The organism is Parasynechococcus sp. (genome assembly GCF_042954325.1).
Lineage (GTDB): Bacteria > Cyanobacteriota > Cyanobacteriia > PCC-6307 > Cyanobiaceae > Parasynechococcus.
In genome coordinates this window covers 1-51779 of the sequence record NZ_JBGKDS010000095.1, presented here as the reverse complement: position 1 = coordinate 51779, position 51779 = coordinate 1, and the positions used below count along the sequence as shown (strand labels likewise).

52 protein-coding genes, 3 tRNA genes and 1 other RNA gene are annotated in these 51779 nt (G+C 60.1%); 28 read left to right on the top strand and 28 right to left on the bottom strand.

Translation table 11 applies throughout. The annotated features are described in order from the left end of the window. The coding region (locus ACGVKB_RS11865; protein ID WP_392351935.1) for a hypothetical protein at positions 1-186 on the top strand (186 nt) is incomplete at its 5' end. A gap of 346 nt (positions 187-532) precedes the next feature. Continuing rightward, complete coding sequence (locus ACGVKB_RS11860) at positions 533-1198, top strand: cupin domain-containing protein (RefSeq protein ID WP_392351934.1); 666 nt, start codon at positions 533-535, stop codon at positions 1196-1198. 118 nt (positions 1199-1316) lie between these two features. Here the strand turns inward: ACGVKB_RS11860 and era are convergent, their stop codons facing one another. Next, the gene (era, locus tag ACGVKB_RS11855) at positions 1317-2255 is read right to left on the bottom strand and encodes a GTPase Era (RefSeq protein WP_392351933.1); all 939 of its coding nucleotides are present in this window, start codon (positions 2253-2255) and stop codon (positions 1317-1319) included. Between the two features lie 17 nt (positions 2256-2272). Further along, entirely contained in the window at positions 2273-3124 is an 852-nt protein-coding gene (gene budA, locus ACGVKB_RS11850; RefSeq protein ID WP_392351932.1) for an acetolactate decarboxylase, read from the bottom strand. A gap of 50 nt (positions 3125-3174) precedes the next feature. Between budA and ACGVKB_RS11845 the strand changes: the two genes are divergently transcribed. Continuing rightward, positions 3175-3696, top strand: coding sequence for a hypothetical protein (locus tag ACGVKB_RS11845; RefSeq protein WP_392351931.1), 522 nt, complete (start codon positions 3175-3177; stop codon positions 3694-3696). A gap of 59 nt (positions 3697-3755) precedes the next feature. Here ACGVKB_RS11845 and ACGVKB_RS11840 read toward each other — a convergent pair whose 3' ends face one another. From ACGVKB_RS11840 to ACGVKB_RS11820, 5 genes are all read right to left on the bottom strand, one after another. Continuing rightward, positions 3756-4490 carry a Bax inhibitor-1 family protein gene (locus tag ACGVKB_RS11840; protein ID WP_392351930.1) on the bottom strand — a complete coding sequence of 245 codons (735 nt, stop codon included), beginning with the start codon at positions 4488-4490 and terminating at the stop codon, positions 3756-3758. Between the two features lie 78 nt (positions 4491-4568). Then, positions 4569-5579 (bottom strand): PhoH family protein, encoded by a 1011-nt coding sequence (locus ACGVKB_RS11835; RefSeq protein ID WP_392351929.1) that lies wholly within the window; start codon positions 5577-5579, stop codon positions 4569-4571. Between the two features lie 8 nt (positions 5580-5587). Then, positions 5588-5983 carry a 30S ribosomal protein S16 gene (rpsP, locus tag ACGVKB_RS11830; RefSeq protein WP_392351928.1) on the bottom strand — a complete coding sequence of 132 codons (396 nt, stop codon included), beginning with the start codon at positions 5981-5983 and terminating at the stop codon, positions 5588-5590. A 79-nt stretch (positions 5984-6062) separates the two neighbouring features. Continuing rightward, positions 6063-7532: a signal recognition particle protein gene (gene ffh / locus ACGVKB_RS11825; protein ID WP_392351927.1), complete on the bottom strand. Its 1470-nt coding sequence runs from the start codon at positions 7530-7532 to the stop codon at positions 6063-6065. A gap of 56 nt (positions 7533-7588) precedes the next feature. After that, the gene (locus ACGVKB_RS11820; protein ID WP_392351926.1) at positions 7589-9565 is read right to left on the bottom strand and encodes an ARC6/PARC6 family protein; all 1977 of its coding nucleotides are present in this window, start codon (positions 9563-9565) and stop codon (positions 7589-7591) included. A 101-nt stretch (positions 9566-9666) separates the two neighbouring features. On the opposite strand from ACGVKB_RS11820, the gene pdhA reads away from it, so the two are divergent. Beyond that, complete coding sequence (pdhA, locus tag ACGVKB_RS11815) at positions 9667-10755, top strand: pyruvate dehydrogenase (acetyl-transferring) E1 component subunit alpha (protein WP_392351925.1); 1089 nt, start codon at positions 9667-9669, stop codon at positions 10753-10755. A gap of 9 nt (positions 10756-10764) precedes the next feature. On the opposite strand, the gene ACGVKB_RS11810 is transcribed toward pdhA, so the two are convergent. Both ACGVKB_RS11810 and ACGVKB_RS11805 read right to left on the bottom strand, forming a co-directional pair. Next, complete coding sequence (locus ACGVKB_RS11810; protein WP_392351924.1) at positions 10765-11706, bottom strand: RpoD/SigA family RNA polymerase sigma factor; 942 nt, start codon at positions 11704-11706, stop codon at positions 10765-10767. Positions 11707-11892: 186 nt separating this feature from the next. Beyond that, on the bottom strand, positions 11893-13425 hold the full coding sequence (locus ACGVKB_RS11805) for an NAD(P)H-hydrate dehydratase (RefSeq protein WP_392351923.1): 1533 nt from the start codon (positions 13423-13425) through the stop codon (positions 11893-11895). A 49-nt stretch (positions 13426-13474) separates the two neighbouring features. Here ACGVKB_RS11805 and mnmA point away from each other — a divergent pair, with 49 nt between their 5' ends. Next, positions 13475-14629 (top strand): tRNA 2-thiouridine(34) synthase MnmA, encoded by a 1155-nt coding sequence (gene mnmA / locus ACGVKB_RS11800; RefSeq protein ID WP_392351939.1) that lies wholly within the window; start codon positions 13475-13477, stop codon positions 14627-14629. On the opposite strand, the gene ACGVKB_RS11795 is transcribed toward mnmA, so the two are convergent. Further along, on the bottom strand, positions 14614-16029 hold the full coding sequence (locus ACGVKB_RS11795) for an apolipoprotein N-acyltransferase (protein WP_392351922.1): 1416 nt from the start codon (positions 16027-16029) through the stop codon (positions 14614-14616). The two genes, mnmA and ACGVKB_RS11795, sit on opposite strands and share 16 nt — an antisense overlap. A gap of 53 nt (positions 16030-16082) precedes the next feature. On the opposite strand from ACGVKB_RS11795, the gene ACGVKB_RS11790 reads away from it, so the two are divergent. From ACGVKB_RS11790 to sodX, 4 genes are read left to right on the top strand one after another with little or no spacing between them, the layout of a single operon-like run. After that, entirely contained in the window at positions 16083-16412 is a 330-nt protein-coding gene (locus tag ACGVKB_RS11790; RefSeq protein WP_392351921.1) for a phasin family protein, read from the top strand. Between the two features lie 51 nt (positions 16413-16463). After that, on the top strand, positions 16464-17069 hold the full coding sequence (locus ACGVKB_RS11785; RefSeq protein WP_392351920.1) for an FKBP-type peptidyl-prolyl cis-trans isomerase: 606 nt from the start codon (positions 16464-16466) through the stop codon (positions 17067-17069). A gap of 42 nt (positions 17070-17111) precedes the next feature. Further along, positions 17112-17585 (top strand): superoxide dismutase, Ni, encoded by a 474-nt coding sequence (gene sodN / locus ACGVKB_RS11780; protein ID WP_392351919.1) that lies wholly within the window; start codon positions 17112-17114, stop codon positions 17583-17585. 41 nt (positions 17586-17626) lie between these two features. Next, on the top strand, positions 17627-17986 hold the full coding sequence (sodX, locus tag ACGVKB_RS11775) for a nickel-type superoxide dismutase maturation protease (protein ID WP_392351918.1): 360 nt from the start codon (positions 17627-17629) through the stop codon (positions 17984-17986). Here the strand turns inward: sodX and ACGVKB_RS11770 are convergent. The 6 genes from ACGVKB_RS11770 to ACGVKB_RS11745 form a co-directional block, all read right to left on the bottom strand. Then, a complete protein-coding gene (locus tag ACGVKB_RS11770) occupies positions 17969-18640 on the bottom strand; it encodes a hydantoin utilization protein A (protein WP_392351917.1) in 672 nt (223 codons plus the stop codon). The genes sodX and ACGVKB_RS11770 overlap by 18 nt on opposite strands. Positions 18641-18683: 43 nt before the next feature. Next, the gene (trpC, locus tag ACGVKB_RS11765) at positions 18684-19568 is read right to left on the bottom strand and encodes an indole-3-glycerol phosphate synthase TrpC (RefSeq protein WP_392351916.1); all 885 of its coding nucleotides are present in this window, start codon (positions 19566-19568) and stop codon (positions 18684-18686) included. A 47-nt stretch (positions 19569-19615) separates the two neighbouring features. Continuing rightward, positions 19616-21058: a dihydrolipoyl dehydrogenase gene (lpdA, locus tag ACGVKB_RS11760; RefSeq protein ID WP_392351915.1), complete on the bottom strand. Its 1443-nt coding sequence runs from the start codon at positions 21056-21058 to the stop codon at positions 19616-19618. Beyond that, entirely contained in the window at positions 21055-21915 is an 861-nt protein-coding gene (locus ACGVKB_RS11755) for a TrmH family RNA methyltransferase (protein WP_392351914.1), read from the bottom strand. Before ACGVKB_RS11755 ends, lpdA begins: the two co-directional genes overlap by 4 nt. A 13-nt stretch (positions 21916-21928) precedes the next feature. After that, positions 21929-22177, bottom strand: a complete 249-nt coding sequence (locus ACGVKB_RS11750; protein WP_392351913.1) for a hypothetical protein — start codon at positions 22175-22177, stop codon at positions 21929-21931. 33 nt (positions 22178-22210) lie between these two features. Further along, a tRNA-Leu gene (locus tag ACGVKB_RS11745) sits at positions 22211-22294 on the bottom strand. Between the two features lie 153 nt (positions 22295-22447). Between ACGVKB_RS11745 and murA the strand changes: the two genes are divergently transcribed. The 5 genes from murA (at position 22448) to ACGVKB_RS11720 (ending at position 26858) form a co-directional block, all read left to right on the top strand. After that, positions 22448-23749, top strand: coding sequence for a UDP-N-acetylglucosamine 1-carboxyvinyltransferase (murA, locus tag ACGVKB_RS11740; RefSeq protein WP_392351912.1), 1302 nt, complete (start codon positions 22448-22450; stop codon positions 23747-23749). Between the two features lie 35 nt (positions 23750-23784). Next, positions 23785-23867: transfer RNA gene (locus ACGVKB_RS11735), tRNA-Leu, on the top strand. 13 nt (positions 23868-23880) lie between these two features. Then, the gene (locus ACGVKB_RS11730; protein WP_392351911.1) at positions 23881-25059 is read left to right on the top strand and encodes an aspartate aminotransferase family protein; all 1179 of its coding nucleotides are present in this window, start codon (positions 23881-23883) and stop codon (positions 25057-25059) included. 7 nt (positions 25060-25066) lie between these two features. Continuing rightward, positions 25067-26299, top strand: a complete 1233-nt coding sequence (locus ACGVKB_RS11725; RefSeq protein WP_392351910.1) for a bifunctional folylpolyglutamate synthase/dihydrofolate synthase — start codon at positions 25067-25069, stop codon at positions 26297-26299. A gap of 70 nt (positions 26300-26369) precedes the next feature. Further along, a complete protein-coding gene (locus tag ACGVKB_RS11720; protein WP_392351938.1) occupies positions 26370-26858 on the top strand; it encodes a pentapeptide repeat-containing protein in 489 nt (162 codons plus the stop codon). Here ACGVKB_RS11720 and ACGVKB_RS11715 read toward each other — a convergent pair. From ACGVKB_RS11715 to ACGVKB_RS11705, 3 genes are read right to left on the bottom strand one after another with little or no spacing between them, the layout of a single operon-like run. Continuing rightward, positions 26855-28204: an FAD-binding oxidoreductase gene (locus ACGVKB_RS11715; protein ID WP_392351937.1), complete on the bottom strand. Its 1350-nt coding sequence runs from the start codon at positions 28202-28204 to the stop codon at positions 26855-26857. The genes ACGVKB_RS11720 and ACGVKB_RS11715 overlap by 4 nt on opposite strands. A gap of 28 nt (positions 28205-28232) precedes the next feature. Further along, entirely contained in the window at positions 28233-29429 is a 1197-nt protein-coding gene (locus ACGVKB_RS11710) for an amidohydrolase family protein (protein WP_392351909.1), read from the bottom strand. A gap of 44 nt (positions 29430-29473) precedes the next feature. Beyond that, positions 29474-29920: a DUF4359 domain-containing protein gene (locus tag ACGVKB_RS11705; RefSeq protein WP_392351908.1), complete on the bottom strand. Its 447-nt coding sequence runs from the start codon at positions 29918-29920 to the stop codon at positions 29474-29476. A 25-nt stretch (positions 29921-29945) separates the two neighbouring features. On the opposite strand from ACGVKB_RS11705, the gene ACGVKB_RS11700 reads away from it, so the two are divergent. Beyond that, positions 29946-30018: transfer RNA gene (locus tag ACGVKB_RS11700), tRNA-His, on the top strand. Between the two features lie 21 nt (positions 30019-30039). Here the strand turns inward: ACGVKB_RS11700 and ACGVKB_RS11695 are convergent. Next, on the bottom strand, positions 30040-31098 hold the full coding sequence (locus tag ACGVKB_RS11695) for a DUF1611 domain-containing protein (RefSeq protein ID WP_392351936.1): 1059 nt from the start codon (positions 31096-31098) through the stop codon (positions 30040-30042). Further along, a complete protein-coding gene (locus ACGVKB_RS11690; protein ID WP_392351907.1) occupies positions 31085-32182 on the bottom strand; it encodes an enolase C-terminal domain-like protein in 1098 nt (365 codons plus the stop codon). Before ACGVKB_RS11690 ends, ACGVKB_RS11695 begins: the two co-directional genes overlap by 14 nt. Positions 32183-32279: 97 nt before the next feature. On the opposite strand from ACGVKB_RS11690, the gene miaB reads away from it, so the two are divergent. The 5 genes from miaB to ftsZ all read left to right on the top strand — a co-directional run bounded on the left by miaB (position 32280) and on the right by ftsZ (position 37288). Continuing rightward, the gene (gene miaB, locus ACGVKB_RS11685) at positions 32280-33671 is read left to right on the top strand and encodes a tRNA (N6-isopentenyl adenosine(37)-C2)-methylthiotransferase MiaB (protein ID WP_392351906.1); all 1392 of its coding nucleotides are present in this window, start codon (positions 32280-32282) and stop codon (positions 33669-33671) included. Between the two features lie 53 nt (positions 33672-33724). Next, positions 33725-34780, top strand: a complete 1056-nt coding sequence (locus ACGVKB_RS11680) for a D-alanine--D-alanine ligase family protein (RefSeq protein ID WP_392351905.1) — start codon at positions 33725-33727, stop codon at positions 34778-34780. Positions 34781-34811: 31 nt separating this feature from the next. Further along, positions 34812-35222: a hypothetical protein gene (locus ACGVKB_RS11675; RefSeq protein ID WP_392351904.1), complete on the top strand. Its 411-nt coding sequence runs from the start codon at positions 34812-34814 to the stop codon at positions 35220-35222. Then, a complete protein-coding gene (locus ACGVKB_RS11670) occupies positions 35219-36067 on the top strand; it encodes a cell division protein FtsQ/DivIB (RefSeq protein ID WP_392351903.1) in 849 nt (282 codons plus the stop codon). Before ACGVKB_RS11675 ends, ACGVKB_RS11670 begins: the two co-directional genes overlap by 4 nt. Positions 36068-36139: 72 nt before the next feature. Further along, positions 36140-37288: a cell division protein FtsZ gene (gene ftsZ, locus ACGVKB_RS11665; RefSeq protein WP_392351902.1), complete on the top strand. Its 1149-nt coding sequence runs from the start codon at positions 36140-36142 to the stop codon at positions 37286-37288. 26 nt (positions 37289-37314) lie between these two features. Here the strand turns inward: ftsZ and ffs are convergent. Continuing rightward, positions 37315-37411: signal recognition particle sRNA small type (gene ffs / locus ACGVKB_RS11660), an RNA gene on the bottom strand. A gap of 40 nt (positions 37412-37451) precedes the next feature. Here ffs and panB point away from each other — a divergent pair. Beyond that, the gene (panB, locus tag ACGVKB_RS11655) at positions 37452-38261 is read left to right on the top strand and encodes a 3-methyl-2-oxobutanoate hydroxymethyltransferase (RefSeq protein WP_392351901.1); all 810 of its coding nucleotides are present in this window, start codon (positions 37452-37454) and stop codon (positions 38259-38261) included. On the opposite strand, the gene hemW is transcribed toward panB, so the two are convergent. Further along, positions 38179-39399, bottom strand: a complete 1221-nt coding sequence (gene hemW / locus ACGVKB_RS11650) for a radical SAM family heme chaperone HemW (protein WP_392351900.1) — start codon at positions 39397-39399, stop codon at positions 38179-38181. The genes panB and hemW overlap by 83 nt on opposite strands. Positions 39400-39438: 39 nt before the next feature. Between hemW and ACGVKB_RS11645 the strand changes: the two genes are divergently transcribed. The 6 genes from ACGVKB_RS11645 to cbiB all read left to right on the top strand — a co-directional run bounded on the left by ACGVKB_RS11645 (position 39439) and on the right by cbiB (position 45110). Continuing rightward, the gene (locus tag ACGVKB_RS11645) at positions 39439-40581 is read left to right on the top strand and encodes a PIN/TRAM domain-containing protein (protein WP_392351899.1); all 1143 of its coding nucleotides are present in this window, start codon (positions 39439-39441) and stop codon (positions 40579-40581) included. A 45-nt stretch (positions 40582-40626) separates the two neighbouring features. Further along, positions 40627-41295, top strand: coding sequence for an ATP-dependent Clp protease proteolytic subunit (locus tag ACGVKB_RS11640; RefSeq protein ID WP_392351898.1), 669 nt, complete (start codon positions 40627-40629; stop codon positions 41293-41295). A gap of 38 nt (positions 41296-41333) precedes the next feature. Next, the gene (locus ACGVKB_RS11635; protein WP_392351897.1) at positions 41334-41936 is read left to right on the top strand and encodes an ATP-dependent Clp protease proteolytic subunit; all 603 of its coding nucleotides are present in this window, start codon (positions 41334-41336) and stop codon (positions 41934-41936) included. Between the two features lie 62 nt (positions 41937-41998). Beyond that, positions 41999-42994, top strand: a complete 996-nt coding sequence (gene ilvC, locus ACGVKB_RS11630; protein ID WP_392351896.1) for a ketol-acid reductoisomerase — start codon at positions 41999-42001, stop codon at positions 42992-42994. A 149-nt stretch (positions 42995-43143) separates the two neighbouring features. Beyond that, positions 43144-44088: a hypothetical protein gene (locus ACGVKB_RS11625; protein WP_392351895.1), complete on the top strand. Its 945-nt coding sequence runs from the start codon at positions 43144-43146 to the stop codon at positions 44086-44088. Beyond that, entirely contained in the window at positions 44085-45110 is a 1026-nt protein-coding gene (cbiB, locus tag ACGVKB_RS11620; protein WP_392351894.1) for an adenosylcobinamide-phosphate synthase CbiB, read from the top strand. The genes ACGVKB_RS11625 and cbiB overlap by 4 nt, the downstream gene beginning before the upstream one ends. On the opposite strand, the gene ACGVKB_RS11615 is transcribed toward cbiB, so the two are convergent. Together ACGVKB_RS11615 and ACGVKB_RS11610 are read right to left on the bottom strand one after the other, a co-directional pair. Continuing rightward, positions 45104-45862 carry a sugar transferase gene (locus ACGVKB_RS11615; RefSeq protein ID WP_392351893.1) on the bottom strand — a complete coding sequence of 253 codons (759 nt, stop codon included), beginning with the start codon at positions 45860-45862 and terminating at the stop codon, positions 45104-45106. The genes cbiB and ACGVKB_RS11615 overlap by 7 nt on opposite strands. Before the next feature lie 31 nt (positions 45863-45893). After that, complete coding sequence (locus tag ACGVKB_RS11610) at positions 45894-47144, bottom strand: glycosyltransferase (protein ID WP_392351892.1); 1251 nt, start codon at positions 47142-47144, stop codon at positions 45894-45896. A 62-nt stretch (positions 47145-47206) separates the two neighbouring features. Between ACGVKB_RS11610 and ACGVKB_RS11605 the strand changes: the two genes are divergently transcribed. Beyond that, positions 47207-47458: a hypothetical protein gene (locus tag ACGVKB_RS11605; protein WP_392351891.1), complete on the top strand. Its 252-nt coding sequence runs from the start codon at positions 47207-47209 to the stop codon at positions 47456-47458. Between the two features lie 123 nt (positions 47459-47581). Here ACGVKB_RS11605 and ACGVKB_RS11600 read toward each other — a convergent pair whose 3' ends face one another. The 3 genes from ACGVKB_RS11600 to ACGVKB_RS11590 form a co-directional block, all read right to left on the bottom strand. Then, the gene (locus tag ACGVKB_RS11600; protein WP_392351890.1) at positions 47582-49318 is read right to left on the bottom strand and encodes a hypothetical protein; all 1737 of its coding nucleotides are present in this window, start codon (positions 49316-49318) and stop codon (positions 47582-47584) included. Positions 49319-49535: 217 nt separating this feature from the next. After that, complete coding sequence (locus ACGVKB_RS11595) at positions 49536-51209, bottom strand: hypothetical protein (RefSeq protein WP_392351889.1); 1674 nt, start codon at positions 51207-51209, stop codon at positions 49536-49538. Positions 51210-51414: 205 nt separating this feature from the next. Continuing rightward, a partial coding sequence (locus ACGVKB_RS11590; protein WP_392351888.1) for a hypothetical protein occupies positions 51415-51779 on the bottom strand: 365 nt, incomplete at its 5' end.

The following is a 51779-nucleotide window of genomic DNA, read 5'->3' as shown; positions in this document are numbered from 1 at the left end:
AAGCGGCAAAACTCAGAATCATTCCGAAGCAATTCATCAAACAATCACATCAAAACTGAAAACAGGCGAACAACAGGGGCTTCCATTCGTATCAATACCGACCAGATTCGTAGATTAAGCGCAAGTACTCAAAGATCCGATATTTGGTATCAAAAACCACTGCCTCGCGTGATTGGACATAACTGACACATACACAAGCACTTTTCTTCGAGCACACTCCTCTCTATCCGTTTTAGGACTATGGAATTCGTCTTGGCCATCTGCTTTGTCGTTCCACTGTCGGCACTGTGGATGCAATCCACGGAAGGGGACGACGATGACGATCGCTTCGATTTTTTATAGGACTCCGCCATTCCGCAAGAGGTCTACCGACCAAGGAAACGAATGCGGATGCTTTCTTCAATTGGTTCGTTTTGATACGACCAATCATCCACAACCTCAGCCAGTACAGAAAGGCCTCAAGACAACATCATGTCGACACCTGGCTTGATTGTTCAGACACCGCAGGGCTCCTCGATCAAACGCACCCAGGATGGTCAGTTCATGGTTTGCGACAGCGACAACCACTGCCACTTCACTCGCAACCTGTACCTGGCCGAAGAAGAGCTCAACGCAATGGAACTTGGCTATTGCTTCCCTTACTCAACTAATTTCCGCAAACATTCCCACTGTCATGGCAATGATGGGAGCGTTGAGATTGCTGACATCCCATCTTGATGCATCGAAACTGGTAGGTGGTAACGGACAGCCCCCCGTGCAAAGGACACAAACCATGCTCGTGAAACTGTCTGCCTTAATCGCAGGGCTTTTGCTGATGGCAGGCCCTGCTCAGGCCGCACCTCAACCTGCCCTTGAGCAGCTGTTCAAGGGCAATCGCACCCCTGGAGACAGGGTGGTGGCCTATCCGTCCGGTACTCCTGAAATGAGGATGTATCGGGTGACCCTTCCAGTTGGAGCAACAATCCCCCTGCACATCCACCCATCACCGGTTGTCGTTGTCGTGATGAAAGGCGTGATCACCAATGTTCGACTGGTCAACGGCGTCGAGGTTGTGACTCTTGTCAGCCCAGGCGATGGATTCCTGGAAGGCCACCCCGATGAACCTCACTACGTCACCAACAAGGGAGCTGAACCTGCAGAGGCGATCGTGACCTTCGCAAGCGTTGTTGGAATGCCCAACATGATTCGGATGGAATGAGCGCCCAAGCCAGATGGGACACGCGTGAGAGGGTCGCTCAAGCGCTACACATGCAACCCACAACGGCCATGTTGACCCTGCTCAGGGTCAGTGCACACTGCGCAACCGCAGCCTGGGGCTACCGACCGGACTCGCTGTAGCCAAGCTCATTGAGCCGGGCGGGTTTACTCCGCCAATCGGGCACCACCTTGACAAACAACTCGAGGTAAACCGGACCATCGATCAAGGTCTGCATCTGCAACCGCGCCCCTTGGCCGATGGTTTTGAGCATGGCGCCACCTTTGCCGATCAGGATGCCTTTTTGGCTTTTGCGCTCCACCAGCACAGTGGCAAGAACTGCGGTGCGGGCGGCACCCTTGCCTTGGGCCGGCATCTCCTCCACGCGATCAATGGTGACCGCCACGCTGTGGGGAACCTCCTCACGGGTGTGCAAAAGCACCTGTTCGCGGATCAATTCACCCAAGAGAATTCTCTCGGGCTGATCGCAGACCATGTCAGGTGGATAAAGCTGCGGACCAGGCGGCAACTGGGCCGCCATCTCGGCGGTGAGGTCCGGACAGCCGTCCCCGGACAAGGCGCTGCAGCGATGAACGGGCCAGCCGGTGTTCTCCAAAAGCTCGGCATAGGCCTCTTCAGCGGCCGCTTCATGCTCGGGAGCAACTTTGTCCCATTTGTTCAGTGCGACCAGCACCGGTAAGGACTGCTGGCGGAGCAGATTGACGATGAAAGCATCTCCGCGACCCGGCCGTTCACAGCCTTCTAAAAGCAGCACCACCAAATCGACTTCCCCGATCGCGCTGCGAGCGCTCTTCACCAGCCGTTCGCCCAGCAAATGGTGGGGTTTATGAATCCCCGGCGTATCCACCAGCACCATCTGTGCCACCTCTGTGGTGAGGATGGCGCGTAAACGATTGCGCGTGGTTTGTGCCACCGGAGAGGTGATGGCCACCTTCTGGCCGACCAACTGATTCACCAAGGTGGATTTGCCCACGTTGGGGCGACCGATCAAGGCGACGAAACCAGAGCGGTAGTCCTCGGGCAGCGGAGTTGAAAGCATGGATTCAGTCTGCGCGCTCACTGTCCTCCCTTCGTTTCAGCCTCATTCAACGCAGCTCTTGGATCAGCACTGAGGTCAGCCATGAGGAACTCACGGGTCTCGGGCAGCGCCAGACGAAGGTTCGACTGCAAATCGATGTCCACGGTTAGATCGCTGGCCTTCAGATCGAGGAGGTGTCCACCATGGCAACGATCATCAGAGATGAAATGGAGGTGATACCCAGGAATATTGAGGCTGCTGGCATGGGTCGGACTCCAAAACCCCAGCAGGCACCCACGCAGATTGCGATGCGAGAACGTCGCCTGCGCACGGGCCGCCTCCAGCAAGGTTCCCCCCTGCTCCACACGAGAGACCGATCGGACCAACACCTCCTGAAACAGCCCAGTGATCCGGATTGCCACAAATAAATTGGCACTGGGTCGATAGGGATCCAGACGCTGGCCGAGATCCTCAAGGGAGATCACCTCCGCGAGACTGACTTGTCGCTCGCTCTGAAAATGAGTGGCGATCCAGAAGGGAATGCCTTCGTCGGCCGGAGCTCGGCTGAGCCGCCCATCCGCCCTGGCCTGCCAGCACTCACCATCCAGCAGGATCCCCTCGCCATCCAGCTGCTCAAAGGTACCGATGCCGAAGTCACCGTGATCGGCAAGATCCTTGACCTGCAGGACACCACCAAACACACCTTCCACAACAGCCGTTGACGTGGACAACTGCCAAAGGGTGTGATGCTCCAGATCGAGATAATCCGCCAGGGCTTTGCGGATCACAGCACTGGCACTCTCTCCGGTGCGAGCGACATGGCTCTGCAACGCCTGCCAATGCCCCTCAGGAAGACGGAGGTGCAGATCATGACGATCTGAAGTGGCCATGAAGCGGTGCGGACCTGCCCATAGCCTGGCGTCAGAAGCGTGGCGTGGCCATGGCAAATCAGCAGCCCAGCTTCCAGCAGGCGATGGAAATCACAGCCTCCTGGCTTCAGCAGTGGGACAACGAGGAAATCAGCGATGAAGTGCTGGCCGATCGCATCGGCGAAATTGTGATGAGCCGGGATGGCGCCAGGGGCTTCTTTGTGGTGAGCCTTGCCGGGGACAGTGCCCTGATGGACCGTCTTCCCGATGCTGTCGTCGGACAGTTGCGACAGGCCGGAGCGGGGGTCGTGGATCTGAGCGTGCGCAATCTGGCCATGAGTACGGCCATGGGCGTCGCCCACCGGCGCAACAACGATGCGGCTCAACAAGCTGGTTCCGAACGGGTGAGCGCCCGTTGCACGGAGCTACTGCGGTTGTTGGAACCCAGTCTGGTGAAAGAGCGCCTGGAACAATTGCTGGAAGCGGCACTCACCAACCAAGGGGAGGATGCCGCCTTCCTCAGCAAATGGGGCTACGACGCGGAACAGCGCGGTGCCATCTGCGACAGCGTCTATGCCGTTGCTGACGACTAGCTCGACAACAAAAAAGCCCTGGACAAACCAGGGCAATCATTACGTTTAAAGGGGATGAATTAATCCCGACGACCACCACCTTGGATAGCAATGATGAAACGCAGGATAAAGATGAACAGGTTGATGTAGGTGAGATACATGCTCAGAGCCCCTGCCAGGTACTGATCATCGCCGTAGGTCCGGGGCATCGTGTAGAAGTCCACGAAAGCCATTCCCACAAACAAAATGGTTCCGAACCCGGCGATAGCCAGGTTGGTTGCAGCGTAAAGACCAGGGATAAAGAAACTGGCAACGAAAATGCCAACCATGGCGACGAGCAGGCCAATCAAGCCAAGGCTGACCACAGAGGTAAGAGCCTGACCAACGCTTTCACTCATGCGGCGTCCGAACACGGAGGCCATCGCGAAGGTGATCCCCGTGGCCAGTGCGGCGATGCCGATCGATGCAGCGCCTGCCACCGCAATGGCCTGAACCACTAGACCGGTGAGGGTGAAACCGGTGAGCAGGCTGAACGTGGCCATCAGCGGCAAAGCTGTACCGTTGTTGGCCTTATTTGCTGCGTTCTGGGCAACAAAGAACAGGATGAACCATGGAATGATCGCAACCATGGACAGGCCGTTGAAGGCTGAGTAGCCGATCGATGCCATGGTCGCCATCCCACCCAGCACTCCGCCGGCGGTTAGCACCATGCCTCCACCCACATAGGGCAGGGCCTTGTTGACAACATTGGGGCCGACCAGGGCGCTGGACTGCGCCTCGCGGATGGCCTCTTGGAAATTACTGCTGGCTGGCATGTTGACCAGAACACAGATCACTAGAAACACTTTGCCAGTGATGACAAGGCCTTGGGGAGGCGCTCTGTGCGGATCTCCCTATCGATGGCGTGGCTTGGGAGTCTTGCGTTCATCTCCCTTGCGTTCGTCACGCTTGGCGTAGGCCTCAACCACCCGCTGCACCAGAGGGTGCCGCACCACATCAGCGGATGTGAGACGACACACCGAAACGCCTTCGACGCCATCGAGGACCTCGGAGGCTTCCACCAGACCGCTGAGCTGTCCTGGGGCCAGATCAACCTGGGTGATGTCGCCGGTGACCACCATCCGCGATCGTTCCCCCAGTCGGGTCAGCACCATCCGCATCTGCGCCGGGGTGGTGTTCTGGGCTTCATCGAGGATGACGAAGGCATCGCTGAGGGTACGGCCACGCATGTAGGCCAAGGGGGCCACCTCAATCACGCCCTTTTCGAGGAGCACCGTGGTTTTCTCGGCGCCGAGGAGGGAATGCAGCGCGTCGTACAACGGCCTCAGGTAGGGATCAACTTTCTGCTGCAGATCTCCTGGCAGAAAGCCCAGTCGCTCGCCGGCCTCGACGGCGGGTCGTGTCAGAACAAGACGTTCCACCTTGCGCTCGGTGAGCATGCGCACGGCCAGAACCGTGGCCAAGAACGTTTTCCCAGTGCCTGCAGGACCAAGGGCAAAGGTGAGATCGTGACGCTCCATCGCATCGACATACCGCTTCTGGCGAAGGGTTCTCGGGCGCAGCAGGTTGCCCTTTTGACTCCGAGCCAGAACCTGCTCTCCCATCGCCGCATGATCCTCACCGCGGCCAGTGTTCAAGGCACCAAGTGCCGACTGGAGATCAACCGTCGACACGGCCTGACCTTCTCTCCAGATCGGACGGACCAGTTCAACAACAGCGGCAGCTCGCTCGATCTGCGAGGAGCGACCGGTGATCACCAATTGAAGACCCCGCAACACCAACGAAGCCCCTGTCAGGGCTTCAAGGCGATGCAGGGTGGCTTCCGCTTCCCCAGCCAGAGCGAGGGCGGCATCGGGATCAGGAAGGTCGAGAACGAAGCGGCCGAGATCGCCGTCGTCAGACACTTCGTTGATCAGGATTCGGTGGATTCGGCGGCGTCGCCTTCGGCAGCCTTGGCTTCAGCTTCAGCAGCAGCTTTGGCTTCCGCGGCTTCCTTGGCAGCTTGCTTGGCGTCGGCTTCACGCTTCGCAGCCTGCTTCACCTTGCCGATCGTCTCTGCCGGACGAATGGTTTTCTCGAGCAGACCACCCCGCTCGAGGAGGGTGCGCACCACATCGGTGGGCTGGGCACCCTGGCCGAGGCGCTCACGGATCGCCTCGGTGTCGAGACGGGTCTCTTTGGTGCGGGGGTTGTAAAAGCCCAGCTCCTGCAGCGGACGGCCATCCCGGCGGGAGGTGCTGTTGCAGGCCACGAGGCGGAAGCTCGCTTCCCGCTTCTTGCCGAACCGCTTCAGGCGGAGCTTGATCATCGTGGCCTGGGAGTAAAGGGGTGTTGACGTTCCGGCAGTGAATGTCACTGCCAAACAACCACCATACCTGGCGGTGTGACTAGAGCTCTCCGAATCCCTTTCTCTTCTTGACGGGACGCTGACGTCGAGGAGGGGCACCACCACCACCGCGGGGCATCCCACCTGGCATGCCACCCATCCCGGGCATCCCAGGCATTCCGCCCATCCCAGGCATTCCGGGCATTCCAGGCATTCCGCCCATCCCGGGCATGCCACCACGGGACATCTGCTGCATAAAGCCGCGCATCTTCTGGAAATCAGCCAGCACTTTGTCGACCTCAGCAGCGCTATGACCGGAGCCAGAGGCAATGCGACGACGACGCGAAGGCTGAGACGCCAACAGCTCGGGCTGATTGCGTTCAGCCACTGTCATCGAGCCGATCATCGCCTCGATGCGCTTGAGCTGCTGCTCACCCTGCTGCAGCATCCCGTCGTCGATTTTGTTCATGCCGGGAATCATTTTCATCAGCCCTCCCAACGAACCCATGCGCTTGATCAAACGCATCTGCTGGAGGAAGTCTGAGAAATCGAAAGTGGCTTCCTGCAGCTTTTTCTGCATCTTCTCGACGTCGGCGAGCTCGACCTCCTTCTGAGCCTTCTCGACCAGCGTCAACACATCGCCCATGCCGAGGATCCGGCTGGCCATCCGCTCGGGATGGAACGGCTGAAGGGCTTCCACCTTTTCGCCGGTACCGATGAACTTGATCGGTTGACCGCTGACCTTGCGGATGGACAGCGCCGCACCACCCCGCGAATCACCGTCCAATTTGGTGAGAACGGCACCGGTGATGCCCACCTGGTCATGGAAGGCGCGGGTGAGCTCGGCCGCTTCCTGGCCGATCATCGAATCCACCACCAGCAGCACCTCATCCGGCTGCACAGCGGTGCGGATCCGCACCATTTCTTCCATCATGTCTTCGTCAATCTGAAGACGGCCGGCGGTGTCCACCAACAGGGTGTCGAAGCCCTCATCCCTGGCCTTGGCCAGACCCGCTGCAGCAATGTCCTCCGGCTTGGCCTGGGCACCAAGACTGAACACCTCAACGCCGATCTGACCACCCAGGGTCTTGAGCTGTTCAATCGCCGCGGGGCGATAGACATCGGCACCAACCATCAAGGCACGACGGCCCTGATCCTTGAGATGCAGTCCGAGTTTGGCGGTGGCTGTGGTTTTACCCGCACCCTGCAGACCGGCCATCAAGACGACGGTCGGAGCTTGATCGGCCTTGGCCAGAGGCGCGTTATCCCCGCCCATCACCTCCACCAGTTGTTCGTGGACAACCTGGATGAACTTCTGATCAGGATTAACGCCACGCACCACCTCAGCGCCGACAGCCTTCTCCCGCACATCGGCGACGAAGTCCTTCACCACCGGCAGGCTGACGTCAGCATCCAAAAGAGCCCGACGGACGTCCTTGAGGGCCGCATCGATGTTGGTATCGCTGATCTTGTCCTGGCCTCTCAGCCCCTTGACCGCATCTTCAAAGCGGGCTGACAGCTCGTCGAACATGGAGGCGTTGCTGAAAGTTCAGTGGGTTGATCGTAAAAGTGCCCTCTCCCGAAGGCTCAGCGATCTGCGATGTATTCGTGCAGCTTCCACTGCTGACCATCACGTCCGAAGACATAGCGGATGGTGAATGCGGTGGGAGCGGTCTGATCGACCACGTCACCATCCCCATCAATGGTTCGGTCCTTGTACTCAATTTGAGCCCGGATCTCAATGCGATTCGCAGCGGCACTCACCGGTTCAGCTGACGTGACCATGGCTTCGATCAACTGACGATGGCCGGCCGCTGCATCCTCCGCACGCTCATCGACCACGCGCTTCTGCAAACGCTCGCGGGCGATCTCGCTGAGATCCGCTGGATCACCAGACAACGCCAGTGCTTTGGCATCCAGCCAGGCCTGAACCATGGCCTGAAGCTGCTGGAGGCTGGGCTGATCGTCGGTTACCGGCGCAAAAGCCACTGGCGTCCGCAGCTCAGCCTTGAGAGGGGGCTTGACCGGAGGCGGAAGCTCAGAGGATGCGATCTGCTCACGCTCCGGTGCAGGGGGTTCGACATCCGTTTGCGAGGGTTCACCGGAACGCCATGGAGCGATCAGAACCAACGCAAGCCCGGCCACCACCAATGCACCACCACTGGCTTGCACCGTTCGCCGACTCAACCCGTCGCGGCCGCGCTCCAACCAACGTTGAACCGCCTCAGCCCAGCGTGGACTGAAGCCACTGTCCTGATCAGGGAGATCAAGGGGCGGATCCGCGGTGGCTTCAGCGGGGGTCCAGAGATCAGTCAACCCAAAGCCGACTTGATGAGGCTCAACGTCTTCAGAGCCACTGCGCCTCGAAGCCTGTCGATCCAGTCGGTCGACATAGGCCTGAACATCACGATCAGCAAACCATGCATCCAGATCAATGCCGGTGGCTTCGACATCGCGATATCCCGGCAGAACATCCCGCTCAAGCCAAGCCCGGCAGTACTCGCATTGAGCCGCGAGCTGATCCCCTTGATGGTTGGCGAACCAGTCCAGCAGTTCAGGGCTGCGCAGGTCTGAGAAATGTCGACTCGCCTCTGCCACGTTGCCCAGCAACAGATCGAGGCAACCGAGCATCGGCATCGGATCGAGATCAGGTGCCGACAGGGTGACCAGTCGGTCCCTCGCCTCCTCAAGGCGCTCCGGCTTGCGCCGTGAGAACCCTGCGGCCGTCAAGGCAAAAACAGAAAGGCAGCCCGCTTCCATGGACCCTTGATCGAACCAACGGCCGAACAGATCGATCTGCTCTTGAACCGTGAGAAAGCGCCGAATCTGCTTGAAAAATGGCTCAAAATCAGCCTGGGACAGTCCCGACGCTGCAGGACTGGCCTCGTCACCGCCCTCCAGGCCGCCGCGATCGACCACCAGCTTGTCGAGCAGCACCAGACCCTGTTGATGCGCGTCCTGTTCGGCAAGATCCCGACTCACCAGATCCAGAATCCGATAGGGCGTCAGCGCTTCAAGCTCCTGCTGAAGCTGGGACTGTTGATCAGGAAGTTTGCCCATCCTGATCTGCAGTTCGATCCCCTCCTTCAGCACATGGGCGGCGGTTTCGTAGCGGCGTTGGCGCTGTTCATCGATCGCAGCATCACGGCAAGCGAGGGCTGCCAGCAGGGTTAGATCCGCTTCCCTGCTGCTGCCGAGCGCTGGAGCCTGAGGCGGCTGCAAGGCCTGGCGAACCAAATGGAAGGTTTCGAGGGCAGCATGGGCTTCCCACAGCAGAATCAAGCCAGCCACTTCATGGCTCGGTGACAGATCCAAACCAACGGTGTCGCCTGGATGCGATTCGCTCAGCTCCAGCAACGTGGACTCGTAATCGCCTCGGCTGACGGGATCGACAAGGAGATCGGCGGAGCGCCGCAGCAATTCATCCCTTTGCCTGAGCACGTCGTGGGTGAATCCCTGGTCAGGGGGGGCATCAGCCCGGGCCTGAAGTTTGCGCAGAATCGCGTCAGGATTGGCAGACGGACTGACGCCCAACAGTCGGAAATGATCGATGGGCAGATCCACCAACACCACAAGCATTAGCTGCGAACTTTAGTCAGTGTCAGGGGTTTTGCCTAAGCCCTGTCCTTTGGCCCTTACAGTTAGACCCTGTAATGACGATGGTCATGGGTCAGGACCTGGCGGTCGAGTCCGCTCAACTGAGTTCAATGACCGGAGCTGGCCCTCACGCTGAGCGTCTGTCCAAGCTGGTCACGACCCAACGGGCAACCGTGACTCGGGACACCGGACTTGAGCTGTACCGAGATATGACCCTCGGTCGTCGCTTTGAAGACAAGTGCGCGGAGATGTACTACCGCGGCAAAATGTTTGGCTTCGTCCACCTGTACAACGGGCAGGAAGCGGTCAGCACCGGTGTGATCGGCGCAATGAAGCGCCAGCACGACTGGTTTTGCAGCACCTACCGCGACCACGTTCATGCCCTGAGCGCTGGCGTACCAGCCCGCGAGGTGATGAGTGAATTGTTCGGCAAAGCCACCGGGTGCAGCAAGGGTCGTGGCGGATCCATGCACCTGTTTTCAAAGGAGCATCACCTTCTCGGTGGCTTTGCCTTCATCGCCGAAGGCATTCCCGTGGCTCTGGGTTCTGCCTTCACCAGCCGCTACAAGCGCGATGCCCTAGGCGATGCCTCCAGCGATGCCGTGACGGCAGCCTTCTTCGGTGACGGCACCTGCAACAACGGGCAGTTTTTCGAGTGCCTGAACATGGCTCAACTCTGGACGCTGCCGATCATCTTTGTGGTCGAAAACAACAAGTGGGCCATCGGCATGGCCCACGATCGTGCCACCAGCGATCCAGAGATCTGGCGCAAGGCCAGTTCCTTCGGCATGGCCGGTGAAGAGGTCGACGGCATGGACGTTTTGGCAGTCCGTGCGGCTGCGGAACGAGCGGTGGCCCGGGCGCGTGCTGGCGAAGGGCCGACCCTGCTCGAATGCCTGACCTATCGCTTCCGCGGCCACTCCCTCGCCGACCCTGACGAACTGCGCGCCGAAGAGGAAAAACAGTTCTGGGCGAAACGCGATCCACTCAAGGCCCTGGAAAAGGACCTCACCGAGGCCGGCTTGACGTCCAGCGACGAACTCAGGGGGATTGAAAAGGAAATCAACGCCATCGTCGAAGATTGCGTTGATTTCGCCCTATCCGCACCCGAGCCCGATCCTTCGGAACTCACCCGTTACATCTGGGCGGAAGACTGAGCATCGCGCTCAGATTCCGCTGGGCAGGCGTCGGGTGAGATTGCGCAGTTTGCGTAGGGCCTTGAGCTCCACCTGACGCACTCGTTCACGGGACACCTCCATCAGGCGACCGATTTCAGCAAGGGTGTGACGTTCATTGCCCTCAAGGCCGAAACGGAGCCGAAGGACATGCTGCTCCTGTTCACTGAGGTGGCTCAGCCAACGTCCGAGTTGCTCGTGATAAATCCGCTGCTCAACCACGTCCAGGGGCTCATCGAGGCTGGAGTCGGCAATCAGATCACCAAGAAAGCTTCGACCTTCTTCGCCGTTGACGGGGGCGTCAAGGCTGCTGGTGGTTAAGGCCTGACGCAGGAGTGAATCGAGCTCCTCAAGCGGGATATCCATCGCTTCGGCGATCTCAACCCGGCTTGGCATCGCCCCGAGCTTGTGGGCAAGGTCAAGACTGACCTTGCGAATCGTGGTGAGGCGCTCGCTCAGATGAACAGGCAATCGGATGGTTCTGGACTGACAAGCGATTGCACGGGTCATGCTCTGGCGAATCCACCAGAAGGCGTAGGTCGAAAATTTGTAACCCCGGGTGGGGTCAAACTTTTCGACAGCCCGCTCAAGTCCGAGTGAACCTTCCTGAATCAGATCCAGAAGTTCGAGACCCTTTCCTTGATATTTCTTGGCAACACTGACAACTAGGCGCAGATTGGCCTTCATCATCCGCTCCTTGGCACGGCGTCCGATCCGGAGCATCCGACGATCCTTGGTCGTCAATGACGCTTCGTCGATTTCGCGGGAGCCATCTTCGGTGAACTGCATCATGGCTTGGACCTGATTGCCCAGTTCGATCTCCTCTGCAGGCGTCAGCAGAGGTATTCGCCCAATCGTGCTCAGGTACCAACTCACCGGATCACTGTTCCGCCGACGCTGGCTGTCGAGGGGCTTTGCTGCGGAGGAGACCATGGCACCCGTCGATCAAGGTGCAATGACTTTCTTATGGGCAATCGAAAATCCGAAGTGCTTTTAGCAACCTTTCAGATTTGAACGAGGAAATCGCAACATTAGAAAGTTGCCCTCAACAGATATTGGAATGCTGACATCTCGAAAGCCTTGTCAATGACAAGCAACATTCGACACAAATTGAAGTGATCAAATCTTAGTTTCAAAATATTGATCGCGCTTCAATAATTTTTGGGTAACGCAGGTCAGGTGCTCAGCAATGGCGCTGGCATGCCCTGCTTCTGAGCCTTGAGCGGCCGCTGCATGCAGGAGAGCCGCCGCCGCCAAAGCCGAGTGTCCCAAGGGCATCCCCGCAGATCTCGACAGAGCTCCCCATCCGGCAGCAAATCCTGCGAGAACATCCCCGAGGCCTGTCCGGGCAACACACGCGGAGGTTCCATCAAGAACCATTGGAGGACAGTGGGAATCTGCGATCACGGTGTGGGCTCCTTTGTAGAGGACGACCGTGCCGCTCAGTCGAGCCGCCTGTTGAGCCGCCATCAGCGTCGTGTCATGCACCAGGTCAGGGAACAAACGGCTGAATTCCGCCTGATGAGGGGTCAACCAGGTCGGGCCCGCTCGCTCCAACAGCCACCGCCAACCCCCTGGATCTGAAGCGAGCGCATTCAAGCCATCGGCATCCAAGACCAACAGACCGGAGAAGGCCTGCAACTGGTGCTTCCAGGCGTCCCAAACACGGCCATCTCCTCCCAAACCAGGCCCGAAGACCACAGCATCCAACCGATCCAGACAGCCTCCATCCGATCCAGCAAACGGAACCACCTCCGGATGCACCAACCACAGCTGCTTCGCCAAAACGGCAGGAAGCGCTGCCTGCACACTGCCGCAGCCACTGGCCAAGGCACCTTGTAAGCACAGACGCCCGGCACCGGGATACCCCTCACTGCCAGCGATCACAAGCAGCCTGCCGCGTTGATATTTCATCGCGATCCGCGATGGACGGGGAACCGGCAGCGAGGACAGATCCGACGCATCAAAACGCCTTGGCTGTCCAGCCGCCAAAGCCTGGATCTGCGCTTCAGCCAGACCGAGGTCGATGCGCTCCAAGGCACCGACAAACGGCAGCGCTGGATCCAAGCAAAGTCCCTGCTTGATCAGACCCACACAGAGCGTCAACCGCGCTGTCGCCGCCACAGCACCCAACGGACGTCCGCTGTCAGAACACAGCCCAGATGGCACATCAAGACTGACCAGCGCGTTGGGGCGCTTAGCGGCGCGCTCCGACAACAATCTTTCAAGGGCTGCAGGCAACGGGCGTGTTTGCCCAAGGCCGAACAAGGCATCGAGCCAGAGTTGTGGTCCCCGTGGATCCGGCTGTTCATCGCCGCACGCCACACCCAACCAGAGCAGGTGACGGAGGTGGGCCTCCGTCAGCGGTTTTCGGGACGCAAACGGACACCAGATCCGCACCGAAATCCCGCGGAGAAACAACTCCCTAGCCACCACCAGACCATCACCGCCGTTGTGGCCTGGCCCCGCCAACACCACAACCCCCGATTGCAGACCGTGGGGCTCCTGCAGCAAGCGTTGGCTCATCGCCTGACCCACCTTCTCCATCAGGGCTGCTTGCGGCAGACCGCTGGCAAAAAGCTGCTCTTCCAACCCCTGCATCTGGGCTGCATCCACCAGGAGGTGGTCAGGATCCACCGGAGGCCAGTTCACGACGATGTCGGCGGGATCTCACTATGGAAGCAACGCCAACTTGACGCCCATGGTCACCAGTGCATCACCCACCGCCGCCGGCAGGGCTGCCCTGGAGCGACTGCGCCAGTGGCCAGGAGACCACCGCGTCGCCGTCGGGCTCTCCGGCGGAGTGGACAGCTCACTCACAGCCGCCCTGCTGGTGGAAGCGGGCTGGCATGTGGAAGGCCTCACCCTTTGGCTGATGAGTGGTAAAGGGGCATGCTGCGCCGAAGGTCTGGTGGATGCAGCTGGCATCTGTGAGCAGCTGGGCATTGAGCACCACGTGGTGGACACCCGGGAGACCTTTCAGCAGGAAATCGTCGAACGACTGGTGACGGGCTATCGCGATGGCATCACACCGCTGCCCTGCTCGCAATGCAATCGTTCGGTCAAATTCGGGCCGATGGTGGCCTGGGCTGAACAAGAGCGTCAGCTCGAGCGCATCGCCACGGGGCACTACGCCCGCACCCGCCACGGCGGCCCCGATGGACGGAATCAATTGCTGCGTGGAGTGGATCGCAACAAAGACCAGAGCTATTTCCTCTACGACCTCCCACAAGCGGTTCTGGGACGCATCGTCTTCCCCCTCGGCGAACTGACCAAACCCGACACACGCCTGGAGGCCGCTCGCTTTGGCCTGCGCACCGCCGATAAACCGGAAAGTCAGGATCTCTGCCTCGCCGATCACTACGGATCGATGCGGGCTTTTCTCGACACGTTCTTACCCCCCCGCGATGGTGAGATCGCCCTGGCCGATGGCACCGTCGTTGGCACCCATGACGGCATTGAACATTTCACAATCGGCCAGCGCCGCGGCCTCGGAGTGGCCTGGAAAGAACCGCTGCATGTGATCCGTCTCGATGCGGCGATGAATCGCGTGATCGTGGCCCCGAGAGCCGATGCCGGCCGACGTCACTGCACCGTCGGGGCCGTCAACTGGGTGTCGATTGATCCACCCAGCTCAACCATGAAGGTTGAGGTTCAGGTCCGCTACCGAAGCGCACCCATCGCGGCCGAACTCACCCCAGTGGAGCCGACGGATGACGACCGTGCCAGGGAGCGTCCGCATCGCTGCCACTTGGTGTTTGCAGACGACCAGTTCTCAATTACCCCAGGCCAAGCCGCCGTGTTTTATGCAGGCGACACCGTCCTTGGTGGAGGCCTGATTCAACGGGAGGCCTGAACCCGCTCCAGCAGAAGTAGCAGAGGAACCATCAACAGCAACGGACCATCAGGCCAGCGGCTGTAGGGAGTGGTCTGCCCATGGAGCTGAACGGTGGCCTTGGCGACCCCCTCTCGCCCGGGAGGAAGCAGCTGTTCCATCGACCCATCGGACCGCACCAACGCCGTGGGACCTGTGTTGCCGACGGACACCAGATCGCGACCCGTTTCCAACGCCCGCAACTGGCTGAGCGCCAGGAACTGACGCTGCAGTTGCAGGGGATAGGGGTCGAGGTTGGCCAAGGTCAACAGCCATTGGGCGCCCTGGGCTGACGCCTCTGCCAGGGCATGCCCATCACTGATCTCGTAACAGATGGCCAAGGCGAACGAGGGCGTCACTCCATCGACCAGTCGAGATGGAGAACCGGGCTGAAGGCCACCCACAGCGGAGAGACCGGCCGTCAGGCCGGTGGGCAACCACTCGCCAATCGGCACCAGACGGTGTTTGTCCAACAGAGGCTGCGGTCGGGACGATCCGCCCGGCTGCAGCATCAGCAGACTGCTCCTGAGTTGGCCGCGAACCTGGCGGAAACCACCGCTCAATAACGGCGGTGACATGTCTGAAAGTCCAGTCCGCCATGCCGATGGCAGCGTTCCTTCAGGAGCAACCAGCCAGGACACATCGGCGGCGGCGGCCTTGTCCAGAGCCGCCTGCAAGGCCTCCGGGAATCGCCGTTGGCGCTCCACCGAAAACTTCTCCCGTGTGGGAATCGAGGGCTGCCAGAGCGCCAGGTCGAGCGATCCAACCTGAGGAACAGGCTGACTGAGCAACCACGCCCCCAGACCATGGCCGAGGGCCAAGGTCAGGACAGCCAACAACAGCTGACGCCTGACGATCAACCATGCCCAGATCAGCAGCAGCACCGTCAAGCCCCCGGCGCCAATCCATCGGGCCAGCGCCGCCAACCAGGGATCGATCGGAAGCACACTGCCACCGAGGCCGATCCAAAACAGCGGTGAGCCAGACAGCCACACCTCGGCACATCCCCACAACAACGCCAACAGCAACGCCTGGGCCAGCGGACGAACGCGCCCGTCCAGCCAGCGTCCTATCTGAGCCCAAACCATCAACAACCCAGCAGCCAACAGGCTGCAAATGAGCAGAAGACCAACCGCGATCGGAAGACTCAGCAGAGCAGGGACGCCCATCCAGGTCAGCGGATGCAAACCCAACAGCCAGCGGTGACTCACCAGCACGGCAAGACCGCCCCAGAGGGCCGCCAGACGGGGGCGACTGGACACGGTCCACAACAGGATCAGGCCAGGAATCAAGGTGAGAGGCCCGGCAGCCGCCGGAGCCAAACCAGCCAAGCCGCCACCGAGGAGCGCTCGCCAGAGGGGCGGCAGTCGGAGATCTCCCATGGTCAGTGGTTGGTGACCCCGGCATCCTGGCCACAGGCCGATGCCAACCCGACATGGACAGCGCGAATCCGATCCAACAACTCCTGTTGCGTGGCCTCGGTACAACCTCTCTTGTGGCAGAGCGACTGAAGGGGGTCAGCCAATCCTGGGTCAGCAGTGGGCGTCTTGACCCCAATCAGGCCTCGGCCTTGGTGGACGACGTCCTACGCGCCCTGCGCGGAGAAACACCGGAACTGGAAGTCCAAGCCGAGCGCAATCTGGAACGCAACCGCGACAACCTGCTGCAGGATTTGGGTGTGGCCAGCCAAAAGGAGCTGGATGAGCTGCGGGGGCGCATCGATCGCCTCGAACAACAGGTCCGCCAGCTCAATCGGGTGGACTGAAACCCAACAGGGCCACTTGGAGGGCAGAATTCAAGCCCCTGCGTGTGTTTCGTGCGCGACATCCTGATCAGCTCGAGCATCTGTGTGTTCTGCCTTCTCCTGGCTTTTGTGAGTCAGGTGGTGGCACCGTCGACGGTTGACGCCGCGCCTGCTCCCGCTGCCGTGGTGACCCGTGCTGCGGAACCTGCTCAGACGGCACAGCGCTCCAGCTTTGAGCTGGATCCAGCCGATCCCAACCCCACCCTTTTTGCCATGGCCCCCGACGCCAACCAAGCTGACGCCTCCGCTCTCGGCGGTCCCATCGAAGCCGCCGACACGCGTCTCACGGCCAGCGGCCTCAGCATCACCGACCTGACCGTCGGGGAAGGAGCGGAAGCCAATGCCGGCCAAACCGTCGTGGTTCATTACCGCGGGACTCTGGAAGACGGCACCCAGTTCGACGCCAGCTACGACCGGGGCACCCCATTCAGCTTCCCCCTTGGAGCCGGCCGCGTGATCAAAGGTTGGGACGAAGGCGTCCAGGGCATGAAGATTGGCGGCAAGCGCAAGCTGATCATTCCGTCTGACCTCGCCTATGGCAGCCGCGGTGCCGGTGGGGTGATCCCTCCCAACGCCACGCTGATTTTTGAAGTCGAACTGCTCGACGTGAAGAAGTGACCCGCAGTTAGGCTCAACGCACGCCAACTTCTGTTGATTCCGATGCTGCGCTCGGCTCTTAATGCTTTCGTCAGGTCCCTTCCCGCCACTGTGGCGGAAGCCCACTGCGATGGCCCCTGCGGCGTCTACGACCCCGCCTCCGCCCGTGTTGCGGCTGAGGCGGTTCTGTCGATGACCAAGAAGCTGAAGGCCATGGAGGCCCCGGCTGCCGGTGATGCTGCCGCTCTGGCTGCCTACAACAACACCTTCGGTCGCTATGTCGCGATCAAAGAAGAGGAAGCTCAGAAGACCAAGAAGGAATTGCTGATCCTCTGGACCGACTACTTCAAGCCTGAGCATCTGGCCACCTTCCCCGACCTCCACGACACGTTCTGGAAAGCCGCCAAGCTCTGCAGCGCTTGCAAGGTGAACATCGATCAAGCCAAAGCAGAAGAGCTGATGGCTGCCGTCGAAAAGATCCATGGCATGTTCTGGCAATCCAAGGGTCGTAATGACGCCTGGGTGACCGCCTCCTGAATCTGAGCACTCACAACGCACCCATTGCAGCAGCAGGTTTCTTGGACCTGCTGCTGTTTTTTTGTGGCCGTCGACTGCTGATTGAAGTGAAGGGAGAATCGATGCGACCCACCCTCCAAGCGGGTGACCGGGTGCTCGTTCGGCCGCTGACCAGCGCAAGCCCGGACGTGGAGCCTGGAGTCGTGGTGGTGAGCTGGCACCCCACAAACAAGGAAATACGCCTGATCAAACGGCTCCGCAGAAGGGATGCTTCAGGTCTGTGGTTGGAAGGCGACAATCCGGATCAGAGCACTGATAGCCGCCAACTTGGGTTGATCCCCAAGACCTGTCTCATCGGCGTCGTGGTGGGAAAGATTGCGCTGAATCCGCCAGACGAGACGCTGTCAGAACACAGCAGGTGAGGTCTTGTGCAACCAGATCGCACCGGTAACGATCGAGAGTGCCCCCGCAGAACCCACCAGGACAGGCAACAGACGCGCACCACTGCGGACGGTGAGAAAAGACACCACCACCACAACGGCAGTCATCGCACCGATGGAGCCCAGCAGATAAGCCCCCACGTAGCCCATGGCTTCATGGGGAGGGAGCGCCAAAGCCGGCAGAACCGCCAACAAATGACTGGCTCCGGCCAGACCATGCAGCAAGCCAAGACCTGAGGCCGTATGCAGGTGACGACGGTGGTTGCTTTGACCACGCACATGGAGGTGAAGGTGCTGGTGCGTGGACGTCGCCACATCGTGGCGGTGTTCATGGGTGTGCAACTCAAGACCGAAGGCCGTGCGAATCGCCAGCGCTCCGACCACGAGCAGAGCAACACCCACCAGGAACTCAGCCCAGGACGACATTGCCTCCACGTGGGCAAGATCCTTAAGGCCGATCGCAACCAGGGCTAAAACCACTACCCCAGCGGAATGACCAGCCCCCCATGCCAAGCCTGAACGCATGGCCGCCACAGGCTGACGCAGCGAGAACGGTGCCATCGCAACCAAGTGGTCAGCACCTCCCACAACATGCACGGCTCCGGCAGCAAAGCCGGTGAGGAGGCTGATCAGCACAATGGCTCCAGCAAAGACATCGATTCTGCAGGACAGCCACGACTCATGGCTTGATCAGGGTCTGGAGTGCTGTCTTGACATCCGTTTGACGCATGAGGGCTTCACCCACAAGCACCGCACCCGCTCCGGCAGAGGCAACGCGATCAAGGTCCTGACGCTGGAACAGACCCGATTCGCTGACCAACAGAGCCTTCTGATCGCGGAGACGATCGGCGAACTCAGCCATCAGCCGTTCCGTGGTGGCTAGATCGGTCTCAAACGTGGTGAGATCACGGTTGTTGATCCCGATCAGAGGAAAACCACCAATGCTGAGGACGCGCTCCAATTCAGCGGCATCGTGGACTTCCACCAAGACGCACAAGCCAAGGGCCGCCGCCGCTTTGTTGAGATAACGCAAGTCCTGGTCGGACAAGATGGCAGCAATGAGCAGCACCGCATCGGCCCCAGCCGCCCTGGCTTGGAACAGCTGATAGGGACTGAGGATGAATTCCTTGCAAAGCAGGGGCAGCGCGACGGCCTCCCGCACCGCAATCAAGACATCGAATCCACCTTGGAAAAACGTCTTATCGGTGAGCACCGACAGGCAGCTAGCGCCACCATCGGCGTAGGCCGTGGCAATGGCCACCGGATCGAAATCCTCACGGATCACTCCCTTGCTGGGGCTGGCTTTCTTCACCTCAGCGATCACGGCGGGCTGGACCGCCGCCCCTTGAAGAGCCTGAAGGAAATCACGCGTCGGAGGCAGCGAGCTGATCTGCTGCTTCAAGGTCTCCAGGGGCACCTTCTGACGGGCGACCTCGACCTCGCGGTCCTTTTCCCAGACAATCTTTTCAAGAATGTTGCGCGGTTCGGATTCGTCATGGGGAACCGCGTATTCAAGGTGCGCTACGCGAACCTTGGGATTCGGTGGACGACGACGGATCTCCATCAAAAGCAAACGAAAGGGATAAACGTGATCAGAACAGCCAGCAGGCGTCAGGCCACAAGCTGTGCAGCGGCCTGTTTGTAAGCCACTTCGACGACCTCGCTGAGGGTCGGATGGGTGTGAACTTCGGTGGAGAGTTGCTGAACGGTCTGACGGCGCGCCACGGCGTTGGCCACCTCCTGGATCAGATCGGCGGCATGGAGGCCGTAGATGTGCGCACCGAGAACCTCGCCGCTGGTCTTGTTGAACAGCAACTTCATCAGACCATCACTGTCCAGCTCAGCCAGAGCCTTGGAGTTGGCCTTGAAGTAGCTGCGCACACTTCCCAGCTGAAAACCCTCGCTCTCCGCGAGTTGTTTGGCATCCGCCTCGGTCAGTCCCACGGAACTGATCTCAGGATGGGTGAAGGTGGCTGCAGGAATGCTGCGGTAGTCGATCGTCCTGGCGTGCCCAAGAATGTTGTCGACCGCCACCGTGCCTTGAGCAGCAGCGGTATGGGCGAGCATCAACTTGCCGGTGACATCACCGACGGCCCAAAGATGTGGAACGGGCTGACCATTCACCAGCACTCGCATCGCATCGTCGATCGGTACAAAACCACGGTTGAGTTCCACACCGAGCGCTTCCAGGTTCAATCCCTTGCTGCTGGGAACACGGCCCGTGGCCACCAGCACCGCATCCACTTCAAGGGTTTCGACCAACTCACGGCTGCTGAAATCCGCCAGTTCGATCTGGACGGGGCAACCAGGGGTGACCTTGCGTGCCAGCAGGCCGGAGCGCGCATCGATGTCGCGACCATCAATGAGATGACGGCGGGCAATTTTGGTGATGTCCGGGTCAAACGTGGGCATCACCCGATCGAGGGCCTCGATCATCGTGACCTCACAACCGAGGGCCGTGTAGACGTCGGCGAATTCCAGGCCGATGTAGCCACTGCCGATGATCGCGATCCAGCGGGGTAACCACTCCAGGTTGATCGCCTCATCGCTGGTAAACACGGTGCGACCATCGGTTTCGATGCCGGGAGGCACGAACGGATCGGAGCCGGTGGCCAGAATGACGTCCTTCGCTGACAGGACACGATCCACACCACTGGGTTCGCGCAAACCGACCTTCTGAGCTCCTTCGACGCGACCGACGCCCCTGAGGATCGTCACACCAGCTCGCTCCAATGACTTGGTGAGGTTGGTGCGGATGGTTTGAACCAGCTGATTGGCATGATCCGCAATCTTCTGGCGCTCAAAACGCACTGGAGCCGCATGAATGCCAAAGCTGGCGAGGTGCTTGTCGTCGGCGAGTTCACGCACCTTGCCGCTGGCCGCCAAGAGGGCCTTCGACGGCACACATCCCCGGTTGACGCAGGTGCCACCCATGTCTCGGGATTCGATGATCGCCGTCCTGAGCCCATGCTCCGCCGCATGTTTGGCGGCATCAAACCCTCCATAGCCGGCACCGATGACGATGACGTCGAAGTCGAAGCTGGCGTCGCTCACCCGAACTGCTGCGATGTGGCGGTCATTGTCGCCCTTCGACGTTCCAAGAGGAGAGGAACCGAGGCTGCAGCCACATTCAAGGACTCAACGTTGCAGCTGTGCGGCAGGGTGACGGCATGGGTACAGCAGGCCTGAAGGCTGGGATGGAGACCCGCTCCCTCGGTCCCGAGAACCAGGGCGGTCGGCCTGGTCCAATCGAGCTCCCAATAGGGCATGGGCTGCAGCGGGCCCTGGGCCTCTGGAACCAGGGTGGCCACCACCTGAACACCTGCTGTGGCCAGAGCCTTGAGCTCAGGCACCAGCTGATCGATACCGTCCTGCTCCGCTGGACCGAACCGACGATGGGGCAAACGCAGCATGGCCCCCGCCGAGGCCCGCAAGACCTTGGGACTCAGCGGATCGGCACCGGATGCCAGAAGAACCGTTTGCACATCTGCGGCCAGTGCTGTCCGCAGCAGTGAACCCAAGTTGCCGGGATCCTGGAGCCGATCCAACACAAGCAGAAAATCAGCGGATCGATCGCAATCCGGAAGGATGTCGACGGAGACCACGGCGGCCACACCATCGGGGTTAACCGTTGTCAGTGCTGCCTTGAGCACCTCATCAGAGACCGGCTGGACGGATGCTTGCCGCGGCAAACCATCCAACAAATCACCATGGCGGCTCAGCCAAGATTCAGTGGCAAACAGCTCGATGGCCCCGGAATCGACAGCCAAGACCTCCTGAAGGAGATGGGTTCCTTCGAGCAGGAGTTTTCCCTCCTCCAGACGCCCCTGTCGTGTTGACAACTGACGCAAACGCCGAACCAGTGGATTGCGGCGACTGCTGATCAGGGCACGGTCTGAAACGGATCGCATCGCGGCGGCTGAATCAGAAACTGGTTTTTTTACGCACCTTCAATCCATCATGCAGAGACAGCTGATCTCCGCTGAGGTCGACCCCCTGAACAGCTGCGATTTCGCCTTTGATGCCCTCTGCCGCGAGATTTTCGACGAGTTTTTTAATGACCTGATCTTCAACCGCGTTGTGATCGATTGAATCAGGGGTCAGGAGCTCTAAAAATCGCCCGACCTTCGAGGCCACAACTTCAGAGGCATTGGAAATCTGGAGGACGATCATGGCGACTCAGTCAACCTGTCGTCGATAAACTAATGCGGATGGGGAGACTTGAACTCCCACGATGTTGCCACCACTAGTACCTGAAACTAGCGCGTCTACCAATTCCGCCACATCCGCTGGCGTGCCGCTCAAGCGACGGATAAAACATACGCCATCGCGATCACCAGGATCGAGTCAAATGGCCTTGAATCAATCCAGTTTCAGGGCCGGCCGTCTAGACGGTCTCATCCACACTTGGCAGACTGCGTCAACAAAGCCTGACAGAGGGACATGGTGGTGGCTGCGGCTGCGTCTCAAGAGATTCTCAAGCCGCATCTGGCCATCGATGGGGGCCATTCTCTTCGTGGTGAGATTCGTGTCAGTGGCGCCAAAAATTCGGCTCTGGTGCTGATGACAGCAGCCCTGCTGACGGAGGAGCCGGTCGAGTTGTGCAATGTGCCAGCCCTGACAGACATCGCCGGGATGTGTTCCATCCTCGAGTCCTTGGGCATGCGCGTGAGCCGACGCGACGATCGCATCACCCTGACCGCTGACGCCCTCAATGGAACAGAGCCTCCCTACGAATTAGTCAACAGCCTCAGGGCGAGCTTCTTCAGCATCGGCCCTCTTCTGGGGCGCCTGGGCCATGCCCGTGTCCCACTGCCAGGTGGCTGCCGAATCGGCGCTCGGCCTGTGGTTGAACACATTCGAGGACTCAAGGCACTGGGTGCTGTGGTGGATGTCCGCCACGGGATCGTCACGGCCTCGATTCCAGGTCGGCGGAACAGACTCAACGGTGCCCAGATCGTTCTGGACTGCCCCAGTGTCGGAGCCACCGAAACAATTCTGATGGCGGCTGTTCTCGCCGATGGTGTGTCCACGATCGAAAACGCAGCCCAGGAGCCCGAGGTTCAGGACCTCGCCAACCTCCTCAACAGCATGGGCGCCAAAATCAGCGGTGCCGGTGGTCCACTGATCACCATCGAAGGGGTGGCCCAGCTGCATGGCTGCCGGAATTACCCGGTGATCCCGGATCGCATCGAAGCGGGAACCTTTTTGATGGCCGCAGCCATCACCCGGTCGACCCTGCACGTGACCCCCGTGATCCCGGAGCACCTCAGCGCTGTTCTGCAAAAGCTCCGTGACTGCGGTTGTGTCCTCGAGGTCAACGGTGACGGTCTCACGATCACACCAGGTGACATCCAGGCTGTGGACATCACCACCCAGCCCTTTCCAGGCTTCCCCACTGACTTGCAAGCCCCATTCATGGCGTTGATGGCCACGGCCAAGGGGACCAGCGTGATCAGCGAGAAGATCTACGAAAACAGAATGCAGCACGTCGGTGAACTTCAACGGATGGGAGCATCCATTCGTCTCGAAGGCAGCACCGCCATTGTTGAAGGTGTTCCGTTCCTTGGCAGTGCTCCTGTCACAGGCAGCGATCTCCGTGCCTCTGCCGCCATGGTTTTGGCTGGTCTGTCAGCCAACGGAACCACCCAGGTCTCTGGCCTGAAACACCTCGATCGCGGCTACGACAACATCGAAGCCAAACTGACGAGGTGTGGTGCCCGCATTAACCGTCACAACGGCTGAACAAGGGGGGCATCAGTCCATACAATCGGAACCGCGGGAGCCTGGCGGAATTGGTAGACGCAGCTGACTCAAAATCAGCCGGCCACTGGTCTTGGGGGTTCAAGTCCCCCGGCTCCCATCCCTCCGCAGTCATGGGAACCTATGCAAGGTTCCCGATCACCCTGGTCAAAGGACAGGGTTGCTGGGTCGTTGACGACACCGGCAAGCGCTATCTCGACAGCGTGGCAGGCATCGCAACCTGCACCCTGGGCCACAGCCATCCAGCGCTCCGCAGGGCACTCAAGCGTCAGCTGCGCACCTTGCAGCACGTTTCCAATCTCTATCGGATTCCGGAACAGGAAGAACTCGCCCATTGGCTGGCCACCAACAGTTGTGCCAGCAGCGTTTTCTTTTGCAATTCAGGGGCTGAGGCCAACGAAGCGGCCATCAAGCTGGCTCGAAAACACGGCCATACCCGCCGCAACATCGAGCGACCCATCATCCTCACCGCAGCCTCGAGCTTTCATGGCCGAACCCTGGCGGCGGTGACGGCGACCGGTCAGCCGAAATATCACCAGGGCTTTGAGCCCCTGGTCGAAGGCTTTGATTACTTCCCATACAACGATCTCCAGGCCTTTGAAGCACTGCTCGAGCGCCATGAGGCCAACGGGCCAGCCGTGGCTGCCGTCCTCATTGAACCTCTGCAGGGTGAAGGTGGCGTCAACCCAGGTGATCGAACCTTCTTCAAGCGCGTTCGCGAGCTCTGCAGCGAGCGCAACATCCTTCTGATCCTGGACGAAGTGCAGGTGGGCATGGGCCGCAGCGGTTGCCTCTGGGGATACCAGCAACTGGGAATCGAACCCGACGCCTTCACCCTCGCCAAAGGCCTTGGTGGTGGCCATGCCATCGGCGCCTTGCTGGTTCAGCAGCATGCCGATGTCTTCCAGCCCGGTGACCACGCCAGCACGTTCGGGGGCAACCCCTTTGCCTGCCGTGCCGGCCTCACGGTCGCCAAAGAACTGGAACGCCGTCACTTGCTCGAGAACGTCCAAGCTCGGGGGGAACAACTCCAGGCCGGACTGAAGCAACTGATCACGACCTACCCGGAGCTGCTGAAGGAGGTCCGGGGCTGGGGTCTGCTTCAGGGTGTGGTGCTTCAGGACAACGCCAAGGTCAATGCCGCCCAACTGGCCGCCAAGGCTCTGGATCACAACCTGCTCGTTGTCGCCGCCGGGCCCTCTGTGTTGCGCATGGTGCCTCCACTGGTCATCAACTCACGCGAAATCCAAATTCTGTTGAAGCGCCTCGAGACCACGCTGGCCCACTGCTGACATCACGATGGCCTCCGACGCCCTCGCTGATCTGCTGCCCCGTTTTGACCAGAGGGGGATGGACCTCGGCCTGGAGCGGATGCATCGGGCCATGGCCGAGCTGGGATGGCCGGCGCGCCAACGGCCTGCCATTCAGGTCGCTGGAACCAACGGGAAAGGTTCGATCTGCAGCTTCATCGCTGCGGCCCTGGAGAGAACGGCGATCAAAACCGGACTCACAACCTCTCCCCATTTGGTGAGCTGGTGTGAGCGGATCCGCGTGGGTGCGGACCTGATCCAGCTCACGGAGCTGCGGCAGCTGTTGATCGATCAGGCTGCCCTGCATCAGCGGCATCAGCTCACCCCCTTCGAACAACTGCTGATGGCCGCCTTCAGCCATTTCGAGCACGTTGATGTTGATCTGCTGGTTCTCGAAGTCGGATTGGGCGGTCGATTGGATGCAACCACGGCCTATCCCTGGCGGCCGGTGATTGCCTTCGGGTCCATCGGCCTGGATCACAGGGAACACTTGGGCCCCTCCCTGGAAGCGATCACACGGGAAAAGGCTGCCGTCATCAATCCAGGGGCAACCGTCATCAGCGCAGCCCAAGAACCTGCCGTTGCAGCCATCCTCGAAGCCACCTGCCAGGACAGAAACGCCACGTTGCAGTGGGTCGAACCACTCGCCGACACCTGGGCGCTGGGCTTGGCCGGAGCATGGCAGCGCCGCAATGCCGCCGTTGCCCTCGCAGCGCTGCAGGCCCTCATTCCGCTGGGATTTGCAGTGCCCTCGGAGGCGATTCGCACCGGATTCGCGCGGGTGCGCTGGCCAGGACGCCTGCAACGGGCCCGCTGGAACGGCCATCCGGTACGGCTGGATGGTGCCCACAACCCCCCCGCCGCACGGGAGCTCGCGCAAGAGCTGAGGCCGGAGCAGGACAGCACCGCCCAGCCACATTCTCAGTGCTGGATCCTGGCCATTCAGGCCCACAAACAAGCCATCGAGATGCTTGAGCTTCTGCTGGACCCAGCTGATGAGGCCTGGATTGTGCCCGTGCCAGACCACAACAGTTGGCGTGCCGAGGCCCTGATTGCTCAACGTCCAGCTTGGAGCGGCCAACTCCATGCCGCGGCCAGTGCCGAGGATGCACTGAATGCGATCGCACAACGGGGACGCTGGCCCGAACCAGAACCCCTCATCGCGGGGTCCCTCTATTTGATCGGTGACCTACTCGGCCGAGGACTGGTCGCGGCAGAGTGATGATCTGATCCAATGCCGACCGCCGATGACTCAGCACGCGATCGCCCAACGACTGCTGGCTTGCCTTCTGATGGCCATGGCTTGGATGGCCCTGCCGGCCCAAGCTTTGGACACCAGTGCCGGCGTCGGACTCCAGGACCGCGCCCTGTTTCAGGACAAGGTGGATTACACCCTGACCAATCAGAGCAACGGCGACTTTCATGGCCAGGATCTCGCCAACACCTCCTTCGCCGGTGCCGTTGGCCGCGGAGCTGATTTCCGAGATGCCGTTCTGCACGGCGCAATCATGACCCAAGGGGCATTCGCCGATGCGGATTTTCGCGGTGCTGACCTCTCCGATGCCCTGATGGACCGAGCTGACTTCGCCGGCACCGATCTTCGCGATGCCGTTCTCACCGGGGTCATCGCATCCGGCAGCAGCTTTGCCAATGCCCAGATTGAAGGCGCTGATTTCAGTGATGCGCTGCTTGATCGGGACGACCAACGACGGCTCTGTCGTGAAGCCGAGGGTTTCAACCCGACCACAGGAGTCTCCACGGCCGACAGCCTCGGTTGCTAGGTCCGCTCGATCCAGCCCCGGAGCTTTCCTGGATTCAGTAAGCCGTTGGGATCAAACCGCCGCTTCGCGGCCACTTGATCCGCATCGATCACCCCCAGGCCACCGTCCTCGACGGTGAGCACATGGGGATTGAACACAACGGCCCCAAGCTCACGGCAATCCTGCATCAAGGCATTGAGTTGTTCGTTCCCGTGCCAGCGCACCAAGGGCAGCGCTGCAATCCGTGGTGCGCCCTGCTGGCGCACCACTTCGAGATGCCAGAGCAGACATCCTGACCAACGCTCCCGAAGCGCCTGCATGGCGGGCAACTCCGGTTGCGGCAACAACATCTGCAGATAGGTCCAGCTGGCGTCCTTGGCGCGGGCATGCAGGGTCGTGTGGTTCCAGCTGAGCTCCCGCAAGCTGTGACCCGCCGTGAGGTCCTCCGGACCCAGGTCATGGCAGATGGCTCCAGCGTCCTCCGCCAACCGCTGAAGACTGCCGACTCCGTCGGGAGCGACAAGCAACAGCAGCCGATGACGATGGCTGCACGGCCCGCTCCAGGTGGGCAGCAGAGAGAGGAGCTGATCCTCCACCAAAGTGGCTAGGTGCAGCGTGATTGCGCTCTGCGAACAGCGTTGCAGCAACGCAACCGCCTGATCCCAGTGCTGACAGTCGATGCTGAGTTGATGCCAGCGAACGGCCGGGGCGGTCGCCAATTGCAGCGCCGTGATGATTCCATTGGTGCCGTAGGCATGGTTCAACGGCTCTGCGTCCCGCTGATCCAGCCAGATCCGTTGCGGAGACTGGGCCATGGCCAGGACCTCCAACCCCAGCAAATGGCCTGGATCCCGCAGAAACCCCCATCGAATCGAGCCGATTCCCCCGGAGCCACCCGCAATGAAGCCGCCGATGGTTGCACTCCGCCAGGTGCTGGGCAGCAGCCGCAGCTCCCGACCATGGCGACGGAGCTCCTGATCGAGATCACGCATGGGACAACCCGGTTCCACCGTGACGACACCCGTTGCGGGGTCAAGCCTCCGGATGGCCCGCAACGCCGAGGTCAACATCACCACACCCCCCTGCAGGGGGACGCACTGGCCATAGTTGCCACTGCCCGCTCCACGCACCGTCAGAGGAAGGCCGAGCTCGGCAGCGGCACTGACGACCCGTTCCACCGCCTCTACCCCCAGGGGCCGAACCACCAGATCCGCTTGACAGTCACGCAACTGCTCACTCAGCACGGGTGAGTAGTCGAAATAATCCCGCGATAAACGCGCGCGCTCATCCGGAGCGTGCAGCAGCTCGATGTCTGAGTGACCCTCCAGCCGCTGTCGCAAGGCCTCAACAAGCTCCTGACGACCCATGACGCGCTCCCCGAACCTCAGCATCGGTCTAACGGCTGGTGGCCGGCCACCAACGACCGGCAACCAACACCCGGCGCTGCGGCCGGCGCAGAACGTCGGACCAATCCGTGGCCTCGAGCACGAGCAAATCGGCTGGAGCACCGGCTTCGAGCAGGCCTGTCCAGGTCAATCCCATCGCAAGCGCCGGCGCCGACGTGAACGGCGCCAGACCCAGCCGTTCCCATGGGGCAAGCTGCGTGAGGGGCAGAGCAGCGGCCATGAGCGACAGCGGATCCAGATCCCCGGCGGGGAACCAGGGGTCCGCGACGTTATCGGCTCCAACGGCCACCGTGACCCCAGCCCGTTGGAGGGCTCGAATCGGCGCCAAAGGCTTCAGCATCGGCGTCTGATCGGCCTGACGCCCCAGCAACCAGCCATTGGTCAAGGGCAGCGCCACCACCGAAATCCCGTGGTACGCGATGCGTTCAGCAATGCGCCGCTGGGCATCGACGGGAGCCAAACCAAGGCTGCTGCAATGGCTGCAGGTGATCGGAACAGCGCAGGACTGCTGATCCAAAACCGCCAGCAGCTGTCGCAAACCAGCAGCGGGTTGAACCCCGGCTTCATCGATATGCAGATCGATGCCACAGCCGACGCGCTCCGCGAGATCCAACAGGACCTTGATCTGATCGCGCACGCCCCCGGCATGGAAGGGCGGCACCAGAACCCCCCCCAGCAATCCCCCGACGCGTGCCACCTCCTGGGCCAAGTCACGCCCGGGCTCACGACACCAGTGGTCCAAAGGGGCCAGGGCCACCAACTGCAGCTCAAGACGGTCGCGCCAGCGGGAACGAAGATCCGACAAAGCGGTCCAGCTCGCCTCGGCCCCGGGACCCACGCTGTCGATGTGACTGCGCAGGGCCCTGAGCCCATGGCCACAGGCCAGGTGCAAGGCCCTCTCGCCTCGCGCCCGCACACCCTCCACCGTTCGGGATTGGTGCTCCTGAAGATTCGCGGCCAGAGCACCGTCGTAGGTCCCGCTGAAATTCGGTGCCTCCGCCCAAGTGAAGGCTTTATCGAGATGCACGTGGGGATCGGCGAGCCGTGGCAGCACCAAACACGTCGGCTTGGGCTCAGCATCAGCCAGCAGCCTGGGCTCAAGCAGGCAGCCCTGCTCCCAGGTCAGTTCTACGGCCACAAGACCGTCGGCGCGGGTCGGCTGACCGGCCCAGCGCTTCAGCTGCATCAGACCCCGCGGAACCCAAGCCTGCAGGACCGCTTCAGTCGATCTCACTGCAATGCCCCGTCGTCCGTCGTCACCCGTAGCGGAACGAACTGACCGGCCACTCCCAGGGTGAGGACATCGACTTTCGGAAGCATGACGCCCGGCAGCAGCTGCTGACCACCGATCGAGAGGTGAAACAGGCTGCCGACCCCAAAGTTCCAGCGGGTTGTGAACCGACCGGCCAGCGTTGCCAATGTTTGGCGCTGGGTGGCAATCAACTGAGGGCAGTCCCTCAACACGAGCTGCAGCAGCATGGGCATCGCGCCTTGCTCACAGAATTCAGCGCTGGCCAGCTCAACCAGGTGTGATCCAGCGTGGTCTTCGTAGTCCCGCAGTGAGGGGTTGCTCAAGGCCAGAGCCCCCCCCGTACAGCCGATGAGTCCAAGGCTCAGAAGGACACCTGCAGGCGGTCGAGGCCACCTCTGAGGCCGGGTCATTGTGGGCCATGTCATCAATTGGTAGATTCTCTCTGACGCGGCGGGCGTCGCCAAGTGGTTAAGGCAGCGGCTTGTGGCGCCGCTATTCGGGGGTTCGAATCCCCTCGCTCGCCCTCAACATTCCTGAGCTTTGCTCAGGATGGAATTGCATCTAGCACCGCTTCTCCTCCCCATCGCACTAGATCCGTGCAGGGCAGTTGCAGGGTCTGTTCCATGTCTCGGACAGCCGCGTGCGCGTCGTTGTCATTGAGTCGGGCCGTGTTGAGCGCAAGGGCACGGACGGCGGGAGACGGCCCGGCACCCTGCGGACGTGCCAGGGCCGCAAGCGCTTCCGTGATGGCAATCAGTTCTTTCAACGGCGGCAGCGGAATCGCTGGAACGCGATCGAGGGTCCGCTGATGCGCCCGATGAACCAGGAGAAGATCGGTGGGTTGGCTGCCCCGAATCAGCGGCAACGTTGCCGTTGAGGCTGGATGGCAAAGCGAACCCTGACCTTCAATCAGGACCAGATCCGATGCCGCCAGGCCCGCGCCCGCCTGCAGAACAGCCGTTTCGACCGCTCCGGCGGCGTAATCAACGCGCACCGCATCGAGCGCGACGCCCTGACCTGCAATCAGGATTCCAGCCTGACCGGTTCCGACAAAGCGTGCAGGCCGCTGACGGCGGTGGGCAGCAGCCAGCAGCTCCAGACAGGCACTCATTTTTCCCACCGCCATGTCGGTTCCCACCGCAAGAACTCGCCGACAGGGCAGGGCCGCCGCTGCCGCCTGACCCACGCTGAGCCCTTGCGGCTCCTGACGAAGATCCCAAATCCAACGGTCGGGATGGCGGCAAGCGGCGAACTCCGGATCCTCCGCTAAGCGGCTGTGCAAACCACTGGCCAGATGGAGTCCAGCCTGCAGAGCGGCACGAACATCCCTCCGCATCGCGGCGGGAAGCTGCCCACCGGACGGCGCCAGACCCACCACGGCAACCTCAGGTTCAAAGGCCAGCGCAGCGTTCAGGTCAGCGACGACCGGCACCGACCGCGCAATGCCAGTGACCTGCTCCAGGGAGCAGCCGGCATGGTCCGGGTCCACGACGGCAACGATCGGCCCGGAACGATGCCGCAACATCGCGAGGCCGGTCTTACCGCGCAGATTGTCCAGTCCACCGTGTTGCAACAGCACCACGCGATGTTCAGCGTTGAGCATCGGTTGCTCCTGGCTTGCGATCGATGCCAAGGCCCGCCCCGGGAGGCGCTGACAGGAGGTCATCGTCCCGCGGCAGACCACAGAACGGGTCGTCGATCAAGTTGAGATGGCTGTCCAAGTCGGGCCACCGCACCCATGGCAACAGCTGTGCCGCCGCACCATTCAGAAGCTGGCTGTCGGAGTAGCACCCCACCATGAGATCTAGCTCGAGGGCCCTGGCGACCTGGGCCATCAACCAGGCATGGGACAGGCCTCCAGTTTTCAGCAACTTCAGGTTCACGCCATCCACCACAGGAGCCAGGCGCAACAGATCCTTCAGATCCCAACAACTTTCATCCGCCACCAGCGGCATCGGGCAATCGGAATGGAGTGCTTCAAAACCAGCCCTGTCTTGCTCAGGATCGAGCAGGGGTGGCAAGGGTTGCTCCAGAAGAACCACCCCGGCCCGCTGAAGGATCGGAAGCATGGCCCGTGCCTGATCGAGCGACCAGCCGCCATTGGCATCCACCTGCAGGTCATGAACCTGCCCGGTCTGCTGACGGCGCTGGGCCAGGGCCTGGGCCACAGCCTGAACCAGCGCACAATCGTGCTCGAGCCCATCGGGGCTGCCGAGTTTGAGCTTGATCCGCGTCGCCGGCAGCAGATGCCACCACCGCTCCAGGCGTTGCAACACCGCATCCACGGCACCCAGTCCCAAGGTCACACTCGTGGCGACACTCGCGGTGCCGTTGAGTCCGTACAAGCGCCAAACCGGCTGCCGTAGGCGTTGGCCCCGCCAGTCCAATAACGCCAGGTCGAGGGCACAGCGGGCCGGGGGGGACAAATCCTCAAACCGTGCATGCACCTGCTGGTGCTGCATCGGATCCAGCGCATCCAGCTGCGGTAAAAGCTGTTGGAGTTCCTGTTCAACAGCATCGGTCGCAAAGCCGCGATGACCGGTCTCGAAGCCACCGGTCTCGCCTCGACCGATGCAACCCTGCTGATGCAGGCTCAACTCCAGCCGTTGCACCGACGCCGTCGTCCCTCGGCTGATCGCCAGGGGAACGTCTTTGGTCAGAGAGAAGCGTCTCAGGGCCCAGCCCATGACCGGCTCAGCACCGATCTCCAAGCTGGCACATCACCGCGGTGGTGGACACTGATTCTGTCGATGCAGTTCGTGATCCTCGCGATCGCTCCCACTCTTGGTCGTTTCCGCCCTCAACTCCCCAATCGCCGATACCGCTCGCCACACCGGCAGTTACTGGATCACCACCTTCGGCTGTCAGATGAACAAGGCCGATTCCGAACGGATGGCCGGAATCCTCGAAGCCATGGGCTACCGGGAAGCGACCGAGGAGCTGGAGGCGGATCTCGTCCTCTACAACACCTGCACGATCCGCGATAACGCCGAACAGAAGGTTTACAGCTACTTAGGGCGCCAAGCGCAACGCAAGCGCAACAACCCCAACCTCACGCTGGTGGTGGCGGGATGTGTCGCGCAACAGGAAGGTGAATCCTTGCTGCGCCGTGTTCCAGAGCTGGATCTGGTCATGGGACCGCAGCACGCAAACCGCTTGGAAACCCTGTTGCGCCAGGTCCATAGCGGCCAACAGGTGGTGGCCACCGAAGAGCACCACATTCTTGAAGACATCACCACCGCCCGTCGCGACAGTTCGATCTGCGGCTGGGTGAACGTGATCTATGGCTGCAACGAGCGCTGCACCTACTGCGTTGTTCCATCGGTTCGCGGCCAGGAGCAGTCCCGCCTTCCGGAGGCGATTCGTCTCGAAATGGAAGGGCTGGCTGCTCAGGGCTACCGGGAAATCACGCTTTTGGGACAGAACATCGATGCCTACGGGCGCGATCTGCCGGGCATCACGGCTGAGGGACGCCGCCAACACACCCTCACCGATCTGTTGCATCACGTCCACGACGTGAATGGCATTGAACGGATCCGCTTTGCCACAAGCCATCCGCGTTATTTCACCGAGCGTTTGATCGATGCCTGCGCGGACTTGCCAAAGCTGTGCGAGCACTTTCATATCCCCTTCCAGAGCGGCGATAACGATGTGCTCAGGGCCATGGCGCGGGGCTACACCGTGGAGCGTTACCGCCGGATCATTGATCGCATCCGGGAACGGATGCCCGATGCCTCCCTCAGCGCCGATGTGATCGTCGGCTTCCCTGGAGAAACCGAGGTTCAATACCGCCGGACCCTCGATCTGATTGAAGAGATCGGGTTCGATCAGGTGAATACGGCTGCGTACTCGCCCCGACCCAACACCCCTGCAGCGAGCTGGACCAACCAGCTCTCCGAAGAGGTGAAAGTGGCTCGGCTCAAAGAAATCAATGCCCTTGTGGAGCGTTGCGCCCGCGAACGCAATGCTCGCTACGAGGGCCGAACCGAAGAAGTTCTGGCCGAGGGCGTGAACCCCAAGGACCCCAGCCAACTGATGGGACGGACGCGGACCAACCGCCTCACCTTCTTCTCTGCCACCGCTGACGATGGACAACGGTTCGCAGCGGGGGACCTGGTCAACGTTCGGATTGATGCTGTCCGGTCCTTCTCCTTAAGCGGCACCCCCCTGACCTGACTGGACTGACGCGATACCTTTGGCGCTCTTGAACCAAGGGCGCCAAAGAGGCGATGACAGCGAATCGCACGATCGTCGGTCTGGTGTTCGGCGGTGCCTCCGGTGAACACGATGTGTCCATCCGGTCAGCACGCACTGTTCTGACCGGTCTGACCGACGGTGAAAACCGCAACCGCTACACGGTGATCACGGTCTACATCGACCGTGAGGGCCGCTGGTGGGGCGAAGCGGTGGCCCGGAGCGTGCTGGCCAACGACCTGAGCACCGATCCAAGGCCGACCCCCTTGCCTCCGGCGGGATTCCGAGGCCTTCCCGACGAGGCCAGCCACGTGGAGATCTGGTATCCCGTGCTCCACGGTCCCAATGGTGAAGACGGCACCGTTCAAGGATTGTTCCGCTTGATGGGCCAACCCTTTGTGGGGGCTGACGTGCTGGGCTCAGCGATGGCCATGGACAAACTGGCCATGAAGGCCGCCTTCGCGGCAGCTGGCCTGGCTCAGGTTCCGTACATCGGCCTCACGGCGTCCGAGTTGCGGGAGAGCGCGACAGAGGATGCCGTCATCCAGCGAATCGAGCGGGAGCTCGGCTATCCGTGTTTTGTCAAACCGGCCAACCTCGGCTCGTCGGTTGGCATCAGCAAAGCCCGCGATCGTGAGCAACTCAAGGACGGGCTGGCACAGGCCGCCCAGCTCGACCGTCGCATCGTGGTGGAGCAAGGCGTGAGTGCCCGGGAATTGGAGTGCGCTGTTCTTGGAACCGAAGCACCCCGGGCTTCGGTGGTTGGGGAAGTGCGCTTCGAGGCCGACTGGTACGACTACGAGACCAAATACAGCGCAGGCACCAGCAGCACACTGATTCCGGCCCCGCTGCCCGACCCCATCAGCCAAAGCGTGCAATCCCAGGCCCTTCAGGCCTGTGCCGCCGTCGGAGTCGACGGCATGGCTCGCGTGGACTTTTTCTTCGATCCGCAGAGCAACCAACTTTGGATCAATGAAATCAACACGTTGCCGGGATTCACCGACCAGAGCATGTACCCGATGCTCTGGAAAGCGAGCGGGTTAACACTTCAGCAGCTCGTTCACGAACTGGTCCAGACGGCTGGAGAATGATGGGACGAACCGGTTCATCCCCCTCCATCTCATGAGCCAAGGCCTGCTCTGGTTACCACTGCTGCTGGTGTTCGTGCTGCTTGCGGCCTTGGGATGGCTGGAGCGTCGCAGGCAGGCGCTGTTCCGCCAATGGTCTGATGGTTCGGAGCTTGCGAAGCTTGATGATTCCGGGGGGGCACAGCTCAGGGATGGAGAACTGCGCTGGTGCAGCTTTGAGGCTGGTCAGTTCCAGGACAAAGGCAGTTTTGACATCTGTTGTCTCGAATTGGTCGAGCTGATGGCCCTGGCCTCCGGTGATGCTCCCCTAACGGAGGAATCACAAGGTCGCTGCCGGCTTCGCCTGGTCGGCAAAGATCTTCAAATGGATGTTCCCTTTGCGGACGCCGATCGGGCTCGGCGCTGGGGCAATCAGCTCATGGAGCGGGCCCGCTGCGATCTGTGAAACGTCCCATTGCAGCGAAACGACAGCGTTCGCCCGTCAAACTTTCGCCGCAACTGGAACGCCGGCGCGCCCTGCGACAGGAGAAGCAGCGTGACCTCGCCATTCAGGTCTGGCGCCTGGTGGTGCTGCTATCGACAACAACCGTGCTCGGTTGGAGCTTGCTGCGGTTCGGCTGGACCCTGGAAGGCACCGATTCCATTGTGATCAGCGGCGATGTCGGCCTTGATCCTGCCGTTATCGCCAAGGTTGGAGGCTTTCAGTTTCCTCAACCCCTGCTCGAAATCAGGCCCAAGGCCCTGGAACAGGAGCTGCTCACGGATCTCCCGGTCCGAACCGTCAGGGTGGAACGGCGATTGTTTCCGGCGCGGCTGGAACCGGAGCTCACAGCACGGATCCCCATCGCTGCAGCTCTGCAGCATCGCGGCTCGACCAAAACAGCTGGAATGATTGATGCCAGTGCCAATTGGATCGATCTGACGGCCGATCTCCCACAGAGAAAGCCGACCAGCTCGATCCTGGTGGATGGCTGGAGCCAAAACAGGCGACCGTTCATCGCCGAACTCCTGCGGCAACGCGACCGGATCGGCGGCGATCTCCAACGGATCGTTCTGGAGCCTGAAGGCCGTGTCGTCCTGCAGACCGGCCGCCTCGGAGCCATTCAACTGGGCTCTGATCCTGGGTTGCTTCAGCAGCAGATCAATGCCATCGATCAGTTGAACCAATCCATCCCTGCCCATCTGGTGCAAGGGCGTCAGGGCAGCATTGATCTCAGCAACCCGGAGCGGCCCGAAATCTTGCAGCCCAGCAAGCCAACCAAGGAGAAAAAAGCAGCGCTTCCTAACTAAGTTCTTGCCAAGATCCAAAGATGGCCTGAAATTGACCTAATCAACCCCTAATTCGCGAGTCGTAGAGACATAATGCAGCCACCTCTCAATGGTTCCGCCTCGTCGATGGATATCGGGAACATCGCTGAATCGTTTGAGACCGCAGGCATCCAGCCCAGTCAATCCGCAAGGATTGAAGTGATCGGAGTCGGAGGCGGTGGCAGTAATGCCGTCAACGGCATGATCTTGAGCGATCTTGAAGGCGTGGCCTATCGCGTACTCAACACCGATGCGCAGGCGTTGATTCAATCCCGAGCTGGCCACCGGCTGCAGCTTGGTCAAACCCTGACGCGCGGACTCGGCGCTGGTGGCAATCCAACCATCGGTCAAAAGGCCGCTGAAGAATCCAGAACTGACCTGCACGAGGCGCTCCTGGGTTCCGACCTGGTCTTCATTGCCGCCGGAATGGGCGGAGGCACCGGAACCGGAGCGGCGCCCGTCGTGGCCGAAGTCGCCCGCGAAGTCGGTGCTCTCACCGTGGGCATCGTCACCAAGCCGTTCAGCTTTGAAGGGCGCCGGCGGATGCGTCAGGCCGACGAAGGAATCGCTCGTCTCGCCGAACACGTGGACACGTTGATCGTGATTCCGAATGACCGGCTTCGGGATGCCATCTCCGGTGCTCCGCTGCAGGAAGCCTTCCGCAGTGCGGACGACGTGCTTCGGATGGGCGTCAAAGGCATCAGTGACATCATCACCTGTCCTGGACTGGTCAATGTTGACTTTGCCGACGTTCGTTCGGTGATGACCGAGGCGGGGACCGCCCTCCTCGGCATTGGAATTGGCTCCGGACGCTCCAGAGCTGTCGAGGCCGCTCAGGCCGCCATCAGCAGCCCAATGCTGGAGACCGAGCGGATCGACGGTGCCAAGGGCTGTGTGATCAACATCAGCGGCGGCAAGGACATGACTCTGGAAGACATGACCACCGCCTCCGAAGTCATTTATGACGTGGTGGATCCGGAAGCCAACATCATTGTTGGTGCCGTGATTGATGAAGCCCTCGAAGGCGAGATCCATGTGACCGTGATCGCCACCGGTTTCGAGAATGGCCACCAATACAAGAACGAGCGCTCAGCAATCGGCACGATCCCTGCCGCACGACGGGAGCAGCGCCCAGAGGCCGACGAAAATGGAGCACGTATTCCTGAATTCCTGCGTCAACGTCAGGAGAAAGGCCAGGGCTGAGGCCGATCTCCTGAGAGGGGGAATTGGGTGACCCGGAGTCCACGCCTGTCCTGAGCATCCCGTGTGGCTGCTCCCTTCCGGTCCTGACCAGATTTAGGCGTCCGAACCGCATGGGTCCGAGTCGACGTGATGCTAGCAATAACCCCTCTCAGGGCAAAAACCCATGCGCCCCTCGGAGCTGATCAAGTTCAAACAGGCCGGGCGGACCATCACCATCCTCACGGCTTGGGACAGCCTCTCAGCGGCGTTGGTCGAAGCGTCCGGTGCCGATGCTGTGCTGGTCGGGGATTCGCTGGCGATGGTGGCTCTCGGCCACGCGACCACGCTGCCCGTCACGCCGGACCAGATGTTGCATCACACCCAGGCCGTGATGCGTGGCTTCCGGAATCCACCGGCGCAGCAACCCCTCATCATTTGCGATTTGCCGTTCCTCAGCTACCAGTGCGGTGAAGAGCAGGCGATGGCCGTGGCGGGCCGACTCCTCAAGGAATCGAATGCGGCAGCCGTGAAACTGGAGGGGGCTGAACCGGAAACGGTTGCGGTCATCGATCGACTCGTGCGCATGGGCATCCCGGTGATGGGTCATCTCGGTTTAACGCCGCAAGCCGTTCACCATCTCGGGTATCGACGACAGGCGGAAGATCAACGCAGTCAGGAGCGGATTCTCGAGCAGGCCCAGGTCCTCGAGACCGTTGGCTGCTTCGCCCTGGTGCTCGAACACATTCCAGCTGAACTCGCTGGACGCATTCGGCAGCGTCTGGCCATCCCTGTGATCGGCATCGGAGCAGGTTGCGATTGCGATGGGCAGGTGCGTGTCACAGCGGACCTTCTCGGACTGACCCCACGGCAACCGCCCTTCAGCCCGGCGCTGATCCAGGGCCGTGATTTGTTCACGACTGCGCTGGATCAATGGGTTCGTGATCAGCAAGCGCATCCCACCACACCAACAACTCCACCAAAACCTGATTGCTGAGGGCCATGCCCTTCGGATCGGTGAGCTGCCAGCGACCAGCACGGCACATGATCAAGCCAGCGCTGATCAGATCTCGCCACCGATCGATCAACCCCTGGGGATCAGGGCAGCCGAGCCGTTCAAGGGCAACCCCCTCGCGGCAGCGGAGACCCACCAGCAATCGATCATCCAAGGGAATCGCAGACCACTGCTCCGGCACAGCCATTGGAGCCCGCTCACGATCCGTCAGCCAATGGCGATAGGCCTCTCGCGTGCGGGGTCGCGCCTCACGCTCTCCGAACGCACCGGAGGTCGCCCCCATGCCGAATCCCCACCACCCTGCACCGCTCCAATAGACGCGGTTATGTCGCGAGGCATGGCCAGGCCGCGCATAGTTGGAGATCTCATATCGACTCAGACCGGCCTCCGCCAGTTGCCGCTGGGTTAAGGCCATCAACTCCACGGCCAAATCCTCCTCAGGAAGGGCCAGAGCACCTTGGCGCTGGCGGCGCTCAAACACCGTCCCCGGCTCCACCGACAAGTCATAGACCGACAGATGGGGAGCCTGGGTGGCGACGGCCTGATCCAACTGAGCCGACCAGTGCTCCAGGCTTTGACCGGGCAGGTTCTGAATCAGATCCAGACTCCAAGAACGCAACCTTCCGCTGCGATGGGCCTCTTGCATCCAGACGCAGGCCTCATGGAGATCCGCCGCGCGATGACGGCGTCCGAGGTCGAGCAGAACCGCATCATCGAAGCTCTGTCCGCCGAGGCTGACACGGTTGATGCCATGGTCCAACAGATCCGTCAATTTCTGCTGATCGAAACTGGCGGGGTCCATTTCAAGGGTGATTTCCGCACCTTGCTGAAGACCAAAGCGGTCCCGGAGACGCGCCAGAAGGAATCCGATCTGATCCGCGGTTAGCAGTGACGGGGTCCCGCCTCCGAAATAGACCGTGGCAAGAGGCGGACCAGCTGGGGCAGCTGCGATTTCGCGCGCGAGCAGGCCGAGGTAATCGCGGATGGATGCACTGCCGGGACCAGCGTCAGCCCGGGCTCGATCACCGAGGGGGACGACAGCGAAATCGCAGTAATAGCAGCGCCGATGGCAGAAGGGAATGTGGAGATAAGCGCTGCGCGGACGTTGGGAATAAGGCATGCTTCAAGGACACGGATTGAGCTGCCGAGACCTGACCCCATGGTGGATTCGCTCATCCTTGTGTTGTTTGTGGTCTCCGGAGCTGCCGCCGGCTGGATGGGTGTTCACCTCCTTCCACCCGGATTGGTGAATGAAACCACCGACGTTGAACAGCTTCGCGTGATCCTCACAGGCTCCGCCGGTGGCATCGGCCTGGTGGCCGGCTTTGTGTTCAAACGCCTCCGCGTCCGACTGACCCAGCAGGTCCGGACCATGCCGACGGACCTCTTGGTGAGCCGTGCCCTCGGCCTCGTCCTCGGCCTGCTGGTGGCCAATCTGCTGCTGCTGCCTGTGCTGCTGCTGCCGTTGTCCGGGGGCGTGGTGCTGCTCAAGCCTCTGCTGGCCGTGATCAGCAATGTGTTCTTCGGCATCCTTGGCAGCAACCTCGCCGCAGTCCATGGCCGCACCCTGCTGCGCCTGTTCAACCCCTCCAGCACCGAGGCCCTCCTGGTCGCCGACGGGGTTTTAACCCCGGCCACGGCGAAGATCCTCGACACCAGCGTCATCATCGATGGTCGAATCCGAGGAATGCTGGCCTGCGGCCTGCTGGAAGGGCAGGTGATCGTTGCGGAAACGGTGATCAGTGAGATCCAACAACTCTCCGACTCCACCAACATCGAAAAACGCGCCAAGGGACGTCGGGGCCTGAAGCTGCTGAAAGAGCTTCGCGAGACCTACGGGCGACGCCTGGTGATCAACAGCACCCGGTACGACGGTGCAGGCACGGATGACCGCCTGCTGCAACTGGCGACTGACACGGGCGGCACGCTGGTGACCGCCGATTTCAACCTCGCCCAGGTGGCGGAGGTCAAAGAGCTCAAGGTGATGAATCTGAGCGAACTCGTGATTGCTCTGAGACCGGAGGTACAACCCGGCGACGAACTCAATCTCAAGATCGTCCGCGAAGGCAAGGAAGCGACACAGGGCGTCGGCTATCTCGATGACGGAACCATGGTTGTCGTTAATGATGCAAAAGAATTGATTGGCCAGCGCCGTCCTGTTGTGGTGACCGGTGCCTTACAGACCCCGACAGGTCGAATGGTTTTTGCAAGGCTCGATACCAAATCAGCCAAACCAGCCAATGGGGTAAAAACCAAGAACAAGGCCAGTAGCAAGGCCGCCAAACCGAACGAGCGTTCTTAGGCAGACCCCCGCTAGGCTCGTTATCACTTGAGATATTGCGAGGGAATGACAACCTCTGCGCCTTATTACGGCGACAGTGCCGTTATGCGCACGCCACCTCCGGATCTCCCTTCTCTTCTTCTCAAGGAGAGAATCGTTTATCTCGGATTGCCTCTTTTTTCTGACGATGATGCCAAGCGTCAGATGGGCATTGACGTCACGGAATTGATCATTGCCCAACTCCTCTTTCTGGAGTTCGACAATCCTGAGAAACCCATTTACTTCTATATCAATTCCACCGGAACAAGTTGGTATTCAGGTGAAGCGATCGGATTTGAAACCGAAGCCTTTGCCATCTGCGACACACTCCGCTATGTGAAGCCTCCGGTGCACACCATTTGCATCGGCCAGGCCATGGGAACCGCGGCTGTGATTCTGTCGGCTGGCACCAAGGGCCAGCGTGCTGCTCTGCCCCATGCATCGATCGTGTTGCATCAACCCCGTAGCGGGGCCCAGGGACAGGCCACCGACATTCAAATTCGCGCCAAAGAGGTTCTCCACAACAAGCAAGCGATGCTGGAAATCCTCTCCACCAACACCGGCCGCTCGGTGGAGCAGCTCAGCAAGGACTCCGATCGAATGAGCTACCTGACCCCCCATCAGGCCGTCGATTACGGGTTGATCGATCGCGTCCTGACCAGCCGCAAGGATCTCCCTGGCAGCACCGACAGCTGATCACTCTCTTCGTTTTCGTTATCTCTTCCTTCTGACTCATGCCGATTGGTACTCCGAGCGTTCCCTACCGCCTCCCCGGCAGCCAGATGGAGCGCTGGGTCGACATCTACACCCGCCTTGGTGTCGAGAGAATTCTCTTCTTGGGCTCCGAAGTGAATGACTCCGTCGCCAACAGCCTGGTGGCACAGATGCTCTACCTCGACTCCGAGGACAGCAGCAAGCCGATCTACCTGTACATCAACTCTCCAGGTGGATCCGTGACGGCTGGCCTGGCGATCTACGACACGATCCAGTACGTCAAAAGTGAGGTAGTCACGATTTGCGTTGGCCTGGCTGCCTCCATGGGAGCCTTCCTTCTGGCCGCCGGCACCAAAGGCAAACGTGTCGCCCTCCCGCACAGCCGGATCATGATTCACCAACCCCTGGGCGGCACCAGCCGGCGTCAGGCCAGTGACATCGAGATCGAAGCACGGGAAATTCTGCGCATGAAGGAGATGCTGAACCGCTCGATGGCCGACATGAGCGGCCAGACCTTCGAGAAAATTGAGAAAGACACTGACCGCGACTACTTCCTGAGTGCCGAAGAGGCCAAGGAGTACGGCTTGATCGACCGGGTGATCTCCCATCCGAACGAAGCCTGATCTCTTCGGGGCAGGTCGCTGCGTAAGCTCTTGCATTGCCCTGCACTGCAAGCCTGCCCCGGATGGCCCAGCTCTTCTACGACTCCGACGCTGATCTCGGTCTGCTGAACGGCAAGACCGTGGCAATCATCGGGTATGGCTCCCAGGGCCATGCCCATGCCCTGAACCTCAAGGACAGCGGCGTGAACGTGGTGGTGGGCCTCTACGAAGGCAGCCGTTCCGCCGAGAAGGCCAAGGCCGATGGTCTCGAAGTGCTCAGCGTTGCTGATGCGTCCGCCAAAGCGGATTGGATCATGGTGCTGCTGCCCGACGAATTCCAGAAAGAGGTTTACGAAAAGGAAATCGCTCCGCATCTGAATTCCGGCAAGGTTCTCAGCTTTGCCCATGGTTTCAACATCCGCTTCGAGCTGATTAAGCCCCCCGCGGACGTCGACGTGGTAATGATCGCCCCCAAGGGCCCGGGTCACACCGTGCGCTGGGAGTACCAGAACGGACAAGGGGTTCCCGCCTTGTTTGCCATCGAACAGGACGCTTCGGGCAACGCCCGTGGTCTGGCCATGGCCTATGCCAAGGGCATCGGCGGCACGCGCGCCGGAATCCTGGAAACCAACTTCAAGGAAGAAACCGAAACCGACCTCTTCGGTGAGCAAGCTGTGCTCTGTGGAGGTCTCTCTGAGCTGGTGAAAGCTGGCTTCGAGACCCTCGTGGAAGCTGGTTACCAGCCTGAACTGGCCTACTTCGAGTGCCTCCACGAAGTGAAGCTGATCGTGGATCTGATGGTGAAGGGTGGTCTCACCTCGATGCGTGATTCCATTTCCAACACCGCTGAGTATGGCGACTACGTCAGTGGCCCTCGCCTCATCACCGCCGACACCAAGGCGGAAATGAAGCGGGTTCTGGCGGATATTCAGGACGGAACCTTCGCTCGGAACTTCGTGGCTGAGTGCGAAGCAGGCAAGCCTGAAATGAACAAGATCCGGGAGCGCGACGCCAAGCATCCCATCGAGAAGGTCGGTAAAGGCCTGCGTTCGATGTTCAGCTGGCTGAAAGACGCCTGATCGTGTGATTCATGGCCATGCTGTGGGGAGGTGGTCCTCCCCACAGCATGGTTTGGATTCCAAAGCGCCTCCCTGCTACGACCTTGTGGGGATCGTCTCAGGCTGGCAGCACCCTACTTTTCGCCTCCAGCGCGTGGATGGTGAGTGGGTTGTCCAGTTCACCGCTCCTCAACGGAGCCTTACCGGCGGTGGCCGCAGTACCCCTGCTATTGCGACAACATCGACAGATCAACGGCTATGTCCTGCGCATTGTTGGAGCCATCCTGCTGATTGTGATCAGCCTCATCCCCAGCGGGATCGATTCAATCAAGTCAGTACTCATTGCAGGCACATTTCTGGCGCTTTTTCTACATAATTTCGGCAAAGAATTATCCAGCGTTCCAATTAAACAAAGCCTGGTCGAACAATCTGGAACGAACATGCAATCCCTGAGGATTGTTGAGGACCTCGGTGCGGTATCAGGGAACCTCATTACAGCGTTAATTTTCCCTGCCATCCGACAATTCATTCCGGCTTTGCTGCTGTTGATGCCGTTAACGCTCGGACTCCCTGAAACGCGCACCTTCAAGGCAGCGAAGCAGCGTCATCACGAATCTCTCCCGGTGCACAACCTGTGCCTCCTTCAAGGACTCGTGATTGGAGCACTCTTTGCTCTCTTGGCTTTATGGGTTCGCGAAATCGATGGTGGGAAGTGCTTTGACTTTGCAATGGTGCTCACTGCCTATCAGTTCGGACGACCATTCATGCTCTGGATCCCCAAGATGGCAGCTCCATTGCGCTATCTGATGCTGCTCGCGCTGATCCTGTCGAGTCAAATGGTGACCCAAGCATGGCTTTCAGTTGCACTCTTCATTCCGATCGGTGCACTGGTCAGCTCCTGTGAACGCACCCTGATTGACGACATGAGTCAGGACAGTGCACCAACTCAAAGCTGGCAGGTGCTCCATCGGTCCTCAGCCATCGGAGGCATCATCGGCAGTATCAGCCTGGGAGTGCTCTGCCAATTCGCAGGACTTGATACGGCCCTATGGGTGATCGGGTTTGGATTCCTGATGCTGGCGAGTTTGCATGCGTTGAAGCCAGCCACCACATGACCCCACTCCTGAGCGGAAGCCTGGCCATCACGCTGGCCGTGGGGCTGGACAAGCTGATTGGAGATCCGCGCTGGCTCCTCCATCCCGTGGTGGTCATGGGTTGGTTCATTCAACGCCTGCGTGATCAAGTCGAGCCATGGGCCGGAGACACACCTTGGAAGCTCCGTCTGGCAGGTGCCGGCATCGCCGTCGCGCTGATCAGCAGCAGTGGCCTGGCCGGATGGGGGGTCGAACGCCTTGCCGTTCACCCCTGGGGGCTCAAGCCAATGGGCTGGGTGCTCCTGGTGATCGGACTGGCCAGTGCGTTGGCAGGGACGAGCCTTCGCAGCAGCGTGATGGCCATCATCAACGCGCTGAATCCGGACAACAATGGTGATCTCAGCCAAGCCAGGGACAAGCTGAGCTGGATTGTGGGCAGGGATGTTCAGCACCTGGATCAACAAGCCATCCTCAGGGCAGCCACGGAAAGCGCCGCTGAAAATGCCGTTGATGGTTTGTTTGCTCCCTTGTTCTGGATGGGAGTTGGCACATGGATCTGGACGATGAACCCCGCTCTGCCAGGCCCCCTCAGCCTGGCCTGGATGTTCAAGGCCGCCAGCACCATGGATTCGATGCTGGGATATCGAACGGATCGTCTGCGGTGGCTGGGCACAGCAGGGGCCCGACTCGATGATCTGCTCGTCTGGCTGCCCTGTCGCCTGGTGATGCTGAGCCTGCCTCTGATCAGTTGCCCCTGGTCCGACTGGATCACGATTGTTCGCGCATCGGAGCGGGATGGAGCTCACGACCCATCTCCCAACGCCGGACGATCAGAAGCTGTGTATGCCCACTGCGTTGGGGTCCAACTGGGCGGTCGCAATCGTTATGGCGATCGCTGGGTCAACAAGCCCGTGCTGGCCGGTGGCAATCCACCCCCCCAACCCCAGGACGTCATCAAGGTGCTTCGACTGAACCAACGGCTTGAACTGTCTTGGATCAGCGCTCAGCTGATCGTCGCCAGCCTGATCAGCAGCGCTCAGTAAGCACCACGATCCATGGGCAGAAGTAAAACACCAAATGTGCGAATGATGATGGCCAAATCGAGCCCGATACTGCGTCCCCGTGCATAGGCCAGATCCAACTTGACCCGTTTTTTGTAGCTGAGATTATTGCGACCACTGACCTGCCACAGACCGGTGAGGCCGGGACGCACAGCCGCCACCTCCTCCATGTAAGAGCCGTAGCGGTTGAGCTCCTGATCCACGATCGGTCTCGGCCCGACCACGCTCATCTCGCCTCGCAGCACATTGAGGAACTGCGGAAGCTCATCCAAGCTGGAACGGCGCAAAAAGGTGCCGATCCAGGTGATCCGGGGATCACGACGCAGTTTGAAATCCTGTTCAAATTCGCGTCGCAAAGCAGGATCTGACGCAAGAACCTTGGCCAGTACCGCATCGGCATCGGAGCGCATGGTGCGGAATTTGATACAACCAAAGCGCTGATAAGCCCTGCCGACCCTCCGCTGCACATAAAAGACAGGACCGGGAGAACTCAGCTTGACCAGAACTGCCAACAACAACAGAACGGGAGACCCGAGCGTGAGAACAGTCAGAGAGAAAACAATGTCCCCAGCTCGCTTGACAACACGGCCCGATCGATTCTGCTGCTCAATCAGCGTCGGAACCGCAAGCTCAGACGGTGGTGCCGAAATGACCGCCAAATGGGGGCGATAGGAGCGCCTGCCGAGGGCGCGTCCTGCTGTTTGCCGCAGAGATGGCCGGGGGGCCGTGGTCAAAGGCTCAATTTGTGTCTCAACACACTCAACGTCACAGCTGCAGACCAGGCATCTCCGCAGGGTCACTCGCGTCAACGGCACAGCCCCGCTGATGCGCCGTCCATGCGCGCCGCAAGGACGCCTCCAAGCGGGAGGCGAACGCATCAGGGCGGAAGCGTTCGGCCCAGGAGCGGCAGAACTCAGGCCGAATTTGGGCCCAAACCCTCTGCTCTTCAAACCATTGCAGGGCCTCCTGCAGAGAACCAGCGGTCTGCTCACGGAATAACAGCCCCGTGGGTTCAGTGGCGGACCCGGTTGCACAACGAACCGTGTCCAACAATCCACCTTGACCAAAGCCAATCACCGGGGCACCCGCTGCCATCGCCTCGACAGGAGCGATGCCGAAATCCTCAAGTCCGGCATAAACGAAAGCGCGGCAGCAAGCCATCCACGCCTCGACCTGCTCCTGAGACTGTCGACCCAGCAAGCGAACGGTCGGTCCAGCAAGAGCCTGAAGCCTCGAACGCTCGGGACCATCGCCGATCACCACCAAGGGCAAACCAAGCCGGTTGCATGCCTCAATCACCAGATCGACACGCTTGTAAGGGACCAATCGACCCACGCAGAGATAGACGTCATCCCGCGGATCGGTCCAGCAAAACCGCTCCACGTCCACCGGCGGATGAATCACCTCGGCGTCACGGCGCCAGTACTGACGGATTCGTCTGGCGGTGAAGCGAGAGTTCGCGATCAAATGATCCACGCGCTGGGCACTGAGCTGATCCCACTGACGCAGCTTGTGCAACTGCTGCCGAATCAAGGGTCCAAGCCCCGCTCGAACCAGGGTGGATCGACGCAGATACGCATGCATCTGATCCCAGGCATAACGCACAGGGGTATGCACATAACTGACATGCAACTGATCCGGACCGGTCAAAACGCCCTTGGCCACCAAGTGACTGCTGCTGATCACCAGCTCGGCAGCACCAAGATCGATCTGCTCAATCGCATAGGGCAACAGCGGCAGGAACTGCTGCACGTGTGAGCGACCAAAGGGAAGCTCCTGAATGGGGCTCGTCAACACACGACGACCGAACAACCAACTACCGGGCCGATCCGACTCGGCATCCACCAACGCTGCCAACTGAGGCGACCTCTCCAGATCCGCCAACAAGCCATCAATCGCTTCAACCACCAGTTCCGCCCCACCGGTGGAACGCGGGCTAAACCACTCGTGCACCAGTGCGATGCGGTTGGGGAGGTCGTCAGACCAATCCGGGACCCGGTGCACGACAAACGGCATCATTCACTACGAAGTCTCTCAGCCGATTGCCGAGCTGGGTGACTTTCAAGATGCTTGGGAGCATGGCAAGCCATCCCATCAACGCGCTTCTTGAGGAAGCACTGGACCAACCAGACATCGGAACCACCGGCCAGTTTCGTTGGCATGCAACACCAGTTGGAATCGCAGCGCTTTGGATTGAGCCGTCGCCACCCTCGACACCGCCCTTTGACTCAGCGTTGAAAGAGGGGCTCAAAGTCGGACTGGATCTGAGCCGAGAAGAACGTGAATTCCATCAAGTCTCTCAAGGATTGGTGCTTCTATTCCACTCCTAAACCAATTCATCCACCAACGGGCGCATCGATTAATACCACTGTTAAACGATAAAAAACAGATCAAAAGCCCCCCTTGCGGGGGGCATGATCCGACTGACGGACTCCGCTTGGACTCGGAGCTGATCAGACGATATCCACGTTGGTCCTGGCCACGAAGTCCAAGACGGGCGCAGTATTCGCATCATCGTCGTTATCGATGGTGCCGATGTCGACTGCATTGGCGAAGTCACCGTTACTTGCGTACAGAATCACTCCGGTGTCTTCCGCTAATGCCAGTGTGCCTTGACCCGTCAGGGTGTTCACACCAGCAATCGCAGCCGCCGTATCCACAATGAACAAATTGGACGATTGGTTTGCATTGGCCGTGGCCGCGTTGACCTCGTCCACATCGTTCCCTGCGGAATAGGTGTTGAAGGTACTGGCATCAAAGCGCAGCAGGTCTGCCGCATTGGCGTTGGCATCAGCACCCACAAAATTGGTGATGTCATCACCATTATTTGTCGCGGTGATCGTCACCAAGCTGACAACATCCACAGAGTTCGCGGCTTGAAGCGTAATGACATCACGCCCAGAGCCCCCGGTCACCGTGCTGCCAACCACGGCGGAACCTTGAATGGTGTCAATGCCACCACGGCCATTCAATTGAGCAGCTCCATTGTTGGCTTGCAACACATCAGCAGCACCTGATCCGGTCAAGGTCAGTGCATCATTGGTGTTAACACCGGCATTGGTGTTGGTGAAATTCACTCCGCCTGTGGTGACGCCGGAGAAATCAAAGTTGCGAGCACCGGACAGCAGGTAGTTTCGTTGGATCACCTGCTGGGTGAAACTTCCGGATGCGGACACGGCCTCAAGACCCTGGAACGCACCGAAGTCGGCATTCACGCTGTTGTCATTGGTTACGGTCACATCGAGACTTTCGATGCCCACCACACGGTTGACATTACCGATCGCATTTTCCAGGTTGTTGACAGCATTCGAGCTGAGATTCAGCTGGTCTCCATCACCGCTGCTGGTATCAGTCAGATCATCCGCGGCACCAAGCGATCCAGCCGGTGCATTAACGATGTCAGCCAACGCCGTCAAACGATCTGCATTTTCAACAAACTCCGCCCCAATCACCTGTCCACCGACAGTCGAGGAATAAACATCCTGTTGTGCGGACAGGGTGATCGTGGAACCAGTGTCATTGGCCTCGGGAGGATCGATCACGACGGGAGGCTCATTGGCCGTGACAGACAGGGCGACCGCCTGGGTTGAGCTGTTACCCGCGGCATCGGTGGCGACCACATCGAAGGCGTAGGACGCCTTCGTCGCCAGATCAGGGCTTGTGTTAATCGCAACTTCACCGCTCTGGGCATTGATGCTGAAGCTGGAAGCATCGGACCCCGCCAAGGAAAAACTCAGCGGCGAAGCATCGGTGGCCTCAGCGTCATAGACGATCGTGCCCGGGGCAACGTCATCGACCACAGAGCTGGTGGCAGCGGATGTAAAAACCGGTGCATCACTGTCGTTGTTCTCAAGGCTGCCGGTGGGGCGCAATTTGGCGCGGCCGCGTTTTTTCCGATCTGAAATCGATGCAGTGAAGCTCTGCTCATCACTGTCAAGATCGTATTCAGCGCCGTTGCGCTTCTCCAGATTGATGCTGTCGCCATTGGTATCGGTCAGCTTGATCGTGAGATCAGCGCTGTTTTGACCCTGAAGAGCCTCATCCTTATCAAAATCAAACTTGAACTTATTCTTGGAATCACCAAGATTAACCGAATCAAGAAGATCACCATCTTCATTGAAAACCTGAGCAGTCATTCCGGTGAGCTTCTTGAAACCTTTAACCCGGGACTTGAGTTGGAATTGGGGCATGGTTCTGAGAGGGTAAACAGTTGGTCTTGGGGTAACGGGGTGAATCGTTTCCCCCGATGAATCAATGATGTCGGAATGAACTGCCCCACCCGTTGTTCCACATCAAGGACACTTGTGATCTTGATCACCAGACCACACGACAAAAAACAGCCAACAAAAAGCCCCCCTTGCGGGGGGCTTGATCCGACTGACGGACTCCGCTTGGACTCGGAGCTGATCAGACGATATCCACGTTGGCTGTGGCCACGAAATTCGCGAAATCATCGATGGTGCCAATGTCGACTGCATTGGCGAAATTACCGTTGCTCGCGTAGAAAATCACGCCAGTGTCATTGGCCAAGGCCAATGTGCCCTCACCGGTTTGCGTGTTGACGTTCGCAATGTTCGCCGCCGTATCCACAATGAACAGGTTCGATGCTTGGCTTGCGTCCGCAGTGGCTTGATTGGCCTCCGTCACCTGGGTCCCTGCGGTGTAGGTGTTGAAGGTACTGGCGTCAAAGCGCAGCAGGTCTGCCGCATTGGCGTTGGTATTGGCGCCGATGAAGCCGGTGATGTCATCACCATTATTTGTCGCGGTGATCGTCACCAAGCTGACAACATCCACAGAGTTCGCGGCTTGAAGCGTCACCACATCACGCCCAGAGCCCCCGGTCACCGTGCTGCCAACCACGGCGGAACCAACGATGTTGTCAATGCCACCACGGCCATTCAATTGAGCGGCTCCATTGTTGGCTTGCAACACATCAGCTGCATCAGATCCCGTCAGCGTGATGGCGTCATTGGTGTTAACACCGGCATTGGTGTTCGTGAAGTTCACACCACCGGTGCTGACGCCCGAAAAATCAAAGTTGCGGGCACCGGACAGCAGATAGTTCCGATGGATCACCTGCTGGGTGAAACTTCCGGATGCGGACACGGACTCAAGACCCTGGAACGCACCGAAGTCGGCATTCACGCTGTTGTCATTGGTGGCGGTCACATCGAGGCTTTCGATTCCCACCACCCGGTTCACAGTGCCGATCGCATTTTCCAGGTTGTTGGCAGCATTCGAGCTGAGATTCAGCTGATCTCCATCACCGCTGGTGGTATCAGTCAGGTCATCCGCAGCACCAAGTGAGCCGGCCGGTGCATTAACGATGTCAGCAGAAGACGTCAAACGATCTGCATTCTCAACAAACTCCGCACCGATCACCTGTCCACCGACAGTCGAGGAATAAACATCCTGTTGAGCAGACAGGGTGATGGTGTTGGGTGCAAGAGCCGTCACGGCCAGGGCAACGGCCTGCGTTGAGCTGTTACCTGCGGCATCGGTGGCGACCACATCGAAGGCGTAGGACGCCTTCGTCGCCAGATCAGGGCTCGCATTAATCGCAACTTCACCGCTCTGGGCATCGATGCTGAAGCTGGAAGCATCGGTCCCCGACAAGGAAAAACTCAGCGGCGAAGCATCGGTGGCCTCGGCGTCATAAACGATCGTGCCCGGGGCAACGTCATCGACCACCGAGCTGGTGGCAGAAGATGTAAAGACCGGTGCATCACTGTCGTTGTTCTCAAGGCTGCCGGTGGGGCGCAATTTGGCACGGCCGCGTTTTTTCCGATCTGAAATCGATGCAGTGAAGGTCTGCTCATCACTGTCAAGATCGTATTCAGCGCCGTTGCGCTTCTCCAGATTGATGCTGTCGCCATTGGTATCGGTCAGCTTGATCGTGAGATCAGCGCTGTTTTGACCCTGGAGAGCCTCATCCTTATCAAAATCAAACTTGAACTTGTTCCTGGAATTAGCGAGATTGACCGAATCAAGAAGATCACCGTCTTCATTGAAAACTTGAGCGGTCATTCCGTCGAGTTGTTTGAAACCTTTAACCCGGGACTTGAGTTGGAATTGGGGCATGGTTCTGAGAGGGTAAACAGTTGGTCTTGGGGTCACGGGGTGAATCGTTTCCCCCGATGAATCAATGATGTCGGAATGAACTGCCCCACCCGTTGTTCCACATCAAGAACCCTTGTGATCTTGATCACCAGCCACAAGCCAACAAAAAGCCCCCCTTGCGGGGGGCGTGATCCGACTGACAAACTCCGCTTGGACTCGGAGCTGATCAGACGATATCCACGTTGGCCGTGGCCACGAAATTCGCGAAATCGTCGATGGTGCCGATGTCCACAGCATTGGCAAAATTACCGTTGCTGGCGTACAGAATCACGCCGGTGTCATTGGCCAAGGCCAATGTGCCCTCACCGGTTTGCGTGTTGACGTTCGCAATGTTCGCCGCCGCATCCACAATGAACAGGTTCGATGCTTGGCTTGCATCCGCAGTGGCTTGATTGGCCTGCGTCACCGGGGTCCCTGCGGTATAGGTGTTGAAGGTACTGGCATCAAAGCGCAGCAGGTCTGCCGCATTGGCGTTGGCATCAGCACCCACAAAATTGGTGATGTCATCACCATTATTTGTCGCGGTGATCG

Excerpts from the sequence above, each read along its gene's own strand:
- ACGVKB_RS11730 (WP_392351911.1), top strand. The coding sequence starts at position 23,881 with ATGGGAACCTATGCAAGGTTCCCGATCACCCTGGTCAAAGGACAGGGT.
- ACGVKB_RS11595 (WP_392351889.1), bottom strand. The coding sequence starts at position 51,209 with ATGCCCCAATTCCAACTCAAGTCCCGGGTTAAAGGTTTCAAACAACTC.
- ACGVKB_RS11605 (WP_392351891.1), top strand. The coding sequence starts at position 47,207 with ATGGCAAGCCATCCCATCAACGCGCTTCTTGAGGAAGCACTGGACCAA.
- ACGVKB_RS11640 (WP_392351898.1), top strand. The coding sequence starts at position 40,627 with ATGACAACCTCTGCGCCTTATTACGGCGACAGTGCCGTTATGCGCACG.
- ACGVKB_RS11755 (WP_392351914.1), bottom strand. The coding sequence starts at position 21,915 with ATGCGATCCGTTTCAGACCGTGCCCTGATCAGCAGTCGCCGCAATCCA.
- ACGVKB_RS11750 (WP_392351913.1), bottom strand. The coding sequence starts at position 22,177 with ATGATCGTCCTCCAGATTTCCAATGCCTCTGAAGTTGTGGCCTCGAAG.
- budA (WP_392351932.1), bottom strand. The coding sequence starts at position 3,124 with ATGGCCACTTCAGATCGTCATGATCTGCACCTCCGTCTTCCTGAGGGG.
- ACGVKB_RS11845 (WP_392351931.1), top strand. The coding sequence starts at position 3,175 with ATGGCAAATCAGCAGCCCAGCTTCCAGCAGGCGATGGAAATCACAGCC.
- ACGVKB_RS11860 (WP_392351934.1), top strand. The coding sequence starts at position 533 with ATGGTCAGTTCATGGTTTGCGACAGCGACAACCACTGCCACTTCACTC.
- ACGVKB_RS11790 (WP_392351921.1), top strand. The coding sequence starts at position 16,083 with ATGGACAGCGCGAATCCGATCCAACAACTCCTGTTGCGTGGCCTCGGT.
- ACGVKB_RS11710 (WP_392351909.1), bottom strand. The coding sequence starts at position 29,429 with ATGCAGCTGAAGCGCTGGGCCGGTCAGCCGACCCGCGCCGACGGTCTT.
- cbiB (WP_392351894.1), top strand. The coding sequence starts at position 44,085 with ATGACCCCACTCCTGAGCGGAAGCCTGGCCATCACGCTGGCCGTGGGG.
- ACGVKB_RS11695 (WP_392351936.1), bottom strand. The coding sequence starts at position 31,098 with ATGCTCAACGCTGAACATCGCGTGGTGCTGTTGCAACACGGTGGACTG.
- pdhA (WP_392351925.1), top strand. The coding sequence starts at position 9,667 with ATGGGTCAGGACCTGGCGGTCGAGTCCGCTCAACTGAGTTCAATGACC.
- ACGVKB_RS11725 (WP_392351910.1), top strand. The coding sequence starts at position 25,067 with ATGGCCTCCGACGCCCTCGCTGATCTGCTGCCCCGTTTTGACCAGAGG.
- rpsP (WP_392351928.1), bottom strand. The coding sequence starts at position 5,983 with ATGATCAAGCTCCGCCTGAAGCGGTTCGGCAAGAAGCGGGAAGCGAGC.
- ACGVKB_RS11840 (WP_392351930.1), bottom strand. The coding sequence starts at position 4,490 with ATGCCAGCCAGCAGTAATTTCCAAGAGGCCATCCGCGAGGCGCAGTCC.
- hemW (WP_392351900.1), bottom strand. The coding sequence starts at position 39,399 with ATGCCTTATTCCCAACGTCCGCGCAGCGCTTATCTCCACATTCCCTTC.
- trpC (WP_392351916.1), bottom strand. The coding sequence starts at position 19,568 with ATGGAGATCCGTCGTCGTCCACCGAATCCCAAGGTTCGCGTAGCGCAC.
- ftsZ (WP_392351902.1), top strand. The coding sequence starts at position 36,140 with ATGCAGCCACCTCTCAATGGTTCCGCCTCGTCGATGGATATCGGGAAC.
- ACGVKB_RS11610 (WP_392351892.1), bottom strand. The coding sequence starts at position 47,144 with ATGCCGTTTGTCGTGCACCGGGTCCCGGATTGGTCTGACGACCTCCCC.
- era (WP_392351933.1), bottom strand. The coding sequence starts at position 2,255 with ATGCTTTCAACTCCGCTGCCCGAGGACTACCGCTCTGGTTTCGTCGCC.
- ACGVKB_RS11705 (WP_392351908.1), bottom strand. The coding sequence starts at position 29,920 with ATGACATGGCCCACAATGACCCGGCCTCAGAGGTGGCCTCGACCGCCT.
- ACGVKB_RS11645 (WP_392351899.1), top strand. The coding sequence starts at position 39,439 with ATGGTGGATTCGCTCATCCTTGTGTTGTTTGTGGTCTCCGGAGCTGCC.
- mnmA (WP_392351939.1), top strand. The coding sequence starts at position 13,475 with ATGGTCACCAGTGCATCACCCACCGCCGCCGGCAGGGCTGCCCTGGAG.
- ACGVKB_RS11680 (WP_392351905.1), top strand. The coding sequence starts at position 33,725 with ATGACAGCGAATCGCACGATCGTCGGTCTGGTGTTCGGCGGTGCCTCC.
- ACGVKB_RS11715 (WP_392351937.1), bottom strand. The coding sequence starts at position 28,204 with ATGGGTCGTCAGGAGCTTGTTGAGGCCTTGCGACAGCGGCTGGAGGGT.
- ACGVKB_RS11810 (WP_392351924.1), bottom strand. The coding sequence starts at position 11,706 with ATGGTCTCCTCCGCAGCAAAGCCCCTCGACAGCCAGCGTCGGCGGAAC.
- ACGVKB_RS11635 (WP_392351897.1), top strand. The coding sequence starts at position 41,334 with ATGCCGATTGGTACTCCGAGCGTTCCCTACCGCCTCCCCGGCAGCCAG.
- ACGVKB_RS11675 (WP_392351904.1), top strand. The coding sequence starts at position 34,812 with ATGAGCCAAGGCCTGCTCTGGTTACCACTGCTGCTGGTGTTCGTGCTG.
- ilvC (WP_392351896.1), top strand. The coding sequence starts at position 41,999 with ATGGCCCAGCTCTTCTACGACTCCGACGCTGATCTCGGTCTGCTGAAC.
- ACGVKB_RS11600 (WP_392351890.1), bottom strand. The coding sequence starts at position 49,318 with ATGCCCCAATTCCAACTCAAGTCCCGGGTTAAAGGTTTCAAGAAGCTC.
- ACGVKB_RS11795 (WP_392351922.1), bottom strand. The coding sequence starts at position 16,029 with ATGGGAGATCTCCGACTGCCGCCCCTCTGGCGAGCGCTCCTCGGTGGC.
- ACGVKB_RS11690 (WP_392351907.1), bottom strand. The coding sequence starts at position 32,182 with ATGGGCTGGGCCCTGAGACGCTTCTCTCTGACCAAAGACGTTCCCCTG.
- ACGVKB_RS11720 (WP_392351938.1), top strand. The coding sequence starts at position 26,370 with ATGGCCATGGCTTGGATGGCCCTGCCGGCCCAAGCTTTGGACACCAGT.
- sodN (WP_392351919.1), top strand. The coding sequence starts at position 17,112 with ATGCTGCGCTCGGCTCTTAATGCTTTCGTCAGGTCCCTTCCCGCCACT.
- panB (WP_392351901.1), top strand. The coding sequence starts at position 37,452 with ATGCGCCCCTCGGAGCTGATCAAGTTCAAACAGGCCGGGCGGACCATC.
- murA (WP_392351912.1), top strand. The coding sequence starts at position 22,448 with ATGGTGGTGGCTGCGGCTGCGTCTCAAGAGATTCTCAAGCCGCATCTG.
- ffh (WP_392351927.1), bottom strand. The coding sequence starts at position 7,532 with ATGTTCGACGAGCTGTCAGCCCGCTTTGAAGATGCGGTCAAGGGGCTG.